Annotated in this window: 52 protein-coding genes and 1 riboswitch (2 of these 53 only partly in view); of the genes, 31 read left to right on the top strand and 21 right to left on the bottom strand. The window is 66.6% G+C overall.

All coding sequences use genetic code 11. The features are described from left to right. Positions 1 to 388: the 5' portion of a sulfotransferase family protein gene (locus PKE80_RS08455; protein ID WP_271182081.1), read on the bottom strand. Its footprint begins 764 nt before the window's first position; the window shows 388 of its 1,152 coding nt (coding positions 1-388); the start codon lies at positions 386 to 388; the stop codon falls past the left edge of the window. A 128-nt stretch (positions 389 to 516) separates the two neighbouring features. On the opposite strand from PKE80_RS08455, the gene PKE80_RS08450 reads away from it, so the two are divergent. The 5 genes from PKE80_RS08450 to PKE80_RS08430 all read left to right on the top strand — a co-directional run bounded on the left by PKE80_RS08450 (position 517) and on the right by PKE80_RS08430 (position 4,356). After that, entirely contained in the window at positions 517 to 1,317 is an 801-nt protein-coding gene (locus tag PKE80_RS08450) for an SDR family oxidoreductase (RefSeq protein WP_271182080.1), read from the top strand. Beyond that, positions 1,314 to 1,739 (top strand): nuclear transport factor 2 family protein, encoded by a 426-nt coding sequence (locus PKE80_RS08445; RefSeq protein ID WP_271182079.1) that lies wholly within the window; start codon positions 1,314 to 1,316, stop codon positions 1,737 to 1,739. The genes PKE80_RS08450 and PKE80_RS08445 overlap by 4 nt, the downstream gene beginning before the upstream one ends. A 69-nt stretch (positions 1,740 to 1,808) precedes the next feature. After that, a complete protein-coding gene (locus PKE80_RS08440; RefSeq protein ID WP_271182078.1) occupies positions 1,809 to 2,954 on the top strand; it encodes a pyridoxal phosphate-dependent aminotransferase in 1,146 nt (381 codons plus the stop codon). Between the two features lie 48 nt (positions 2,955 to 3,002). Beyond that, on the top strand, positions 3,003 to 3,719 hold the full coding sequence (locus tag PKE80_RS08435) for an alpha/beta fold hydrolase (protein WP_271182077.1): 717 nt from the start codon (positions 3,003 to 3,005) through the stop codon (positions 3,717 to 3,719). 190 nt (positions 3,720 to 3,909) lie between these two features. Further along, positions 3,910 to 4,356, top strand: a complete 447-nt coding sequence (locus PKE80_RS08430) for a hypothetical protein (protein ID WP_271182076.1) — start codon at positions 3,910 to 3,912, stop codon at positions 4,354 to 4,356. A gap of 335 nt (positions 4,357 to 4,691) precedes the next feature. On the opposite strand, the gene PKE80_RS08425 is transcribed toward PKE80_RS08430, so the two are convergent. Together PKE80_RS08425 and PKE80_RS08420 are read right to left on the bottom strand one after the other, a co-directional pair. Beyond that, positions 4,692 to 5,744 carry a HoxN/HupN/NixA family nickel/cobalt transporter gene (locus PKE80_RS08425; protein ID WP_370424569.1) on the bottom strand — a complete coding sequence of 351 codons (1,053 nt, stop codon included), beginning with the start codon at positions 5,742 to 5,744 and terminating at the stop codon, positions 4,692 to 4,694. A gap of 187 nt (positions 5,745 to 5,931) precedes the next feature. Next, positions 5,932 to 6,174, bottom strand: a riboswitch (cobalamin riboswitch). Between the two features lie 68 nt (positions 6,175 to 6,242). After that, entirely contained in the window at positions 6,243 to 6,641 is a 399-nt protein-coding gene (locus PKE80_RS08420) for a nuclear transport factor 2 family protein (protein ID WP_271182074.1), read from the bottom strand. Between the two features lie 255 nt (positions 6,642 to 6,896). Between PKE80_RS08420 and PKE80_RS08415 the strand changes: the two genes are divergently transcribed. The 6 genes from PKE80_RS08415 to PKE80_RS08390 all read left to right on the top strand — a co-directional run bounded on the left by PKE80_RS08415 (position 6,897) and on the right by PKE80_RS08390 (position 10,585). Continuing rightward, the gene (locus tag PKE80_RS08415; RefSeq protein ID WP_271182073.1) at positions 6,897 to 7,157 is read left to right on the top strand and encodes a hypothetical protein; all 261 of its coding nucleotides are present in this window, start codon (positions 6,897 to 6,899) and stop codon (positions 7,155 to 7,157) included. Between the two features lie 291 nt (positions 7,158 to 7,448). Then, positions 7,449 to 7,871 carry a sigma-70 family RNA polymerase sigma factor gene (locus tag PKE80_RS08410; protein WP_271182072.1) on the top strand — a complete coding sequence of 141 codons (423 nt, stop codon included), beginning with the start codon at positions 7,449 to 7,451 and terminating at the stop codon, positions 7,869 to 7,871. 212 nt (positions 7,872 to 8,083) lie between these two features. After that, the gene (locus PKE80_RS08405; RefSeq protein ID WP_271182071.1) at positions 8,084 to 9,133 is read left to right on the top strand and encodes a ribonucleotide-diphosphate reductase subunit beta; all 1,050 of its coding nucleotides are present in this window, start codon (positions 8,084 to 8,086) and stop codon (positions 9,131 to 9,133) included. Between the two features lie 165 nt (positions 9,134 to 9,298). Continuing rightward, on the top strand, positions 9,299 to 9,823 hold the full coding sequence (locus tag PKE80_RS08400) for a hypothetical protein (protein WP_271182070.1): 525 nt from the start codon (positions 9,299 to 9,301) through the stop codon (positions 9,821 to 9,823). Positions 9,824 to 9,875: 52 nt separating this feature from the next. Further along, positions 9,876 to 10,301 carry an MAPEG family protein gene (locus PKE80_RS08395; protein WP_271182069.1) on the top strand — a complete coding sequence of 142 codons (426 nt, stop codon included), beginning with the start codon at positions 9,876 to 9,878 and terminating at the stop codon, positions 10,299 to 10,301. Positions 10,302 to 10,312: 11 nt separating this feature from the next. Next, positions 10,313 to 10,585 carry a DUF1294 domain-containing protein gene (locus PKE80_RS08390; RefSeq protein WP_271182068.1) on the top strand — a complete coding sequence of 91 codons (273 nt, stop codon included), beginning with the start codon at positions 10,313 to 10,315 and terminating at the stop codon, positions 10,583 to 10,585. Between the two features lie 122 nt (positions 10,586 to 10,707). Here PKE80_RS08390 and PKE80_RS08385 read toward each other — a convergent pair whose 3' ends face one another. Next, a complete protein-coding gene (locus PKE80_RS08385; protein WP_271182067.1) occupies positions 10,708 to 11,082 on the bottom strand; it encodes a DUF4870 family protein in 375 nt (124 codons plus the stop codon). A 61-nt stretch (positions 11,083 to 11,143) separates the two neighbouring features. Then, positions 11,144 to 11,482, bottom strand: a complete 339-nt coding sequence (locus tag PKE80_RS08380) for a hypothetical protein (protein ID WP_271182066.1) — start codon at positions 11,480 to 11,482, stop codon at positions 11,144 to 11,146. A 131-nt stretch (positions 11,483 to 11,613) separates the two neighbouring features. Between PKE80_RS08380 and PKE80_RS08375 the strand changes: the two genes are divergently transcribed. Genes PKE80_RS08375 through dut form a run of 5 tightly spaced genes read left to right on the top strand, consistent with a single transcriptional unit; the run spans position 11,614 to position 16,949 of the window. Further along, positions 11,614 to 12,396, top strand: a complete 783-nt coding sequence (locus PKE80_RS08375; protein WP_271182065.1) for a class I SAM-dependent methyltransferase — start codon at positions 11,614 to 11,616, stop codon at positions 12,394 to 12,396. 7 nt (positions 12,397 to 12,403) lie between these two features. Continuing rightward, positions 12,404 to 13,969 (top strand): 2-polyprenylphenol 6-hydroxylase, encoded by a 1,566-nt coding sequence (ubiB, locus tag PKE80_RS08370; RefSeq protein WP_271182064.1) that lies wholly within the window; start codon positions 12,404 to 12,406, stop codon positions 13,967 to 13,969. Beyond that, positions 13,936 to 15,099, top strand: a complete 1,164-nt coding sequence (locus PKE80_RS08365) for a hypothetical protein (protein ID WP_271182063.1) — start codon at positions 13,936 to 13,938, stop codon at positions 15,097 to 15,099. Before ubiB ends, PKE80_RS08365 begins: the two co-directional genes overlap by 34 nt. 37 nt (positions 15,100 to 15,136) lie before the next feature. Then, a complete protein-coding gene (locus PKE80_RS08360) occupies positions 15,137 to 16,495 on the top strand; it encodes a bifunctional phosphopantothenoylcysteine decarboxylase/phosphopantothenate synthase (RefSeq protein ID WP_008833124.1) in 1,359 nt (452 codons plus the stop codon). Beyond that, positions 16,479 to 16,949 (top strand): dUTP diphosphatase, encoded by a 471-nt coding sequence (gene dut / locus PKE80_RS08355; protein ID WP_008833123.1) that lies wholly within the window; start codon positions 16,479 to 16,481, stop codon positions 16,947 to 16,949. Before PKE80_RS08360 ends, dut begins: the two co-directional genes overlap by 17 nt. Before the next feature lies 1 nt (position 16,950). Here the strand turns inward: dut and PKE80_RS08350 are convergent, their stop codons facing one another. The 3 genes from PKE80_RS08350 to PKE80_RS08340 form a co-directional block, all read right to left on the bottom strand. Further along, complete coding sequence (locus PKE80_RS08350) at positions 16,951 to 17,115, bottom strand: hypothetical protein (protein ID WP_271182062.1); 165 nt, start codon at positions 17,113 to 17,115, stop codon at positions 16,951 to 16,953. Between the two features lie 5 nt (positions 17,116 to 17,120). After that, the gene (locus PKE80_RS08345) at positions 17,121 to 17,303 is read right to left on the bottom strand and encodes a hypothetical protein (protein ID WP_008833122.1); all 183 of its coding nucleotides are present in this window, start codon (positions 17,301 to 17,303) and stop codon (positions 17,121 to 17,123) included. A gap of 130 nt (positions 17,304 to 17,433) precedes the next feature. Next, positions 17,434 to 18,120, bottom strand: coding sequence for a DUF4136 domain-containing protein (locus PKE80_RS08340; RefSeq protein ID WP_036526466.1), 687 nt, complete (start codon positions 18,118 to 18,120; stop codon positions 17,434 to 17,436). A gap of 216 nt (positions 18,121 to 18,336) precedes the next feature. On the opposite strand from PKE80_RS08340, the gene PKE80_RS08335 reads away from it, so the two are divergent. Next, positions 18,337 to 18,993, top strand: coding sequence for an MOSC domain-containing protein (locus PKE80_RS08335; protein WP_271182061.1), 657 nt, complete (start codon positions 18,337 to 18,339; stop codon positions 18,991 to 18,993). A gap of 152 nt (positions 18,994 to 19,145) precedes the next feature. Here PKE80_RS08335 and trpS read toward each other — a convergent pair whose 3' ends face one another. The 3 genes from trpS to secB form a co-directional block, all read right to left on the bottom strand. Next, complete coding sequence (trpS, locus tag PKE80_RS08330; RefSeq protein WP_008833119.1) at positions 19,146 to 20,165, bottom strand: tryptophan--tRNA ligase; 1,020 nt, start codon at positions 20,163 to 20,165, stop codon at positions 19,146 to 19,148. A gap of 195 nt (positions 20,166 to 20,360) precedes the next feature. Then, positions 20,361 to 21,932, bottom strand: a complete 1,572-nt coding sequence (gene murJ, locus PKE80_RS08325) for a murein biosynthesis integral membrane protein MurJ (protein WP_271182060.1) — start codon at positions 21,930 to 21,932, stop codon at positions 20,361 to 20,363. Positions 21,933 to 22,111: 179 nt separating this feature from the next. Continuing rightward, the gene (secB, locus tag PKE80_RS08320; protein WP_008832774.1) at positions 22,112 to 22,627 is read right to left on the bottom strand and encodes a protein-export chaperone SecB; all 516 of its coding nucleotides are present in this window, start codon (positions 22,625 to 22,627) and stop codon (positions 22,112 to 22,114) included. A gap of 349 nt (positions 22,628 to 22,976) precedes the next feature. Here secB and PKE80_RS08315 point away from each other — a divergent pair, with 349 nt between their 5' ends. The 3 genes from PKE80_RS08315 (at position 22,977) to PKE80_RS08305 (ending at position 25,591) form a co-directional block, all read left to right on the top strand. Continuing rightward, the gene (locus tag PKE80_RS08315) at positions 22,977 to 23,666 is read left to right on the top strand and encodes a Tim44/TimA family putative adaptor protein (RefSeq protein WP_271182059.1); all 690 of its coding nucleotides are present in this window, start codon (positions 22,977 to 22,979) and stop codon (positions 23,664 to 23,666) included. A 102-nt stretch (positions 23,667 to 23,768) separates the two neighbouring features. Beyond that, complete coding sequence (gene mltA / locus PKE80_RS08310; RefSeq protein ID WP_271182058.1) at positions 23,769 to 25,025, top strand: murein transglycosylase A; 1,257 nt, start codon at positions 23,769 to 23,771, stop codon at positions 25,023 to 25,025. Then, positions 25,022 to 25,591, top strand: a complete 570-nt coding sequence (locus PKE80_RS08305; protein ID WP_271182057.1) for a Smr/MutS family protein — start codon at positions 25,022 to 25,024, stop codon at positions 25,589 to 25,591. The genes mltA and PKE80_RS08305 overlap by 4 nt, the downstream gene beginning before the upstream one ends. 88 nt (positions 25,592 to 25,679) lie before the next feature. Here the strand turns inward: PKE80_RS08305 and PKE80_RS08300 are convergent, their stop codons facing one another. Together PKE80_RS08300 and PKE80_RS08295 are read right to left on the bottom strand one after the other, a co-directional pair. Continuing rightward, positions 25,680 to 27,431, bottom strand: a complete 1,752-nt coding sequence (locus tag PKE80_RS08300) for an alkaline phosphatase D family protein (RefSeq protein ID WP_271182056.1) — start codon at positions 27,429 to 27,431, stop codon at positions 25,680 to 25,682. 91 nt (positions 27,432 to 27,522) lie between these two features. Beyond that, entirely contained in the window at positions 27,523 to 29,862 is a 2,340-nt protein-coding gene (locus PKE80_RS08295) for a TonB-dependent receptor (RefSeq protein WP_271182055.1), read from the bottom strand. Positions 29,863 to 30,074: 212 nt separating this feature from the next. On the opposite strand from PKE80_RS08295, the gene PKE80_RS08290 reads away from it, so the two are divergent. The 4 genes from PKE80_RS08290 to PKE80_RS08275 are packed head-to-tail and all read left to right on the top strand — an operon-like array spanning position 30,075 to position 33,893. Next, entirely contained in the window at positions 30,075 to 31,265 is a 1,191-nt protein-coding gene (locus tag PKE80_RS08290; protein WP_271182054.1) for a glycosyltransferase, read from the top strand. Positions 31,266 to 31,303: 38 nt separating this feature from the next. Continuing rightward, a complete protein-coding gene (locus PKE80_RS08285; protein WP_271182053.1) occupies positions 31,304 to 32,224 on the top strand; it encodes a hypothetical protein in 921 nt (306 codons plus the stop codon). A 14-nt stretch (positions 32,225 to 32,238) separates the two neighbouring features. Beyond that, complete coding sequence (locus tag PKE80_RS08280; protein ID WP_271182151.1) at positions 32,239 to 32,730, top strand: DUF2141 domain-containing protein; 492 nt, start codon at positions 32,239 to 32,241, stop codon at positions 32,728 to 32,730. Between the two features lie 11 nt (positions 32,731 to 32,741). Further along, positions 32,742 to 33,893 (top strand): glycosyltransferase, encoded by a 1,152-nt coding sequence (locus PKE80_RS08275; RefSeq protein WP_271182052.1) that lies wholly within the window; start codon positions 32,742 to 32,744, stop codon positions 33,891 to 33,893. A 111-nt stretch (positions 33,894 to 34,004) separates the two neighbouring features. Here the strand turns inward: PKE80_RS08275 and PKE80_RS08270 are convergent, their stop codons facing one another. Next, complete coding sequence (locus PKE80_RS08270; RefSeq protein ID WP_271182051.1) at positions 34,005 to 36,497, bottom strand: glycoside hydrolase family 3 protein; 2,493 nt, start codon at positions 36,495 to 36,497, stop codon at positions 34,005 to 34,007. A gap of 297 nt (positions 36,498 to 36,794) precedes the next feature. Beyond that, positions 36,795 to 39,263, bottom strand: a complete 2,469-nt coding sequence (locus PKE80_RS08265; protein ID WP_271182050.1) for a TonB-dependent receptor — start codon at positions 39,261 to 39,263, stop codon at positions 36,795 to 36,797. Positions 39,264 to 39,422: 159 nt separating this feature from the next. On the opposite strand from PKE80_RS08265, the gene PKE80_RS08260 reads away from it, so the two are divergent. Together PKE80_RS08260 and PKE80_RS08255 are read left to right on the top strand one after the other, a co-directional pair. Next, complete coding sequence (locus PKE80_RS08260) at positions 39,423 to 40,661, top strand: MFS transporter (protein ID WP_271182049.1); 1,239 nt, start codon at positions 39,423 to 39,425, stop codon at positions 40,659 to 40,661. Further along, positions 40,658 to 41,674, top strand: a complete 1,017-nt coding sequence (locus PKE80_RS08255; protein ID WP_271182048.1) for a LacI family DNA-binding transcriptional regulator — start codon at positions 40,658 to 40,660, stop codon at positions 41,672 to 41,674. The genes PKE80_RS08260 and PKE80_RS08255 overlap by 4 nt, the downstream gene beginning before the upstream one ends. A 38-nt stretch (positions 41,675 to 41,712) precedes the next feature. Here PKE80_RS08255 and PKE80_RS08250 read toward each other — a convergent pair whose 3' ends face one another. After that, positions 41,713 to 42,054, bottom strand: a complete 342-nt coding sequence (locus PKE80_RS08250; protein ID WP_271182047.1) for a hypothetical protein — start codon at positions 42,052 to 42,054, stop codon at positions 41,713 to 41,715. A gap of 64 nt (positions 42,055 to 42,118) precedes the next feature. Beyond that, complete coding sequence (locus PKE80_RS08245) at positions 42,119 to 42,733, bottom strand: TetR/AcrR family transcriptional regulator (protein WP_271182046.1); 615 nt, start codon at positions 42,731 to 42,733, stop codon at positions 42,119 to 42,121. A 101-nt stretch (positions 42,734 to 42,834) separates the two neighbouring features. On the opposite strand from PKE80_RS08245, the gene PKE80_RS08240 reads away from it, so the two are divergent. From PKE80_RS08240 to PKE80_RS08225, 4 genes are all read left to right on the top strand, one after another. Continuing rightward, the gene (locus PKE80_RS08240; protein ID WP_271182045.1) at positions 42,835 to 44,004 is read left to right on the top strand and encodes an efflux RND transporter periplasmic adaptor subunit; all 1,170 of its coding nucleotides are present in this window, start codon (positions 42,835 to 42,837) and stop codon (positions 44,002 to 44,004) included. A gap of 6 nt (positions 44,005 to 44,010) precedes the next feature. Continuing rightward, positions 44,011 to 47,199 (top strand): efflux RND transporter permease subunit, encoded by a 3,189-nt coding sequence (locus PKE80_RS08235; RefSeq protein WP_271182044.1) that lies wholly within the window; start codon positions 44,011 to 44,013, stop codon positions 47,197 to 47,199. Positions 47,200 to 47,201: 2 nt separating this feature from the next. After that, positions 47,202 to 48,653 carry an efflux transporter outer membrane subunit gene (locus PKE80_RS08230; protein ID WP_271182043.1) on the top strand — a complete coding sequence of 484 codons (1,452 nt, stop codon included), beginning with the start codon at positions 47,202 to 47,204 and terminating at the stop codon, positions 48,651 to 48,653. 235 nt (positions 48,654 to 48,888) lie between these two features. Next, on the top strand, positions 48,889 to 51,153 hold the full coding sequence (locus tag PKE80_RS08225; RefSeq protein WP_271182042.1) for an NADP-dependent malic enzyme: 2,265 nt from the start codon (positions 48,889 to 48,891) through the stop codon (positions 51,151 to 51,153). A 316-nt stretch (positions 51,154 to 51,469) separates the two neighbouring features. Here PKE80_RS08225 and PKE80_RS08220 read toward each other — a convergent pair whose 3' ends face one another. From PKE80_RS08220 to PKE80_RS08205, 4 genes are all read right to left on the bottom strand, one after another. Next, a complete protein-coding gene (locus PKE80_RS08220; protein WP_271182041.1) occupies positions 51,470 to 52,543 on the bottom strand; it encodes an LLM class flavin-dependent oxidoreductase in 1,074 nt (357 codons plus the stop codon). Beyond that, the gene (locus tag PKE80_RS08215) at positions 52,540 to 53,445 is read right to left on the bottom strand and encodes an aldo/keto reductase (RefSeq protein ID WP_271182040.1); all 906 of its coding nucleotides are present in this window, start codon (positions 53,443 to 53,445) and stop codon (positions 52,540 to 52,542) included. Before PKE80_RS08215 ends, PKE80_RS08220 begins: the two co-directional genes overlap by 4 nt. An 11-nt stretch (positions 53,446 to 53,456) precedes the next feature. Further along, on the bottom strand, positions 53,457 to 54,473 hold the full coding sequence (locus PKE80_RS08210; RefSeq protein ID WP_271182039.1) for a LacI family DNA-binding transcriptional regulator: 1,017 nt from the start codon (positions 54,471 to 54,473) through the stop codon (positions 53,457 to 53,459). A gap of 124 nt (positions 54,474 to 54,597) precedes the next feature. Then, on the bottom strand, positions 54,598 to 56,589 hold the full coding sequence (locus PKE80_RS08205; protein ID WP_507763580.1) for an alpha-glucosidase: 1,992 nt from the start codon (positions 56,587 to 56,589) through the stop codon (positions 54,598 to 54,600). 174 nt (positions 56,590 to 56,763) lie between these two features. Between PKE80_RS08205 and PKE80_RS08200 the strand changes: the two genes are divergently transcribed. Continuing rightward, positions 56,764 to 56,773 carry the 5' end (the start) of a TonB-dependent receptor gene (locus PKE80_RS08200; RefSeq protein WP_271182038.1) on the top strand. The gene runs 2,306 nt beyond the window's last position, so 10 of the gene's 2,316 nt are visible here — the first part of the coding sequence; its start codon is at positions 56,764 to 56,766; the stop codon falls past the right edge of the window.

Genomic DNA, 56,773 nt, shown 5'->3' with positions numbered 1-56,773 from the left:
GAGGACCGGCAGCCAGTTCGTGGAAATGCGGCGGCGGCACCGGATCATGCGATTCCCAGCGCAGGAACGAGCGGCGCTTGGGGTCGGCGGCGAGCAGGTTGATGACCAGAGTGGTCCCGGTGCGCGGCAGGCCGAAGACGAACATCGGCTTTTCGACGGGGCGCTCGAGGAGTTCGGGATGACGGGCCAGCCAGTCTTCGATCCGCATGCGGCCCGCCATGTACTTCACCAGATCGCGCTGCGCGAGCTGCGTGCCGCGCTCGGTGAAGCGTGCCTCTTCGGCATAGGCATCGATCAGCCTCTGTAGTCCTTCCAGTGCGGCCGGGTCGCCGATTTCGGTCAGTCCGGTCTGGCTGCGTGCAGCCGCGATCACATCGTCCACAGTCATGGCGGCGCATCTCCCTGTTCTTATCGTCCCGGCGGTGATGAACAGCGGTGTTGCCGATTGCAAGGCGGTGCCCGCTTCTTCAAAATTCCCTCAAAGCGGCGAGGTCGCGATCAGGAGAGGTGAAAACCATGGATTTGAGCGAGGCACGGCACGCCTTCGTCACCGGCGGGGCGAGCGGCATCGGCCTAGGTATCGTCGATGCGATGGTCCGCAGGGGCATCCGGGTGACCATCGCCGACATCGATGCAGAACGCCTCGACGCGGTGCTGGGCGATCGGGGCGAGGCGGTGCACGGCGTCATGCTCGATACCCGCGACCGGGACGGTTGGGCACGGGCCAAGGCCGAGGCGCAGGGCGCTTTCGGGCCGGTCGACGTACTGGTCAACAATGCCGGCATCGCTCCCAACGGTCGCGAGTTCGCGGATATGGACCCTGCCAGCTTCGATCGCATCGTGGCGATCAATCTCACCGGCATCGCCAATGGCGTCTTCGCTTTCGCCTCCGACATGCGGGCGAGAGGCAGGGGGCATATCGTGAATACGTCCTCCCAGGCCGGTCTCACCGCGAGCGTGCCCGGCGTGGGGGCCTATGCCGTCGCCAAGTTCGGCGTGACCGCGCTTACCGAGGCTCTGCGGCAGGAGATGGCGCCGCATGGCGTCGGCGTGTCGCTCCTTTGCCCCGGCTATGTCGCCACGAACCTCGCCGAGAACACCCGCAAGGTTGGGGGCGAGATCCGTCAGTATGCGGGGGCGATGCCGCTCTCCAGCGTGACGCCCGACCATGTCGGCGCGATGGTACTGGCGGGCATCGAAGCCGACGAACCCTGCATCGTCACTCACACCCGCGTCTGGCGCAGCGTCGAGCCTCGCTTCGCGGCGATCCGCGCCGCCTGCGAGCGGCGGGATGCGAGTGAAGGGGCAGCCGCATGACCGAAGACCGCCTGGCCCGGATTGAGGCACAAAGCGCCATCGCCGATCTCGTTCACGGCTATGCCCGCGCCGTGCGGCGAGAGGCCTATGAGGACATTTCAAAGCTTTTCGCTTCAACGGGCACTTTCGAGGTCCGCTCCGGTGCGCCGGACCGTGCCGAACACGTCGTGCGCCAGCGGTTTGACACTCCGCAGGCACTGGTTGCGTTTCTGCTCGAAGGAAAGGGAAGGCCGCATCCGGTGCCGCTGATCCATAACCTGATGATCGAGGTCACGGGCGATACTGCGCGGGCCAATGCGATGATGGTGGCGCGGATCACTGGCACTGACAAGGAGGTCACCGGCGAATATCACGACCGATTCGTGCGGCTGGACGGCCGGTGGCTGTTCGACGCGCGGATCTACACCGTCTTCGCATCCTGAGCGCGCATCGCACCGATCCCGCAAGGCGCCCGCATTGCATCGCGCCCTTGCTGCGCGTAGCAGGCGGGCATGATCGCGCACGTCGAACCCTTCCACGCCACCACCATCGGCCGTCTCGCCTACGAACTCGCCGCCGAGGGGCGCGACGTGATCCACATGGAATACGGCCAGCCCTCGACGGGGGCTCCAGCTGCCGCCATCGCCGCCGCCCACGCGGTGCTGGATGCAGAGGCGGGCGGATACTGGGAAAGCCCGGCACTGCGCGAGCGGATCGCGCGTCACTATGCCGAAGCTTATGGCGTCATGGTTTCGCCCGAGCAGGTGTTCCTGACCTGCGGCGCATCGCCGGCCTTCGTGCTGGCGCTGTCGTGCCTGTTCCGTCCCGGCGCGCGGGTGGCGCTCGCTCGCCCGGGCTACGTCGCGTACCGCAATGCCATGCGCACGCTCTACATCGAGCCGGTCGAACTGCCCTGCGGGCCGGCCGAGCGCTATCAGGTCACTGCCGCCGCGCTCGACGCGCTCGACCCGGCGCCGGAAGGACTGATCCTCGCCAGCCCGGCGAACCCCACCGGGACCGTCATCGCGCCCGAGGAGCTTGCGGCCATCGCCGAGGTTTGTGCGCGCAAAGGCATCACCGTCATCTCCGACGAGATCTATCACGGACTGACCTACGGCATGACGGCGGACTCCGTGCTGCAGCACGTGCCGGAGGCCTTGGTGGTGAACAGCTTTTCCAAGTGGTTCTCGATGGCCGGCTGGCGACTGGGCTGGCTGGTCGTCCCGCCCCACCTGATTGACGCGGCGCGGGCGCGGATCGCCAACCTGTTCCTGACCCCGCCGGTGCTGGCGCAGCATGCCGGGCTGGTAGCCTTCGACTGCGTCGAGGAACTGGAAGGACACCACGCGAGCTACGCCCGTAACCGCGAGCTTTTGCTGGCGGCGCTGCCTCGCCTGGGCCTGCAACGGATCGCGCCGCCGGACGGTGCCTTTTATATCTGGGCCGACATCCGCCACCTGACCAACGATAGCTTCGCCTTCTGCCGCCAACTGCTTGCCGACACCGGCGTCGCCACGGCGCCCGGCATCGACTTCGATCCGGTCGACGGCCATCGTTTCATCCGCCTGAGCTTCGCGGTCTCCACACCCGAGATCGAGGACGCGATCGACCGCATGATCGCATGGTTTGCGGCACGCCAGGAGATTGTCGGCGCCTGACACAAGCGCACTGATGTGATCCTTTGTGGATCATAATCAGGGGGCGGCGTGTCGACTTTCGTTCGGGTCCATGGCGGCGGGCACGGCGGCTGGGGCTACAAGCCGGTAGCGCAGCGGTTGCGGGCGCTCGGGCACGATGTGCACGCACCGTCGCTGAGCGGCCTTGCCGACCGCGCGCACCTGTTAAGCGCCACGATCGATCTCGACACTCACATTGCCGACATCGCCGGGCTTCTGGATTTCGAGGATCTCACTGACGCGATCCTCGTCGGCCACAGTTATGGCGACATGGTCATCACCGGCGCGGCGGACCGCAAACCCGAACGTGTCGGCCACCGCGTCTATCTCGACGCGGCCTATCCGCGCGACGGCGAATCACTTTGCGAGCACGCTTACGAAGCCATCCATGGCGCCAGGCAAGGGTTGAATGAGATCGACGGCGTGCGAGTCGTTATGGCGGCGATGCCCGGCATGGCCGCATTTTTCGGAGTGACCGATTCGGTGCTGGGACCATGGATCGATGCCCGGTTGACCGTCCAGCCATGGCGATGCTTCGAGCAGAACCTCGTGCTCACCCGGGAAGCCGCGATGCGCGCCATTCCGGAGAGCCATATCGTCTGCACCTCGACAATATCGGGGCGTGACATGAAGTTACTGACCGAGAGATCTCACGGTAGGGTCTGGGATATAGAGACTGGACATGACCTGATGCTTACCGAGCCGGACTGGGTGGCTGATAGACTTGACGCGATAGCGCGGCTCTAGAGGCGGTTTCCCTAAGGGGATTTCCGCAAGGAGTCTGCGCAGCCCTGAATACACGGGTGTTTCACCTAGCCTCTATAAGATGTAACAAGGTGGGACAGCGAATCCGGGCTATATGGAACTGCGTATTGACGCCGGGCCACGTCTGGGGACTGTGGCGCACCCTTCGGACGCGAAAGAAAACGATAAGGCAATGGCAAGTACTTCGAACAATGTCGGCGGCGATCGCGCTCATGCGAGGCGTCTGCGTGACTTCCTCCACGATTGCGCGGGCAGTGCCGCGTGCGAGGAGATCGACCGTATTCGCGAAGCGCTGGCCTTGTTGGACGGCGTCGGCATCGACGGTGCCATACCGCTCGACCGTGTGCGTATCGATGCGATGCTCGAATGCGGCGCGGCGATGAGCGCCGTGCTTGAGATCATCGGCCCGGACATGCCCTTCATGCTGTCGCGCGGCAGTCACGACACCTGCCTTGCGACCGTGGTGCCGCCGGGCGGCTCCGAGGAGGCCATTGCTGAGGGCTCGACGCTTGCGCTGGCGATGCTGGCCGGGCACGTCGCTGCGGTGCTGGCGAAGGGCGAGCGCGCGCCGCATGCCGCTGATGTCCAGTTGGCCTCGACTTCCATCCGCCTTCACTGACAGCCTGAACCGGCAGCCGGGCTGACAGGTTTCCCCGAACTGTCCCGTCAGAAGCCCGGCCGGGAGGGGATGACGACGGGTGCGCCGTCCACTTTGGTGGTGACATAGGCATTGACGACCGAAGGGCCACACCGCGATGCTCGCACGGGCCAACCAGAGCCAGTAGAGCGTCCTCTCGCTGCTGCACTAATAACGCAATGTTATGTAGAGCCTTCCTGTCCCGGAAGATTCGAAAAGGCCGTGGTTCCTCATGGTCCGGGCTTTCTTGCGTTGAAAAAGATCCACTCTCGGTCCCTCCCGCTTGCGGGAGGGACCGAGGGTTGGTCGTTTGCGACCTAGTCGCAGCGGGGTGGGTTGGCCGTTGCCCGCATCTCTACCGAGTCCAGCCCGCCCCAGCGGAACACGGCCCAGCTCAGTAACCAGCACACCACGAACAGGCCGATGATCAGGAATCCCAGCGTGTTGAACTGCTCCGAAAGCGAGGCCGCCCCGGACCATACGCCGCCCTCCAGCCCGAATTTCTCTGACAGCAGCGCGGCGGTCTGGATCGAGCCGATCACCAGCGCCACCATGGCGGAGATGGCCGTGATGACGATGTTGTAGTAGAGCTTGCGGATCGGCTTGACGAAGGCCCACTCGTAGGCCCCCAGCATGATGACGCCGTCGGCGGTATCGACCAGCGCCATGCCAACTGCGAACAGCGCCGGGAATACAAGTACCGAGCCCAACGAAATCCCGTCTGCCGCATGGGCGCCGGACAGACCGAGGATGGCGACTTCGGTGGCGGTGTCGAAACCGAGGCCGAACAGGAAACCGAGCGGCGCCATGTGCCAGGCATGGCGCACCAGCCGGAACACGGGGCGCAGGATTCGCGCGATCAGCCCGCGCCCGGCGAGCAGCATGTCAAGGTCTTCCTCGGCATAGGTCCCGCCGCGCCGTACTTCGACGAAGCGCTGCCAGACCCCGCGCAGGATCGCGAGGTTCATGATCGCGATCAGGAACAGGAAGGTCGCCGAAATGATCGTGGCGATCACCCCGCCCGAGCGGCCGAACGCCTCGAAATCATCGAGAGTGCCTGCTGCCAGCGCGATGGTAGTCGCGGCGATCAGGACAATGGCGGAATGGCCGAGCGCGAACCACAGGCCCACGGTGATCGGGCGCTGGCCCTCCTGCATCAGCTTGCGAGTGACGTTGTCGATGGCGGCGATGTGGTCGGCGTCGACGGCGTGGCGCAGGCCGAGGCTCCAGGCGAGGAGGGCGGTGCCCAGCATCACCGGGCTGGCGTGGAACAGGCTGAAGGCCCAGCCCCAAACGAGGAGGTTGGCGGCGACAAGTACGGAAAAGAGCACAGTTATCCGGCTCTTTAGAGGGGTTTTCGCAGGCGACATCGGCGTCATGATCCGTCTTCGCGTCGGCGACCTGACGGGGGACTGCCGCGCCGTCGGCGCGGTCGGCACGGGAGGCCCCGGACGGACGCGGCAGCGCCCGGCGTCCCTCGCGCCGATGCGGCCCCCGCCGCACGTTGCGTCGCTCAGACGGACAGTTCCGTGCCGCGGCCATCCCCTGGACCAAGGCAAGAGCGACCGGACGCAGGCAGGTCTCCTGGCTCGCGGGTCATCGCTTGATGCATGGCCTTCCCGTGGCCTCGCATGTCGCAGCGTCCGGCCCAGTGGCTGCCGGTGTCCACCTTCGGGGCACCGGCCTATGCATCGCGCTCGCCACTTACAGTTGCAGGGACAGCCCCGGATTTGGATGAGAACATCCTCACCGCGTTCCCTTTTAAGCCCCTTGCGGGGCACCGGCGCGATCTTTGTCGAAAGGCTCGGGATGAGCGCTTCGACGCGGCTTTCCTAATCGCGCGGCCGTCCCGCCGCAAGAGGCGCGCGCTATTCGGCGATGTTCATGGCGTAAATGCGCCGGGCGAAGCGCCAGCGCGCGCCATGGCGGACGAGTTCGTCGTCGTAGCGGGCGGCGAATTTCATCACCTTGCCTTCGATCCGGGCGATTTCGCGCACGTGGCAGCGGCCCTTGGCAGTGTCGCCCGAAACCTGGATCGCGCCGGGCATGGCGAAAAAGACCATCGCCTCCATCGTGGCGAACAGATCGTCCCAGGTGCGGGAGAGGGCCTCGTGGCCCCGGACTTCGGCGTGGCTGGTGATCCACTCGGCATCGGGCGCCCAGCAATCGAGCCACTGCGCCTTGTCGATCCGCGATGCGGCGTCGGCGTACGTCTCCATCAGTTCGCGGATGGCGGCGCGGTCCTCGGCGGGGCCGGTGAATTGCATGAGGCTCTCCCTTTTGCGGGGAGGGTGTGGTGATGCGGGAGGCGAAGCAAGGGGAGGGGCATCGCGGTGGCAATGGATGCGTTTGGGCTCGGGGCTTCGACAAGCTCAGCCTGAGCGGGTTTGGAGGTTTGCGCTACTGCCGCTCACCCTGAGCTTGTCGAAGCCCCAGCAGTCAGTCGCACCTCCTCAATCCATCACCGACACCGAAATCCACCGGTTCCTCGGGTCATGCGGGTCGGTGGGGATTAGCGCTTCGTGGTCGGCCGCGCCCTCGATGCGGTGGAAGCGGTCTTCGGCGATGCCGTCGTGCATTCCCTGCCGCTGGCACTAGTGGTGGAGCCCAGCACTTCGCGCGCTCGCCGCGCTGCTGTGCCTGGTCCCCTCGATCTCCGAATGCCTGCGGCGCAGCCGATCGAAGTGATCGACGAGATCGGCTGCGCCGGCCGGCCCCATGATGCGATGGGCCTTTCCGCCCCCGTTGAAGAAAGCGCCTCCGAAGAAAGTTGGGTCGCATGAATATCGACCAGATGTCCTTTTCCGCCCGCAGCGCTAACGAGGGCAACGTGGCCGACCGGGTTCGCCGCCTCCTGCCGATGGTTAAGCGGTAAGCCTGGTACGTCCACGGCATCGGGCCGCCCGGAGAGGATCTAGCGCAGTTGGGCCTGGCGGCCCTCACCGAATGCGTGCAGATGCGCGACCTTCAGACTGAGGACGGCTTCGCCGCCTACGCCAAGATGCGGGTGAGGGGGGCGATGTTGGACCTCGTGCGCCGCGCCGGGCACGCGCGGGACGTCCGAGCGACGCCGCATGCTGGCCGACAAAGAGACGCAGCTCCGGGGCTGGCTCGGCCGCGATCCGAGGCCCGACGAACTGGCACAGGCGATGGGCATTGGCGAGTGCGAATTGGTTTCGCTGCAGGACGCCGCCCGCCCGATGCGCTTCGAGCCGATTGACAAGGTCTATTCCGATCAGTCGATGACCTGCGCCACGGAAACGCCTGACAGCTTCGCGATGCTGGTCGATGTCGAGATGTGCGGCGCGGTCATCGCGGCGATCACCGACCTGCCGGATCGGCTCAAGCTGATCGTGCAGCTCTACTTCGTCGAGGAACTGAACCTCGCTGAGATCGCCGAGGTCTTGCAAGTTTCGATCCCGCGTGTGCACCAGCTGAAAGCGCAGGCGATCGACAAGCTGGGAGAGAGCCTGAAAGGCGTCGCCGAAGTCCTCTGACCGGCACAATCCGGGGATTCATGCGAGGGCGGCGAAATTAATCACACCCACAACCCCTTGGGGCTGCACTTTTTCCTTGCCCCCACATATTCCTGTGGGAAGATGATTCACGCACTCGATTTGCGCGCGATCTTGCCTATCTCTGGCCTTTCCGCCCAAGCGTGAAAGCGTTGTGGGTGAACGCAATTTCAGACGATCCACCGGAGCCGCCCATGTCCCTTCTCGAAGCCCGCAAGACCTACAAGCCCTTCGAATATCCCTGGGCTTACGACTACTGGAAGATCCAGCAGCAGGTCCACTGGCTGCCCGAGGAAGTGCCTCTGGGCGAGGACTGCCGCGACTGGGTGCAGAACATCTCGGAGCATGAGCGCAACCTGCTCACCCAGATCTTCCGCTTCTTCACGCAGGCCGACGTGGAAGTGCAGGACTGCTACCACGAGAAGTACGCGCGCGTCTTCAAGCCGACCGAGATCAAGATGATGCTCACCGCCTTCTCCAACATGGAGACGGTGCACATCGCCGCCTATTCGCACCTGCTCGACACCATCGGCATGCCCGAGAGCGAGTACGGCGCGTTCCTTGAGTATTCGGAACTCAAGGACAAGCACGACTACCTGCAGAAGTTCGGCGTCGACAACGACGAGGACATCGCCCGCACCCTGGCGATGTTCGGCGGCTTCACCGAGGGCGTGCAGCTGTTCGCCAGCTTCGCGATGCTGATGAACTTCCCGCGTTTCAACAAGATGAAGGGCATGGGCCAGATCGTCTCGTGGTCGGTGCGCGACGAATCGCTGCACTGCGAAGGCATCATCAAGCTGTTTCACGCCTTCTGCGAAGAGCGTGGCTGCCTCACCAAGGCGGTGAAGGACGATATCGCCGACCAGTGCCAGACCACGATCCGTCTCGAGGACAACTTCATCGACCTCGCCTTCGAGCTGGGTCCGGTGCCGGGCATGACGCCCAAGGATATCAAGAAGTACATCCGCTATATCGCCGATTGGCGCCTCGGCCAGCTGGGCATGAAGCCGATCTACCTGATCGAGGACCACCCGCTGCCCTGGCTGCAGCCGCTGCTCAACGGCGTCGAGCATGCCAACTTCTTCGAGACGCGCTCCACGGAATATTCGAAGGGCGCGACGCGCGGCGACTGGAACACCGTGTGGGCCAACTTCGACTCGCGCAAGAAGGTGCGCGCGAACGACGAGCCGCTGGTGGACGACGGTTCCGAGCCCGGCCTGTTCGGCGAAGTGGCGGCGGAGTAAGTCGTATCGGATCGGGAATGGGGGCAATTTTTCCTCCATTCCCGCCGTCCGGCCGTTCAATTTCCTACTCTGCCGGATGTTTCCGGCCGCCCGCAGCGGGTAGCTCTTGGCAACCGGCGTGCTTCATGCGCATTTCTCCTGAGAATTCTGTCCGGAGAAACGGTCTTGCCCCGTACCATGCTGCTGCTGAGCGCGCTTGCGCTCGCTCCTGCAATCACCGCCTCGCCGGCGCTCGCCCAGACGCCGGCCCCCGTCTCCGCTGACAGCAAGGCGGGCAAGCGCGCCCTGCTTGACGAGAACGCGGTCACCGTGCGCAATGTGTCCCGCGAGGAACTCGTCCATGGCCTTCCGCTCGTCGATGACGACGGCTTCGCCATCGGCACCGTCGAACGCCTCGCCGGTAACGAAGTGATCGTCTCGGACGGGACGGCCGAGTACCGTGTGCCGTTCACCCAGGTCTATGCCTTCAGCAAGGACGGCGGCGACCATTACGCCATCCGCACCCCGAAATCCCGGCTCAAGCCCGAACCGATCGTCGCCGCCGCTCCGCCTCCGCCGCCGACCGACGCCGACGAGGCCTGGGAGAAGCTGGGGCCCGAGGGTGGTCCGCTCCCGGACGAACAGGACGAACCGGAGGCCGCTGCGCCTGCGGACGTGGCGCCGGATACGGCTGCAACGCCCGGCAACTGACCGGGCGATACCCGCTCGCTTACGCGGAACCATCAATGAAGGAGGCCGCCGCATGTCCCATAACCCGACCCTGATCTTCCTGCCGATGCTGGTGGTGGTCGCGCTGACGTTCGTGGCTTTCGTGCGCATGGCGGTCGCCCGCACCGGTATCATCAAGTCGATGGATCCCGACTACTACCGTGCGCACATCGGCCCGCCCGAGCCCGAAAGCGCCCGCGCGGCGGTGCGGCACTATGATAACCTGTTCGAACTGCCGACGCTGTTCTATGCCGCCTGCCTCACCGCTTTCGTGGTGGCGGTCGTGGGACGCTGGACACTGATCTTCGCCTGGGGCTACGTCGCCGCGCGGGTGGTGCAGAGCCTGATCCACATGACCTACAATAACCCGGCGCACCGGGGCGGGGCCTTCGTTCTGGGCATTCTGTTCACGCTCGCCTTGTGGATCAACCTTGCGGTGTCGATCTTCGCCCGCCTGTGACCGGCCTGAATTTGACGGACGTTCTGTGGGTGCTGGCGGCGGGGCTCAACCTCGTCGCCTTCGCTGCTTTCGGTATCGACAAGGCCCGCGCGCGGGGGGGAGAACGGCGTATCCCGGAAGCACGCCTGCTGTTTCTGGCGCTCGCGGGCGGGACGCCCGGCGCTTATGCCGGGCGCCGGGCCTTCCGGCACAAGACGCGCAAGCAACCCTTCGTCGCCCAGCTCCACACCATCGCCGCGGTGCAGGCGGCGGGTCTGGCGTACCTCGCGTATCGTGCCTTTTGAGAAGGCGCCGCCCGCAACCGCCTCATAAAATCGTCATTGCGAGCGTAGCGAAGCAATCCAGGGCGGAGTTCAACAGCCTTGGATTGCTTCGCTACGCTCGCAACGACGGATGGGTCTGAATTCTAGACCAGCCAGCTGCCCGGATTGGGCATCGGCACCTGCTTCTGCGCGTTGAGGATGCTCATCACGCAGCGCACGATCACCAGAACCGACACCGCGATCAGGATCGGGATGCCGATCAGCACGAGCGTCAGGATCGTGCCTACCGCCATGCCGAGGAAGAACAGCCAGAACGTGCGGATCGCATATTCGTAGTGCGACACCTCCCATGCGGCCTTCGCGTCCCCGCGCCAGGCATAGGCGAGCACGACGCCGACGATGCCCGTCACTCCGGTCACGTAGGATGCGAGATAGAGCAGGTTTATGATCGTCGGCTGGTTGAAGTCGAAACCCGACTTAGGCGCCGAACTCGCGGGTCTTGGGTCGAAGTCGGTCATTGGTTCTTCCTCCTGTTTTCCCCTGAAGGGAGGGTGCTTTCATTGGGCCGGGCTGGCAAGTTCACTGCGCCTTCTTCCGTTCGCGAGCCTTGATGCGGCGGATCTTGGCGAGGTCGCCTTCGAGGATCGTCAATGCGTCGCGCTCCGCCTCGGAGAGCCGGGCCGTGTCGAAATGGGCGATCAGCACTTCCAGGGCATCGCCGATCCGGCCCAGCTGACGGCCGTAACTGCCGACTTCATCGAGGATCGCGCGCTCGGTCTCGGGGTACTTGGTCTCGCCGATGTTGACGTTGACCAGCCCGACCTGCGAGCCCTCGAACGTCCAGGTCCAGGGATTGATCGCCTGCCACAGCTTCTCGGGCGCGAGGCTGAAGGTGGGCTGGAGGGACATTTCGGCCATCGCGTTTCTCCGGGAATGGGGACGCGGACAAGAATGCCGCAGGCGGCGGCGCCTGTGCATGACGAATCCCGTCACATCCTTGCGGTAAAAGCGGTGGCGCAGGCGCGCCCGGCCGTTTAGAGGACTGCGCCATGAGCAGCGAAATCAGTGGCCAGGCCGGCCCCGAAACCGGCAGCGAAACCGGCAGCGAAACCGTTTCCTTCGGCTATGAAGACGTCGCGGCCGAGGACAAGGAAAGCCGCGTCGGCGCCGTCTTCTCCTCCGTCGCGCGCAAGTACGACGTGATGAACGATGCCATGTCGGTGGGCATGCACCGCTTGTGGAAGGACAAGTTCGTGCGCCGCGTGCGTCCGCGGCCCGATGAGCAGATCCTCGACATGGCGGGCGGTACGGGCGACATCGCCTTTCGCATGGAAGCCGAGGGCGCGGTGGTCACCGTCTCGGATATAAACCAGGACATGCTCGACGTCGGTATCGAGCGCGCGATGGAGCGCGGCATCGACACGCTGGTGTGGTCGCGCCAGAACGCCGAGGAACTGAGCTTCCCGGCCCATTTCTTCGACGCCTACACGATCGCCTTCGGCATCCGGAACGTCACCCACATCGACAAGGCGCTGGCCGAGGCGCACCGCGTGCTCAAGTTCGGCGGCCGCTTCTTCTGCCTCGAATTCTCGACCACCGAATGGCCGGGCTTCAAGGAAGTCTACGACGCCTATTCGCACAAGCTGGTCCCGAAGATCGGCTCGATGATCGCCGGGGACGCGGATTCGTACCGCTACCTGATCGAATCGATCCGCCGTTTCCCGCCGATGCCGGAATTCGAAGGGATGATCCGCAAGGCCGGGTTCAAGCATACCAAGGTCGAGCCGATTCTCGGCGGCCTCGTCGCGATCCATTCGGGCTGGAAGGTCTGACGATCCGGTGACTTCCACCCCCGTCCACATCGCGCGTCTCCTCAAGTGGGGCCGCGTCCTCGCGCGCCATGGGGCGCTGCGCGGGATCGAGAACGACCGCAATGCCCCGGCGCCGGTCAAGCGCCTGTGCCGGATCGCGCGCTTCGGCACGCGCCAGCCGGCCGAGCCCGACTATGCCGGCGCCTTCCAGGAGATCGGCCCCGCCGCGATCAAGCTGGGGCAGGCGCTCGCCACCCGGCCCGACCTCGTCGGCGAAGGTCCTGCGCACAACCTGCTGACCTTGCAGGACAGCTTGCCGCCCGTGCCCTTCGCGGCGATCCGCGCGCAGATCGAGAGCACCTTCGGCCGCCCGCTCGAGCGCATCTTCGCCTCGATCGAGGAAACTCCGGTAGGCGCCGCCTCGATCGCGCAGGTCCACCGCGCGGTTACGCCGGACGGGCGCGACGTCGCCGTCAAGGTGCTGCGTCCCGGCATCCGCGAGCAGTTCGCGCACGACGTCGAGACGTACGAATGGGCCGCAGCGCATCTCGAGGCGCTTGGCAACGAAGCGGCGCGGTTGCGTCCGCGTGCCGTGATCGCCAACCTCAAGCGCTGGACCCAGCGCGAATTCGATCTTCGCCGCGAAGCCGCCTCGGCCTCCGAACTCGCCGATGCGATGAAGGGGATCGAGGATTACCGCGTTCCCGATATCGACTGGGACCGCACCAACGGCTCGGTGCTGACGGTCGAATGGATCGACGGCATCAAGATGAGCAACCTCGCGGCGCTGCGCGAGGCCGGGCACGACATGCCCAAGCTCGCGCGCAGGCTGGTGCTGACTTTTCTTACGCAGGCGATTGCCTGCGGGTTTTTCCATGCCGACATGCACCAGGGCAACCTGTTCGTGCAGGGGGCGCCGGAACATACCACGATCGTCGCGATCGACTTCGGCATCATGGGCCGGATCAACCGTCAGGCGCGGCTGTGGCTGGCGGAAATCCTCTACGGCCTGACCACCGGCAATTACCGCCGCGTCGCCGAAATCCACTTCGAGGCGCAGTACGTCCCCAGCTATCACACGGTCGAGGAATTCGCGACCGCGCTGCGTGCCGTGGGCGAACCGATGCGCGGCAAGCCGGTGTCGGAGCTGTCGGTCGGACAGATGCTCGATGGGCTCTTCGCGATCACCCGCGATTTCGACATGGCGGTGCAGCCGCACCTGCTGCTGCTGCAGAAGACCATGGTGATGGTCGAGGGGCTGGCCACCGCCCTCGATCCCGAGATCAACATGTGGGACGTCGCGGCGCCTTTCGTGAAGGACTGGATCCGCGACGAACTCGGCCCCGAGGCGATGATCGTCGACCGGGTGCGCGAGGATATCGAGACGCTGATGCGCCTGCCCGCGCTGGTTCGCCGGATCGAGGACCGCTTCCCGCCCAAGGGCGGCGCGCCGGAACAGGCTCCGCTGCCCGAGGTGGAGCTGATCTGGGAGCGCCGTAAACGCGAAAGTAACCACTGGGGTGGCTATGCTCTAGCCGCAATCCTTGGGGGCGCGGCAGCGTGGGCACTGACGTACTGGACTCTTCTGAACTGACGGACAGGGGCCGCTTCGCGCGGCTCTCGCCCGGACTTGCCCGGCTGGCGCTTGCGCTGCTGGCGCTGGTGCTGATCGCCTCGATGATCGCGCCGACCAACAAGCCGGGCAATCGCTCGCCGTGGGAGGGTGCGGTCGAAGGGCCGGTGGACGCGGGGGGCCAGGCCGTCATCACCCCGGACAAGCCCTATGACGAGGACCTCGCGCTGTACGAGGTCGCCATCGCCCGCATCCAGAAGGGCGAGAACTACTACGACTTCATCGTGCCCGAGCAGAGGGCGCGCAACTATCCGGTGAACCCCGGCATCGCGGTGCGCCTGCCGACGCTGGCCTATATCAACGCGATGCTCGGCGAGCGCGGCCAGATGGCCGCGGCGATGGCGCTCATGCTGGGAATCGTCGCGGTATGGTGGCGCCGTCTGGGCGTGGACACGGACGATGGCGGCCGTGTGCAGCGTCTGGGTGCCGCTATGGTATTCGTGGGTGCCTCTCTGCAGCTCAACCGGCACTATTTTCCGTTGCATGAACTCTGGGCCGGTGGCCTGATCGCGCTGTCCTTCGGCCTGCACCGGATCGGCCGGGACGGACAGGGTGGGCGCTGGATCGCGGCCTTCCTCTGCGCCGCGCTGGCGCTGGCGATTCGTGAACTGACGCTGCCTTACGTGCTGCTCATGGCCGCTTTCGCGCTGTGGAACCGCAACTGGCGCGAGAGCGCGGCGTGGGCCCTGCTGATCGCGGTGTTTTTCGCGGGCCTCGCCTGGCACCTCTCGATCATCGCGAGGGACGTGCTGCCGAGCGACCCGCACGGCCCGGCATGGCTGGTCATGCGTGGCATGGCGGGCTGGCTGGTCAATGTGGTGCAGTCGAGCAACTTGCGCTGGCTTCCGCACTTTCTCGCAGGTCCTGCGGTGGTGCTGATGACTTTCGGCTGGCTCGGCTGGCGCAGTCGCTCGGGGCTGGCGGGGTTCCTGCTTTGCGCGGGATACGGGCTTGCGTTCATGCTCGTCGGGCGGTGGGACAATTTCTACTGGGGGGCGATGATCGCGCCGGTCATGTTCGCCGGGCTGGTCTTTGCTCCGCGCGCGGTGATGCAACTGGTAGCGGCGGCCCAAGGGCCTGTGCCAAACTGATTGCGCCCATGCTCACGCTGTTGCAGAAGCCCCAGTCATGAACGGACCGCGCATTCTGCTGATCGTGGGCGGCGGCATCGCTGCCTACAAGGCCTGCGAACTCGTGCGCATCATCCGCCGCGAAGGCGGCTCGGTGACTTGCGTGCTGACCGAGGGGGGCGCGAAGTTTGTCACCCCGATGACGCTTGCGGCGCTATCGGAAAACCCCGTCCACACGACGCTCTGGGACCTCAAGAACGAGGCCGAGATGGGCCATATCCAGCTCAGCCGCCAGGCCGACCTCGTGGTCGTCTGCCCGGCGACGGCGGACCTGCTCGCGCAGATGGCGGCGGGCCTGGCGGGGGATCTGGCCACCACACTGCTGCTGGCGACCGACAAGCCGGTGCTCGCGGTTCCCGCGATGAACGTGCGCATGTGGCTCCACGCCGCGACACAGCGCAACGTCCAGACCTTGCGCGATTCCGGCGTCGAGGTGATGGAGCCCGACGAGGGCGCGATGGCCTGCGGCGAATACGGCCCAGGCCGCCTGCCCGAACCGGCGGAAATCTGGGAGCACATCGCCCGCTGCCTCGGCCATGGCCCCGAAGGTATCGTCGGTGACGAGCCGGGCGGCCTTTCCGCCACGATGATCCCGCGCGGGCCGCGTGCCATACCCGCCAGCACTTCGCCGCTGGCGGTCAAGGGCAGTGCCCGGGCGGCGCCCGCCACTGATCCCGGCGCGCTCGAACTGATCCCGCTCTCCGACGAGCCGCTGCGGCTTTTCGGCAAGCACGTCCTCGTCACCGCCGGGCCTACGCACGAGCCGATCGACCCGGTGCGCTACATCGCCAACCGTTCCTCGGGCAAACAGGGCTTCGCCATCGCCGCCGCCGCCGCCGAGGCGGGCGCGCGGGTGACGCTGGTGGCAGGGCCGGTCCACCTGCCGACCCCGCCGGGTGTCGACCGCGTCGATGTCGAGAGCGCGCTGGAGATGGCCGAGGCCGTCGACGCCGCGCTTCCGGCTGACGTTGCGGTGATGGTCGCCGCCGTTGCCGACTGGCGGGTGGTGCGCTCGGCCGACCAGAAGCTCAAGAAGGACGGCGGCGCCATCGCGCCGCTCGAACTGACCGAAAACCCCGATATTCTCGCCGGCCTTGCCCATGGCCTGCGCCGCCCGCCGCTGGTCGTCGGCTTCGCGGCGGAGACGCAGGACGTCATCCGCTATGCCCAGGCCAAGCGTGTGCGCAAGGGGGCCGACTGGATCGTCGCCAACGACGTCTCCGGCGACGTCATGGGCGGCGATGCCAATACCGTCCACATCGTCATGGCCGACGAGGTGGTTTCCCTTCCCGAAATGCCCAAGGGGGACGTCGCGCGCGCCCTCGTCGAAAGGATTGCCGATGCACTCGCCGAATGAAGTCCCCGTCATGGTCAAGGTCCTGCCGCACGGGCAGGGGCTGGACCTGCCCGTCTACGCCACCGAAGGCGCGGCGGGCATGGACGTGGTCTCGGCCGAGGACGTGACGATCCCGTCCGGTGGGCGTCATGCGGTGGCCACCGGCCTCTCGGTGGCGATCCCGGTGGGTTACGAAATTCAGGTACGCCCGCGTTCGGGCCTTGCGCTCAAGCACGGCATTTCGGTGCCCAATTCGCCGGGGACGGTGGATTCGGACTACCGGGGCGAGGTCAAGGTCATCCTCATCAACCACGGCGCCGAAGGCTTCGACATTCGCCGCGGCGACCGCGTCGCGCAACTGGTTCTGGCGCCCGTGACGCGCGCCTCGTGGGTGGCCGTCGAGGAACTTGACGAGACGGCGCGGGGTGAGGGCGGTTTCGGCTCGACCGGCGGCGTGGTCGCGCTGGGGAGCTGATTCAGGCGGCGGAGCTGAACACTCCGCCCCACCACAGCAAGGCCCCGATCACCGCGACGAGCGACAGGATCAGCGAGGCGCATCCACCCCAGCCATAACGGTGGTGGATCGCTTCGGCGGTTGCTTCGATAAGACCTTCGAAGATCCATTCAACGAGCCAGGACAAAAGCGTCAGTCCTTGCCCTTGCCGTCCCGCTCACGCCGGGCCTTGCGCCACTTCAGGCCATACCAGCCCGCACCGCCGAGGCCGCCCAGCATCATCGCGCCCTTGGCCAGCGTCTCGAACGCAGCACTCAAGGCGCCGATGGTGACGCCCCAGAACAGCTGCGAGAGGATGGCCATGAAATTATGCATCAATAAATCCTATGGGGCGCCAGATAGCGCCTGACGCCCCATAGCAAAAGGACGGGCCCGCAATATTTCAGCGGACCCGTCCCTCGGTGTCTCCCACTCTTCGCAGGGGGGAGCCTGTCTGATTTCGTGCTTATTTCTTCTCGGGCGCGACTGTAATGCGCACGGTCTCTCCGGAGTTCCCGGGGAAATTCGTGAACATTGCTTCCACCAGATTGGGCACGACATACTGCAGGCGATTGGAGGTCGAGACGGCTTCCGCCTTGCCTTCGAAGAGGCGCTGGCCGTCTGCGGCGCGGTCGATCTTCAGGTCGATGCCGCTGGTGTAGATGGTGTAGGACTGAATGCCGTTGTCGAAGAACGGGTCGTACCAGCCATAGCGCCACGGGCCGCCCCAGCCGAAGCCGCGACCGTAGAACCCGCGGCCGTAGAAGCCGCCGCCATAGGGACCCCAGCCGCCCCACGGGCCGAACGCGCCTGCGCCCACGCCAGTGCTGCGCACGCGCTCACGGCCATTGTCGACGCCGTAGTCGAAGCGCACGATCAGCGTGGCCTTGGCCGGGTCTTCCACCGGGGTGTAGCCCAGCTTGGCCATGCGATCGCCGACCATCGAGGCATACTGGCTGAATTCAAGCCCGCCGGCGAGCTTGGGATTGTCCGCGACGATCGCGAAGCTCTGGCCCTGCGGGGCGGGGAGCTGGGTCGCGAAACGCGAAACGTCGGCCTTGAACGGCGTCGCGCACGCGGCGAGCGCCATGAGCAGCACGGCGGCAGCGGCCATTTTCAGCCTGCCGAGCTGCGATCCGGAATGGTGTGTCATCATCTTTGCTCCACGAACCCGAAGAGATCCAGACGCCCCACTCCGGCGCGGCCTTCGATTCTTTTACGATACTGTCGTGAAATCAACGCCCTGAATAGAGGTTGAATGGACTTGGACGAGCGACGGACCGTTCCGCCGGTTCATCCCGCATCCACCGCCCTCGGGCCGGCTTCACGACTTGATCGCGTATCGTTCATGTAGGAATAAAGCCCGGTCATGACGAGTCCGTTCCCCATTCTTTCCGTACTTTGCGGCAAGGTCGCTCCGTTCCGCGCGGCCGACGAGCCGAGCGCCATCGCCAAGACGGCGGTGCAAGGTCGGGTGAAGGTCCACCGACTGGGCCTCGAAGGGGACAGCCAGGCCGATCTTTCGGTCCATGGCGGGCCGGACAAGGCCATCCACCACTACCCCCACGACCACTATGACTGGTGGCGCGAAGCGATCGGCGACCATCCGCTGCTGGCCGATTACGGCGCCTTCGGGGAGAATATCGCGACCGATGGGCTGACCGAGGAAGACATCTTCATCGGCGATCGCTGGCGGATGGGCAGCGCGCTCGTCGAGGTGAGCCAGGGGCGCCAGCCGTGCTGGAAGCTCGATCATCGTTTCGACGGGGCGAAGGTCAACGCCGGATGCGTGAAATCGCGCCGGGCGGGCTGGTACTACCGGGTGATCGAGGATGGCGAGGTCGGTGCGGGCGATGCGCTTGAACTGATCGACCGGCCGTTCCCCGACTGGAGCGTACGCCGCGTCTTCGGCTTGCTCATCGCCGGAGAGCACAAGGGCGACCCGGAAGGCTTGGAAGCGTTGGGCGTAGTCTCCGCGCTCGCCGAACCGTGGGTCCGGCGACGCGCGAAGCTGCTGGGGCTTTAACGCCTGTCTGCAAATCCGCCGCAGGCGGATTTGGCGGCACCGGCCCACTCCCCCACCCGACCACCCAACGATAGTACCCTATGGGTGGTCGGGTGGGGGAGTGGGCCCGGTGCCGCTACGAAAATGCCCACCGGGCATTTTCCAGACGAATTTTAACCCCGCACGAGGCCGAGGGCGTTGTAGGTCTTTTCCAGCGTCGGGATCGCCAGTTCGCGGGCCTTGGACGCACCCTTGCACAGGATCGCGTCGAGGCGCTCGCGGTCCTCGCGCAGTTCGAGGAAGCGGGCGTTGATCGGCGCCAGCTTCTCGACCAGCAGTTCGCCGAGCGCGGGCTTGAACTTGCCGAAGCCTTCGCCGCCGAACTCGGCCAGCACCGCCTCGACCGTGGTGCCCGCCATGACCGCGTAGATCGCAACGAGGTTCTTCGCCTCGGCGCGGCCTTCGAGGCCGCCCTTTTCCGAGGGCAGCGGCTCCGGGTCGGTCTTGGCCTTCTTCACCTTTTGCATGATGGCATCGGCGGTGTCGGTCATGTTGATGCGGCTCATGTCCGAGGGGTCGGACTTGCTCATCTTGGCGGTGCCGTCGCGCAGGGACATGATGCGCGCAGCCTCGGGCGGGATGAACGGTGCGGGCAGGGTGAACAGCGGCGCGTCTTCGGCGCAGAAGTCGTTGTTGAACTTCTGCGCGATGTCGCGGGCGAGTTCGAGGTGTTGCTTCTGGTCCTCGCCCACCGGCACGTGCGTGGCCTGGTAGAGCAGCACGTCGGCGGCCTGCAGCACCGGGTAGGTGAACAGCGCGACGCTGGCGCCTTCGCGGTTCTTGCCCGCCTTGTCCTTCCACTGCGTCATGCGGTTCAGCCAGCCCATGCGCGCGGTGCCGTTGAGCAGCCACTGCATCTCGGAGTGCTGGGGCACCTGCGCCTGGTTGAACAGGATCGAGCGGTCGGGATCGAGCCCGCAGGCCACCAGCGCCGCGACCATCTCGCGCGTGTTGGCGGCGAGGTCGGCGGGGGTGTGCGGCATCGAGATCGCGTGGAGGTCGGCCAGGAAGTAGAGGCACTGGCCACCCTCGGCGGTGACCTCGTCCTGCATCTTCACCCAGTTGCGGATCGCACCGAGGTAATTGCCGAGGTGCAGGTTGCCGGTGGGCTGGATACCGGAGACGATACGCATGGTCGCGTCCTTAAGTCAGTTGTCGATGGATGTGAGGGTTGCGCCCGTACAGGGCACGAATGCAGGTACGGTCAGCGGGTGACCGAACGCCATCGCCATGAACGCGGCGCAAAGGGGCGCAGCGTGGGTGGGAAAAAGATCGCACGATCCTGCATGGCCGGGGCTCATAGCACGTTCGCGCATCGATGGAACCCTTCAGGCGGCGCGCTTGCGGCGGCGCAGGAGAGCGAGGTCGGCGCGGGTGAAGGCGCCGGTCGCCAAAGCGGCAATGCCGTAGACCGCGCAGCCCGCCGAAACGAGCACGGCCAGCGCCAGCCCGCGTACCAGCCAGGTGCCGTGCACATAAGGCATCATCAGGTCCTGCCCGAACCACAGCGCCGCGCCCATCGCCACGGCGGCGAGCGCCAGCCTCGGCCCGCGCCGCTTCAGCCGTGCATCGACGGTGAAATGTCCGCGCTTCACCAGCGTGCGGTACAGCATCGCCACGTTGAGGGTGGAAGCCAGCGCCGTCGCCAGCGGCGGCCCCATGTGCTGCAACGGCACGATCAGCACCAGATTGCCGACGAGGTTCGCGACCATCGAGATCGTCGCGTAGCGCACCGGCGTCCTCGTATCCTGCCGCGCATAGTAGCCGGGCGTCAGAACTTTCACGAGGATGTAGCTCGGCAGGCCGATCGAGAAGGCCGCGAGCGCCTCGGCCGTGCGGGCGACGTCGCCCGCGTCGAACTTGCCGTAGCCGAACAGGGCAGCGGCGATCGGCTCTCCGCAGACGATCAGCGCGACGGCGGCGGGCAGGGTGAGCAGCAGCGCCAGTTCGAGGCCGCGGTTCTGCGTCTCCATCGCCTCGGCTTCCTGCCCCGCGCCGAGCTGGCGCGAGATCGTCGGCAGCAGGACGGTGCCGAGCCCGATGCCGATGAGGCCGAGCGGCAGCTGGTTCAGCCGGTCCGCCATATAGATGTAGGTCACCGAGCCGTGCGCCAGCAGATAGGCGGCGAGCGCGGTGGAGATGACGAGGTTGATCTGCACCGCTCCGGCCCCGGCAGCCGCAGGCAGGATCAGGTTGAGCAACTGCTTCACGTCGACGTTCCACACCGGCATGCGCAGCCGCATCGACACCCCGTTGGCGCGGCAGGCGAGCACCAGCCAGAGCAGCTGGAGCGCGCCGGAAACGGAAACACCGATCGCCTGGTTGCGCGCGGTGATCAGCGGGTCGTCCGAATGGAAGCCGAGGAGCGCCACGATCAGCGTCAGGTTCAGCAGGATCGGCGCGGCGGCGTTGACCCAGAACTTGTTCAGCGAATTGAGGATGCCGCCCAGCAGCGAGACGAGGCTGATCAGCGCGAGATAGGGAATCGTCAGGCGGCTGAGCATGACCGCGAAGGCGAACTGGTCGTGGGTGACGTCGTTGAAGCCGCCCGAAAGCAGCAGCGTCACCGGCCAGGCCAGCACTTCGAGCAGCACGGTCATGACGATCAGGACGGGCAGCAGCACCGACAACGCCTCTTCGGCGAAAGTGATGCCAGCCGGGAGGCCGGGGCCGTCCTTGTCCGTGACCTTCTGGTTGAACATCGGGATGAAGGCCGAGGCGAAGGCCCCTTCCGCGAAGAGAGCCCGGAACATGTTGGGCAGGCGAAAGGCGATCAGGAAGGCGTCGGAAGCGAAGCCTGCGCCGACGAAGCGGGCGAACAGGCTGTCGCGGGCAAGCCCGAGCACCCGGCTGGCGAGCGTCAGTCCGCCGACGCTGGCGAGGGCTTTTGCGAGGTTCATGCAGTGAAGCTCATGGCGCAAGCCCCTGCTCGTCGTCCCGGACTTGATACGGGACCGGTGGCTGTCTTCAGGCGAGGCGCTTCCGATGAAGCGTCTTGCCGAGAGGTGGGCGGGGCCCGGCCAGCGATCCCGGATCAAGTCCGGGACGACGACTGACCCTAACCCCGCCCGCTATCGGTTCAGGCGTTGCCGACCGGCTCGCCCATGCCGGTCTCGGCCTGCTGCTGCTGCGCCTGCAACTGCTGCACGTAGAGGCCGTTGAAGTCGATCGGCTCGAGCATGAGCGGCGCGAAACCGGCGTCGCGCACGGCGTCCGACACGATGCGGCGAGCGTAAGGGAACAGGATGCGCGGCGCCTCGGCGAAGAGGAACGCGTGCGACTGGGCCTCTTCGAGGTTGCGCATGCCGATGAGCGCGCAGTAGCTCAGCTCGACCGCGAAGGCGACGCCCAGGCTGGTGCGCGACGAGCAGGTGATCTTCAGCTCGACTTCGTGGACTTCGCCTTCGATCGCGCGCGCGCCGATGTTGAACTGCACGTCGATCTGCGGCTGTTCCTGCCACGAGAACGCTTCGGGGGCGTTCGGATTCTCGACCGAGAGATCCTTGATGTACTGCGAAATGATGCCTGCGGCGGGGGCGGTGTCTTCGCCGTTGCCGAGGTCGAGGTCGGAAATGATGTTGCCTTCGTCGGCCATCTGATCTGTGTCCCGCAATGGAATCTGAAACGTTCAGCGGGGGCGGGTAAAACATTTTGCGGGCGCGGGGAACACCCGAGCGTCGGGAAAATTGTAGAGGTTGTGTCCCGAAGTTGCGCGCACATCGCTTCGAGGGGCTCGATCCGCCGGGAAAATGCCCCGAACGAGCCACTCACGCGTTGTTCATTTGTAATGCGTACCTATCTGGGGCTATGTTCGAGTGCTAAGCCGAAGGCACGTTCGAGTCTTCGGAACTGCGCCGGAGTGCGATGGGGCTTCAGGCCGGTCTTTGATCGGTTGCGGCCACGGTGCCACAGACGGGGCGCCTCAGAAGGATGGAATTAGGGACGTGACACCGGAAATAGTGATCCTGGCCATGATCGCAGCCTTCCTTGGCTTGCGGCTTTACTCCGTGCTCGGCCGCCGCGCCGAGCATGAAGAGGAGCCCATCCAGGGACGCTTCGAAGGTCGCCAGGGCCAGAAGCCGGGCGCTCCGCGCGTTTCCGCGCCGCCGCGTCCCGATCAGCGCAGCGATGACCGCGCCCGCGCCGAACAGCCCCGCCAGCGTGCGATCCCGCTCGCGCCGCCTTCGGTCGAGCGTGGCCTGGCGGAGATTTCGCAGGCTGATCGCCGTTTCGACGCCGCCGCCTTCCTCGACGGCGCGCGCAGTGCTTATCGCATGATCCTCGAAGCCTTCTGGAAGGGCGACAAGGCCGAACTTCGCCAGCTTTGCGACGATGACGTCTATGCCGGTTTCGCCGCCGCCATCGACGCCCGTATCGAGGCCGGCGAGACGCTCGACAACCGCTTGATCCGCATCGAGGAAACCGGCTTCACCGCTGCCGGCGTGGAAAACGGCTATGCTCGTATCACCCTGCGCTTCCGCGCCGACATTGCCGCCGTCACTCGCAACGCCGCGGGTCAGGTGGTCGCCGGTTCGCTCGACGACGCGATCGAGACAATCGACGTCTGGACGTTCGGTCGCGCCGTGAACTCGCCTGATCCCGACTGGGTCCTCGAAGAGACCGACGAAGGTTGATCCGGGGTTGATCCCCCCTTCTTTGGACTGCTAGCCGACAAAGCCTGATCCGCCCCGTGCCACCCCCGGCGCGGGGCGTCTGCTTTGCGGGGAGGGTTTGTTTTGGCGCTGGAGACTATGGCACCTGCGGTGGTGTCCGGGCGGTCGATCCGGGACGCCTGGCGCGCTCTTCTGATCAGTGGTCTGCTGGCCACGCTCGCGGCTTGCGGCGGTGTAATCCCGAAGACCGGCGGCCCGCGCCCCACGCTTCCGCCGACCGGGCCGACGACCCAGCCTTCATCTCTCCAGAACGCGCTGGCTGCCGGTGTGCGCCGTGGTCCTGCGCTGTCGGCGCTGCGGATGGGCGCGGCCGATGCGGCGGGCGCTCTCGCCTCGTTCCGTGAAAGCTGCCCGAAGCTCATCGTCCGCAAGGACGGCAGTGGCCTGACCCGGCCCGAGGACTGGCGGCAGGCTTGCACCGCCGCCGTGAACTGGGGCGCGGGATCGCCCGCGCTGTTCTTCTCCAGCTTTTTCGAGACCGCCCGCATCGGCGAAGGCTCCTCTTACGCCACCGGCTACTACGAACCGGAGATCGCCGGCGGGCGCACGCCGCAGCCCGGTTATACGGTGCCGGTCTACGCCTTCCCGCCCGATCTCGTGCGCGCGAAGCCGGGGGATGCGCCGCCGCTCAGCAGCGGGCGCATGCCGCTTGGCCGCTATGCGCCGGACGGCACCTTCACCAGCTATTTCGACCGCGCACAGATCGATGCGGGGGCACTGGCGGGCAAAGGGCTGGAGATCGCCTGGGCCGCCGATCCCGTCGAGTTCTTCTTCCTGCAGGTGCAGGGCTCCGGCCGCCTCGTCGCGCCGGACGGCACGGTGACGCGCATCGGCTATGCGGGCCAGAACGGCTTGCCCTATACCGGCATCGGCGGGGTCATGCGCGATCAGGGGCTGGTCGGCTCCGGACCGGGTCAGTATTCCGGCTCCATGCAGGGCATCATGCAATATGTCCGCGAGCATCCGGTCGAGGGGCGCGCGCTGATGGAGCGCAATCGCTCGTGGGTGTTCTTCAAGGTGCTGAATGGTGATGGACCGCTCGGTGCGCTCAATGTGCCCGTGCGAGCGGGCAATTCTGTGGCCGTAGATCCCCGTTATGTGCCGTTGGGTGCCCCTGTGTACCTCGATATGGACCGCCGCGAGGCCAACGGGCTGTGGATCGCACAGGATACCGGCGGCGCGATCAAGGGCGCGAACCGCTTCGACACCTTCTGGGGGGCAGGGGCAAAGGCCCGCGTGACCGCAGGCGGCATGAGTGGTCGCGGCAGTGCCCTGATCCTCCTGCCCAAGGGCGTCCTGACCCGCCTCGGCGCCCGATGAAGCGGCCGGGGCGCAGGCTTACGGAAGAGGAGAAGGCGGTCTGGGCGCAAGTCGCCCGCACCGTCAAGCCGCTCGTCGCGCCCCGAAAACGGGTTGAGCCTGAGGCGCCCGCGATGCCGGTCCCGATAGCCCCACCGCTGCCCGTGAAGAAGGTCAAGGGCCGCATTCCGCCGCCGCTCCCACCGAAAGTCGCCGCGCCCAAGCCGCGTGTCGAAGTGCCGGTCAATCTCGATGGCTCGTGGGAAAAGCGGATATCCAAGGGCACGCTGCTGCCGGACTTCAGCCTCGACCTGCACGGTTCGAACCTCGACCAGGCCTACATGCGTCTGATGCACGGGCTGGTGCAGGCCAAGGCAATGGGGGCGCGCGTGGTGCTGATCGTTACCGGCAAGGCGCGGCCGGTGGACGCTGCGGATCGAGGCAGCGCGCGGGGTGCGATCCGCGCCAAGATCGCCGACTGGCTCGCGGCCAGCGACCATGCGTCGGACATCGTCGCTATTCGCGGCGCGCACCGCCGTCATGGTGGGCAGGGTGCGATCTACGTAGTGCTGAAGAAGCGGCGATAGCTACAGCCTGTTCCGGCGGATGGGCAGGCAATGGCATGGACGAGGGACAGTCCCCGCCCATGCCGGTCCTTGACGTTCGCTGTTCAGCTCAGGCGAAGCGGACGCGCTTGCCATCGCGGCGGAAGTCGTCCTTGCGGATCACGTTCGTCGTATAGTCTCGCGAGAGGACGGTACTGACCGCCACGAAGCTCGCCGTGCCGGTCTCGCGGCCGAACTGCATGCGGACGTAGCCCTGGTGCATGTTGTCGGTCCACACGACCTCGGGCATGTGATCGGCATAGGCCTTGTCCAGCTTGCGCGACATGTCCTCGCCGAAGCCGCTGTCCATGAAGTCGCCGGGCGAGGAAATACCCGCGGTGCCGAACTCGATGCCGGCCGGGCGGCCTTGCGCATCGGCGAGGTCGTTGGTCCAGAAACTGTGGCTGTCGCCGGAGAGGAAGACGAGATCGCCCGCCCCTGCGCGGCGCGACAAGGCGTAGAACTGCTCTCGCGCCCAGGGGTAGCCGCCCCAGGCGTCGGTATAGTCGGGCAGGTTCCAGCGGCCGCGCCATGCCAGCGAAACATGCGGATCGGCGGCGAGTTTCGCCAGTTCGTCCTTCGACTTCGCGGCGGCGAGTTTGGGGAACGGGTCGGGCAGCACGCCGAGCTTGGCGAGATCGGGCACGTCGAGGCGGCCGATCACCATCGGGCAGCCGATCACGCGCCAGGGCTGGCCGTCCTTCACCGACCGCGCCAGTGCGGCTTCGAGGTCGGCCTCCAGTTCGGGTGCGATCAGCGGGCGGTTCGCGGCGCCAAGGACGTCGCGCCTGAACTTTTCGGCCGAGGCGTCATCGACGATGCCTTGGGCATAGTCGATATATTCGATCTGCTTCGCGCGGGCGGTGTGGCGCGTTTCCAGGGTGTGCAGCAGGGCGAGGTCGCCGAAGCGGTAGGCGCGCCAGAACTGCATGCGGGTGCGACCCTTGACGTCCGGCCACTCGGGCAGCCATTCCGGTTCGCGCACCGGCATCCACTCGTAGTAGGCGCGGATCGAGGCGGCGCGGCGCGTGGCCCAGTCGCCCTCGGTTTCGGGCTGGTGGTTCTGCGCGCCGCCGGTCCAGGGGTTGTTGGCGCTCTCGTGGTCGTCCCAGCAGGCGAGCAGGGTGTGCTGTGCGTGCATCGCCAGCGACCCGGCATCGGTCTTGTACTGCGCGTGGCGGGTGCGGTAGTCGGAAAGGGTGACGATCTCATGCGCGGGGGCGTGCTCGCGGCCGATGGTGCGGGCGATGTTTTCGCCCCAGCCGTCCTTGCCGCCGTATTCGTAGATGTAGTCGCCGGTGTGGAGTACGAAGTCCACGGCCGGGTCCTTCGCGATCGCGTCGTAGGCGTTGAAGAAGCCGAAGGCGTAGTTGGAGCACGAGGCGAGCGCGATGCCGAGCGTATTCACCCGGCCTTCGGACAGGGTGCGGGCGCGGCCGATCGGTGAAATCGCCTTGCCCATACGGAAACGGTAGAAGAACGTGCCGCCCGCCGGAAGGCCGGTGGCGAGCACCTTGACGGTGAAGTCGCGGTCCGCATCCGTACGCACGGAGCCCGACTTCAGGATCCTCGCGAAGGCGGGGCTGTCCGACAGTTCCCACTGGACGTCGGTGGCGGCGGGCGCGGTCACGCGGGTCCAGAGCACCACGCTCGAAGCGTCGGGATCACCCGCGGCGACGCCGTGGCGGAACACCGGGTTCGCGGCTGCGGCGGCGAGGGCGGAGATCGGGGCGGAGATGGAGAGGGCCATGATCGCGGCTCCCCCGGCCATGCCGGCGAGGAGGGCGCGGCGGGATACCTGTTGGGTGCGAAGCGTGGTCATGGCGGGTAATCCTGTGCCTGGTGTTCTTGGAAAAAAAGAAAAGGACGGGCCGGCGTCCCCCCGAACGCCGACCCGTCCTCTCGCGCCGCCGTCAGAAGTCGGCAGTGGCGCTGAAGACCATCGTGCGCGGCGCGCCGAGGAAGGCGTAGTTGCCCGAGATGCCGCCGATGTACTTCTCGTTGGTCAGGTTGGTGATGTTGAGCGCGAACTGCAGCGCCTTGAGGCTGTCGGTCAGCGCATCGCCCTTCACGGCCACTGACAGGTCGGTCATGAAGTAGTTCTTCGCGACCCATGCGTTGTCCGCATCGACGAAGCGGTTGCCGGTGTACTTGCCGGTGAGGCCCAGCGTGACGGGCCCGTAGTTGTACGTGCCCGAGAGCACCCACATGTCCTTCGGAATGCCCGCGACGCGGTTGCCCGCCGTCACGCCCTGCTCCTCGTCCAGTTCGGCATTGCCGGTGCCGCGATACTTGGCATCGATGTGGGTATACGAACCGTAGAGGCTGAGGCCGGTGACGGGGCGGACGCTGGCGAGCAGTTCGAAGCCCTCGGAATCGATGCCGCCCGCGTTGAAGAAGCTTCCGTCGCCTTCGCTCAGGTAGTCCGGCCCGGCCGAGGAATTGCTCGGCACGAAGATCACCTGGTTGGAGAACTTGCTCTTGAACCAGGTGGCCGAGGCGCGAAGGATGCCGCTCTCGTAGCGCGCACCGGCCTCCCAGTTCTCGGCCGTCTCGGGCTTGATGCTGGAGAATGCGTCCTCGCTGTATTCGAGCAGGGTGTCGGAGAGCGCCTTGAAGTTCTCCGAGTAGCCGCCGAACAGGTCGAGGCCGGTCATCGGTTCGACCTGGATGCCGCCCGAGAGCAGCACCTTCGACTTCGACTTGACGCTGACGTCGGCGCTTTCGCCGAACAGGTCGGTGCGGTCGAGGTGGTTGATGAACTGCTTGACGCCGAAGTTCGCGGTGACCGGGCCGAACTGGACCTGATCCTCGGCATACCACTTGAAGGTGGTCTGCGGGTACTTGCGGTCGTACTGGGTCCAGTAGGGCGTCGCGTCATAGGCCGGGCCGACGCTGGTGTCGGTCACGTGGTGCCAGTCGCGCCATTCGCGGCGATGGGTGTCCTCGTACCAGACGCCGCCGCGCAGGGTGTTCTCGATCTCGCCGAACTGCATGGTCCAGGCGCCGTCGAGAGTGCCGCCGAGACGGTCCTTGCGGTAGTGCGTGTGGCGGTACGACTGCTGCTGGATCGCGCCTGCTGCGGTCGGGGCGACGATCTGGCCGGCGGCGTTGATCGCGAAATAGGTCGGCGTGCCCGAGCCTGCGGGCAGCGTAGCCCACCATGCAGGCGTGCCCCGGACGGTGGTGGTGCCGTCGATCTCGGTCTGGACGCCTGAGGTGTCCTGGCCGACGTTGACGATGTAGGGGGGCGCCCAATCGCCGCGTCCGGCCATGTCGTGGTAGTAAACCGAGGCCTTGAGATCGATGGCGTTGGCGATCTTCGTCTCGGCCTTCAGGTAGGCGAAGAAGTTCTTGCGCTTGGTGTTCCAGACCTGGCGGTACTGCTGGTCGGCCACCGGCACGCCGGTCCACACGCCGACGAGGCCGTCGGTGTAGGCGCCGCTGTCGTACTGCGCCTGCGAATAGACCTGGTCGTAGTTGCTTTCGAAGGCGTCGTCGTAGCTTGCATAGCCGGTGAACTTGACCGGGGTATCGACGATGAACTTCATCGCGAAGTTGTCGCGGTGGTTCTTGGCTGAACCTTCCATCCAGTCGGTCGCCTGCTGGTGGCCGTAGGAGAACCAGGCCTTGGCGACGCCGCCGATCAGGCCGGTGTCGAAGCGGCCGTAGTAGCGGCTGGCGTCATAGTCGCCGACCGAGCCGGACAGGCGCACGCGCATGTCGTCGATCGGGTCTGCGGTGACGAAATTGATGGTCCCGCCCAGCGCCTCGTTCGAGCGCGAGGCGATGTCGGCGGTGCCCTGGAACACCTCGACGGTGCCGATATTGGCGGTGTCGATGAAGCGGTTGGCCTTGGAGCCGCCACCGTAGCCCGAGCCGCCGTTGGGCAACCCGTCGATGGTCAGGCCGACCTGCTGGGTGTCGAGGTTGGTCTGGTAGCCGCGGATCGAGTAGGTCGTCGACCAGTCGTCGAAGCCGAAGGCGTCGCCTTCGTTGACCTGCACACCGGGCAGGGTGCCGATCAGGTCGATGGCCGAGGCGATCGGCGACTTGTCGTCGATCAGCGTCTCGTCGAGCGCGGCGTTGTTGTAGGTGGTGCGCTGGCCGGTGACGACGATGGCGTCAGCGGCGTCCGCGCTTTCGTAGGCGGCGGCATCGGCTACGTCTTCGGCAAAGGCCGGAGCGCTCGCGGCGATCGCCACGAGGCTGGTGCCGAGGACGCAGATACGGCGGATCGAAATGGCGCGCATGGCTTGGTGAAACCCCTGTTGAGCTGCCCGTGATCGCGGGCTTGTGCGGCGCAGCATCTGCGCGCCTATTCTGACGCCCTGCAGTCAATTCGGAGACGTTTCGAAGTCGCTGGCGTGTCCGCCGCATGACGGGCGGACTGACCGTCACAAACCCGAAATGACCTGCTCATAGAGGCCCTGCGGAACCAGACGGCTGGCGGCGTCGGAAGGACATGCAGGAACCATTGCGCATAGCGATCCCCATTCACAGCTTTGAGCCGGGCGGCGTCGAACGTGTCGCCCTCGGTCTGGCCGCGCAATGGCGAGAAGCGGGGCACGAGGTGACCGTGGTGCTCGGCCGACCCGGCGGGGCGGGCCTGTGCAGCGCCCCCGCGCTCGATTACTGGAGCCTGCCCACGCGCCTTCCTACGGCATCGTGGCGCACGCCGTGGATGGTCCACACGCTCTACAGTTTCCTGATCGAGCGTCGCGCCGACGTGCTGTTCTGTCCGGGCAATACCTACGCGGTGATCGGCGCGGGGATGAAGCTGCTCATGGGCCATCACGCGCCGCCGATGCTGCTCAAGATCAGCAATGCGCTGCAGCGTCCCGACATGTCCGCACCGATGCGTCGGGGCTATGGCGTCTGGCTGCGGGCGCAGGGCGGGCTGTTCGATTCGCTGGTCGCGCTGTCCGAGCCTATGCGCCGCGAAGTGCGCGAATGCATGCTGGCCGAGCCGCGCCGGGTCGAGGTGATCGCCAACCCGATCCTGAACCGCCGCCGCCTGATCCAGCTCGGCCGCATCGAGCGGCGCACGCCCTCGGCATGGGGCACGCGCTACCTGGCAGCGGGACGCCTTGCCCCGCAGAAGAACTTCGCGCTGATGCTGCGCGCCTTCGCCGCCGGAGCCCGCGCCGAGGATCGCCTGACCATTGCCGGGGAAGGCCCCGAACGCGGTCCTCTCGAAGCGCTCGCCGGATCGCTCGGCATCGCCGGGCAGGTCACGTTTCTCGGCCATGTGGCGACGATCGACCCGCTGTTGGCCGAACACGACGCGCTGCTGCTCAGCTCCGACTACGAGGGCCTGCCCGGCGTCGTGGTCGAGGCGCTGGCGGCGGGCATGCCGATCCTCGCCACCGACTGCTGCGTCAGCATGGGGAGCCTGCTCGACCACGGTCGCACCGGCCTGATGGTCCCGGTGCGCTGCCAGCATGGCTTCGCGCAAGGGATTGCGGCCTTGCGCGACTTGCGCGGCGATCCGACGCGCGCCCGCGCCGTCGCCGCGCACTACGAACTCGAAGGCGCCGCGCGCCGCTACCTCGACCTGATGCGCGCGGTCGTCTCGCGCCGCGAGGCCGAGCGCCGCCGCGACCTTGCCCTCAGCACGCTGGCGCCCTGCCGGTCGCTGCGGCGCTCCCAGTGACTGTCACCCCGGAGATCACCTTGTCTCAATCTGCAACCGTGGCTGCCACCGTAGACGGCGTCGATCTGGCGGCCATCGCACTGACCCCTCAGGATCGGACCGCGAAGCGCGGCCGCAATGCGGTGTTCTCCATCCTGCTGTCGCTGGCGGTGATCGCCGCCGTGCTGCACGAGACGAACAGCGTCGAGCTGCGCCGCCTGTCGCAGATGATCCCGACATCGCCGGGGTTCTGGCTGATCTTCGCCGGCTACTACCTCATCACCCCCGCCAGCGAGTGGCTGATCTACTGGAAGCTGTGGCGCATTCCGGGCAGCGGCGTGCTCGCGCTGCTGCGCAAGAAAATCTACAATGAACTGCTGCTCGGCTATCTCGGCGAGGCGTACTTCTATACGTGGGCGCGCAGCCGCGTCACGCTGACCGCCGCGCCGTTCGGCACGGTCAAGGACGTGTCGATCCTCTCGGCCGTCACCGGCAACGTGGTGACGATGGCGCTGCTGGTCTTCGCGGTGCCTTCGCTCGGCTTCGACAAGCTGGGCATCGACGGGCGCCTGCTGACCGGGTCGCTGGGCGTCATTCTTGCGATTTCGCTGGGCGCCATGGCCTTTCGCCGCAAGGTCTTCAGCCTCTCGCGCGATGACCTCTGGATGATCACCCGCGTCCATCTGGCGCGCATCGTCGTCTCGACCGTGTTCCTCGCGCTGCTGTGGCACATCGTCCTGCCCGATGTCGCGCTGAGCTGGTGGCTCTACCTTTCGACCCTGCGCCTGCTCGTCTCGCGCCTGCCGCTGGTGCCGAACAAGGACCTGCTGTTCGCAGGGATAACCGTCGTGGTGCTGGGCGAGGAGCGGGATATCGGCACGCTCATGGCGCTGATGGCCGGGCTGATCACCGCCGCGCACCTCGTGCTGGGCGCGCTCATCGCCTTCAACGACCTCGCCAATCCGGAGAAACGCCCGTGATCCTGTCCCTGCTGATGCTGGCGAATGCTGCGATCATTCCCTCCACGCCCGATCTCGGCAAGGCCGAGGGCCGCTGTCGGCCGGACGAGGCAGGCTCCTCCTTCGAAGTGCAGGTGAAGGGCCTGAAGGACCGTATCGGCACCCTCAAGCTGGAGGTCTACCCGGCCAACAACACGGACTTCCTCGCCGACGACAACGTGCTGGTGAGCGCGGGCAAGACCTTCCGCCGCGTCGAGGTGCCGGTCCCCGCCAGCGGCCCGGTGCGCCTGTGCGTGCGCGTGCCCGGCCCCGGCGACTACGCGGTGAGCCTGCTCCACGACCGGGACGGCAACCGCAAGTTCGGCTGGCGTATCGACGGCATCGGTTTTGCGGGCAATCCCCGGCTCGGCTTCAGCAAGCCGAGCGCCGAGAAGGCCAGCGCGTCGGTCGGCAGCGGGCCGAAGACGATCTCCATCGTGATGAACTACCGTCGCGGGCTGGGCGTGGCCCCGCTGGCGTCAAAGTAAGGGACCAAAGCATGAGGATCGTGGACGTCTGCGCCTTCTACACGCCCAAGGGCGGCGGCGTGCGCACTTATGTGGAGCAGAAGCTGCGCGTCGGCGCGGCGCTGGGCCACGAGATCATCATCCTCGCACCGGGGGACGAGGACGCGGTGATCGAGCGCGGCCCCAATGCCCGCATCATCACCCTGAAGAACCCGCGCTTCCCGCTCGATCGCAAGTACTGGTACTTCGCCTCGGCGCCGCAGCTTCACGCCGCGCTCGACGAACTGCAGCCGGACTTCGTCGAGGCCGCCTCGCCCTGGCGCAGCGCGCGTCTCGTCGCCGACTGGGCGGGCGATGCGCCGCGCAGCATGATCATGCATGCCGATCCGCTTTCCGCCTATGCCTACCGCTGGTTCGGGCAGGTCTTCGCGCGGCGAACGATCGACTGGCAGTTCTCGGTCTATTGGGACCACCTGCGCCGCCACAGCCGCAGCTTCGACCATGTCGTCTGCGCCAATTCCAGCCTGACGCGGCGGCTGGCGGACGGGGGCGTCGCCAATACGGTGACGGTGCCGATGGGCGTGCAGCCCGGCCGTTTCTCCCCGCAGAACCGCGATGCGGCCCTGCGCGCGCAGTTGCTGGCCGCCTGCGACCTGCCTGAAGACGCACGCCTGCTGCTGGGCGTCGGCCGACTGGCGGCGGAAAAGCGCTGGCCGCTGGTGCTGGACGCGGTGGCCTCGGTCTCGCGCGACCGGCCGGTCGGCTTCGTGCTGTTCGGCGAGGGGCGCGAGCAGCGCACCGTGCTCAAGCACATAGCCGGCAATCCGCACGTCCGCCTGTTCGAGCCCGAGCGCAACCCGGACACTTTCGCGCGGGTCATCGCCAGCGCCGACGCGCTCGTCCACGGCAGCGAGGCGGAGACTTTCTGCATGGTCGCCGCCGAAGCCCGCGCCAGTGGCGTGCCGATCGTGGTCCCGGACGAGGGCGGTGCGGTCGACCATGCCGCGAACGGCGGCGGCCTCACTTACACCGCCTGCGACCCGGCGGCAGCGGCGCGCGCGATCATAGAGGTGCTGTTCGAGCGCGAGCATCACCCGCAAGTCGCCCGCACCAGCGACGATCACTTCGCCGACCTCTTCGCCCTCTACGAGACGAGCGTGCGGCGCGAGCGCCGCGCGGCGTAAACCAAAGCCTCGTCATTGCGAGCGAAGCGAAGCAATCCAGAGCAGTATTGAGCCGCCCTGTATTGCTTCGCTACGCTCGTAATGACGAAGTGGGAGGGAGAATGGGGAGGGTTACTTCTCGTCCCCGCACTGGGTCATCGGCACCGAGACGTAGTCCAGCTTGACGTCCGACACGCTGAGGTCCGCCGCGGCGGTGGATTTCAGCACCAGCGGCGCGGTGACGCTCGCCATGTCCGCGCCGCGCGCGGCGAAGCACTTGAGCGGGATGGCGAGGCGGCCCCACTGGCCCGGCGCGGTGGCCGAGAGGGCGCCGGTGACCGGCACGCTCGCCAGCTTGCCGCCGCTGAGGAACCCGGCCGTCAGCGCGCCCGAGGGCTTGCCCTCCAGCCGGTACTCGAAGACGAGGCTGATCTCGCCGTTGCTTTCGCGCGAGAGGTCGAAGGGGCGCGGGGCGGTGAAGGCTACGCTGCCGGGGCCATTGAAGGTCAGGCGCCTGGCGTCCTCCTGCGCGCGGTGGTCGACGCCCGACTGGCGCACTCCCTCGGCGGCGATCTCCCAGCCCGGCGGGGTCTGGCCGCGTTCGAAGAAGACGGTGGGGGCGGCCTGCTCCAGCCCGGCGGGGCGCGTTTCGTCGAGCTGGCCGACCTTTCCGGGCGCGGCATACGTCAGGCCGTAGCCGAAGGGGAACAGCGGATCGTAGTTCGGATCGCGGCGGTTGAGGACGTACTGGTCCGGGCGCTTGGGCCAGGAGAAGCTGAGCTTGCCATGGAAATCGTATTTCGGCTTGCCGTCCTTGCCCGCGAACAGCACGTCGGCGACGCCGCCGCCCTCGCTGCCGGGCAGGAACGCCGCGACGAAGGCGTCGGAGGCGTTCAATTCGGCATTCACCCAGAGCGGACGGCCCGAGAGGAACACCGCCACCACCGGAATGCCCGCCGCCTTGAACCCCCGCAGCATTTCGAGGTCGTGCTTGTCGCCGGGGCTGTATTCGAGGTTGGGGATGTCGCCCTTGAACTCGGCATAGGGCTTCTCGCCGAAGACCATGATGGCGACGTCGGGCTTCTTCGCGAACTGGCCGTCCGGCGCATATGTCGCGGTGCCGCCGGCTGCCTTCACGGTTTCCTCGATGCCCTTCCAGATCGACTGGGCATTGGGGAAGGCGGAGTTGGGCACGTCGATGCCCTGCCAGGTGATCGACCAGCCGCCCGCCTGCTGGCTGATGCTGTCCGCCGCCGCGCCCGCGACGAGGACATTGGCGGTGGGCTTGAGCGGCAGCACGCCCTCGTTCTTGAGCAGCACCATGGACTCGCGCACCGCCTTACGTGCGACGGCACGGTTCTCGGGGGAGGCGATGTTGGCGAACTTCGCGGCATAGGCGCGGCTGGAGGGGCGGCCCCGGTCGAACGTGCCCGCGCGCAGCTTCACGCGCAGGATGCGGCGCACCGCATCGTCGAGGCGGGCGGCCGGGATGGTGCCGTCCTTCGCCTCGCGCAGGGTGTTGGCGTAGAGCGTCTTCCACGCCGGGCCGGAATACATGAACATGTCGAGGCCCGCATTGATCGCCTGCGGACAGTCCTCGTTCGAACAGCCCCGGACCTGCCCGTGGCTGTTCCAGTCGCCCACCACGAAGCCGTCGAAGCCCATACGGTCCTTCAGCACGTCGGTCAGCAGGGACTTGTTGCCGCTCATCTTCTCGCCGTTCCAGCTGGAGAAGCTGGCCATGACCGACTGCGTGCCCGCCTCGATCGCGGCCGGATAGCCGCCGAGGTGCACGTCGCGCAGCACCTGTTCGGAGACGCGCGTGTCGCCTTGGTCGCGGCCGCCGGTGCCGCCGTCGCCGAGGAAGTGCTTGGTCGTGGCGATCAGGCGGTCGGGGGCGAGGAAGCCCCTGGTGCCGACTTTGCCCTGCACGCCCTCGATCATCGCGCCGGCGAAGTCGGCGGCGACTTCGGGCTCCTCGGAATAGCTTTCGTAGGTACGGCCCCAGCGGTCGTCCTGCACCACCGCGAGGGTGGGGGCGAACGTCCAGTCGAGGCCCGCCGCCGCCGTCTCCAGCGCGGTGACCTTGCCGATCTCGCGGATCAGGTCGCGGTCGCGCGCGGCACCGAGGCCGATGTTGTGGGGGAAGAGGGTGGCGCCGACGATGTTGTTGTTGCCGTGGACGGAATCGGTGCCCCAGATGATCGGGATCTTGGGTCCGGGTGCCGCCATCGAGGCGTCGTAGTATTCGTCGGCCAGCTTCAGCCACTTGGCGGGCGGGGCATATTCGTCGTCGTAAGGGCCGGAGTTGCCGCCGTTCAGCACCGAGCCGATCCGCGTCTCGCGCACTTGCGCGGGCGTGATCGAGCCGATGTCCACCTGGATCAGCTGGCCGACCTTGTCCTCGACCGACATGGTCCCCAGCAGCGCCTCGACGCGCTTCTCCACCGCCTGATCGCGCTGCGGCTCGGCCTTGACCTGCGGCCAGAGGTCCGGATGCGCGATCGAGGCAGGGGGCTGCTGGTTCTGCTGCTGGCTTTGGGCCGCCAGCGGCGCGGCGAGCAGGCCCACGGCAAGGGCGGCGAGGGAGATGCTTGCCAGAGAGACATGGGATACGGCGGTCATAGGGCGTCCTTACCTGATGATTGGGTCGCGATCATGGCCGAACGTGGCCGGGGAGGGGCGGCGACGGGCATATTTGCCGCGCCGCCGCGCGGGGTGACCGCGCGCACTCGCGGAGGAGGTGCGGTGCGCGGGGGTCACCGGGGGGCCTTCCTTCCGACCTCTCCCCATTACCACCGCTCATCCTGAGCCTGTCGAAGGATGGGAGCACAGCGCCCAGCCTCGGGGGCTTCGACAAGCTCAGCCTGAGCGGGTGGAGAGGAGGAAGAAGGGGGGGGGGGGGGGAGAGGGTAACAAGGATCAGAAGCTGGCCTTCGCCCGCACGCCCCACGTCCGCGGTGCCTGCAGGTTGGACAGGAACACCGGGTCGTAACGCGGCGTGCCGAAGGCGCTGGCGTTGGTGCGGATCTTCTTGTCCTCGATGTTCATGACGAACACCTCGACCGAGTACTTCTGGTCCGCAGACGTGAACCGCAGCGAAGCGTCCGAGCGGAAGTAGGCCTTCTGGCGATCCCAGTCGGTGCCGTTGGTGCCCCGGTTCGGCATGTTGTCGGCCGGATCGTTGGCGTTGACGAAGGGGTTGGCGTCGCCGTTGAAGTAGCTCAGCCAGCTGGCGGTTTCGTAATGCGTGGTCAGGCGCGGGGTGATCGTCGCGCCGCTGGCCATCACGAAGTCGTGCTCGTAGCTGGCAGTCGCCGAGAAGCGCGGCGCGTGGGCCAGTTCGTTGCCCTTGAGCTGTACGATCGAGGAGGCCTTGCCGCCATCATAGAGCCGCCCGTCGACGCTTTCCAGATCGTCCATCTTGGTCTTCTGCAGGGTGCCGGAGAACTGCAGGCGATCATTGGGCGTGAAGTTGGCGGTCAGTTCCGCTTCCAGACCATATGCCTTCGCGCCCTTGGCGTTCTGGGTGATCATCTGGCTGCTGGTGACGTTGCCCTCGTCGTCGCGGAAGGTGACGGCCTGGTTGACCTGATAGCCCTTGAAGTCACTGTAGTAGGCGGCAAGGTTCAGGGTGATCATGCGATCGAGGAAGCGGCTCTTGAGGCCGACTTCGTAGTTGGTCAGCGTCTCGGGATCGGTCAGCCCCGCGTTGTCTTGGATGTTGCCCGACTTGAAGCCGGTGCTCACGCTGGCATAGCCCAGCACGTCCTCGGCCAGATCGGCGTCGACGCGGGCGAGGTAGGTCAGCTTGTCCCACTTGCCCTTCACGTCGTTGCTGGAGATCGAGAAGCCCGGCAGCAGGTTCACCAGTTCCTCGGCGGTGGCGCCCGGATAGGCGCCGAAGATGCCCGCCTGGCAGGCGCCGCCGGGTGCGAGGTCCGCCGGGGCGCAGCCATCGCCCGAATAGGTCACGTTGCGGCCGCCGATGTCCTCCTTCTTGTCGGAGGTGTAGCGCAGGCCGCCGGTGACGCGGATCGCGTCGGTGGCGTGCCAGACGACTTGTCCGAAGGCCGCGCGCGAATCGATCTGGCGGTTGGCCTGGATGAAGCTGCCCGCCCAGCTGAACGTACCGTCGCGGTAGCCGTTGCGCTGGTCGATGTCGAAGCGGATGCGGTTCTTCTCGTGGCTGTAGTAGGCGCCGAGGATCCAGTCGAAGGTCTGCTCGCCCGAGGATTTCAGCTGCACTTCGTGGCTCTGGAAATCATAGCGCGAGGACAGCGTGCGGTTCTCGCCGAAGGCGCCGAGCGGCAGGTCGTTGCCGCTGGCGTCGACTTCGCCGGTCGGGGGCAGGGCGCCCGCGTCGGCGTCTGTCTGGGTCGAGCCACCGATGCGCGACCAGCCGGCGATGTAGCTCAGCTGGATGCCGTCGGTGATATCGTAGTTCATCGTGCTGCGCACCGCGGCCGAATAGCGGTCGGTGTCGGGCGCGGTGTCGGACAGGGTGGACCAGCGCTTGGTGCGCGCGCGCGGGGTCTGCAACAGGCCGATGACCGGGGCGCCGGTGTCCCAGAAGCCCTCGGCCGACAGGTTCCAGCTGAACCTGTCGCTCGGCTGCCACAGCAGCGAGCCGCGCAGGGACTTCTGGTCGGCGGCGTAGTACTTCTTGCCGCTGGTGACGAAGGCCGACTTGTTGATGCCCGCGATATCGGGCGCGGGCTGGTAGTCGGCGTAACCGTCGTGGCGGTCGGAGACGAAGGCGACGCGAGCGGCCAGCGTGTCGGTGATGGGGATGTTGATGGCGCCGCGAATGCCGAGGCGGTCGTAGTTGCCGCCGGTCACTTCCACGTTGCCTTCGAACACGCCCAGCTTCGGCTTGGCCGAGATCAGGCTGAGCGCGCCGACGGTGGCATTGCGGCCGAACAGCGTGCCCTGCGGCCCGCGCAGCACTTCGACGCGCTCCATGTCGTACATCAGCACCGATGCGCCCTGCGAGCGCGGCGAATAGATGCCGTCGACGTAGATCGCCACTTCGGGGTCGGCGACTTCGGTATAGGCGCTGTCGTTGCCGATGCCGCGCAGGGTAAGGAGCACCGCCGACTGGTCGCCCTGCTGGTTGAACTGCAGCGAGGGGACGAAGCGGGCGAGGTCGGTCACGTCCTTGACCTGCTGCTTGTCGAGCTGCGCCTGGCCGAAGGCGGAAACTGCGATCGGGGTGGACTGCAGCGTCGTCTCGCGGCGGGTGGCGGTGACGATGATGTCACCGTCGGACGCCTGCGGAGCGGCTGACTGCGGGGCGCCCTGGGGCGCGGCGTCCTGGGCTTCGGCGGTGGTGGTCATGCAGAGTGCAGCCGCGAGCGCAGTGCTCGCGATAAGCGCGTTGCGTGTCATCTCTCTCTCCCTGAAGCAGACCTTCGCTGCTTTCCGGCGCCTCGTAGACCAAAGCTTGACAACGTTGTCAACATTGTTTCTGACATCGATGTCAAATCGTGATATGGACGGCTGCAGCTTTCCCGGCAGAGGCAAGCGCGTTAAGGATGCCCCGCATATATGACAGCCCTGATGGCGAAGGCCCCGACTTCCTTGGAAAAAACCGATGCGCCTACGCTGCTGTTCCGGCTGTCGGTGGGGGTGTTCTTCATCGGCGGGTTCCTGACCTCGTCGGTGAGCCTGCTGGTACCGCAACTGAAGCTGATGCTGGCGCTCGACTACACGCAGGCGTTCCTCGTCCAGCTGGCTTTCCATGCGAGCTACCTGCTGTTCGCGCTGCCGATCACCGCCTTCATCGTCGCGGCTGGCTACATCCGCGCGATCGCGGCGGGGCTGGCGGTGATGGCGGCGGGCTGCGCCGCGCTGGCGGTGGCGCAGGGGAGCCTGTCCTTCGCGCTGGTGCTCGGCGCGCTGCTGCTGCTCTCGGGCGGGCAGACCTTCCTGCAGATCGCATCGAACACCGTGGTCACCGTCATCGGTCCTTCGCGCGGCGCGGCGCGGCGGCTGACCTTGCTGCAAGGGTTCAACTCGCTGGGTACTGTCGCCGGACCGCTGGTGAGCGCCCCGTTGCTGCTGGCGCAAGTCGAGCGCGGCCACGAATGGCGACCGGCGGCGACGCTGCCGTTCGTCCTGACCGCACTGGTCACCGCCGTGCTGGCGCTCGCCTATGCCCGCCACCGCAAGGCGCTGGAGACGAAGCACACCGGCGAGGGCTTCGTGCCGACGCACCGGCTGTTCAGCGTGCTCTCCGAATCGCGGCGGCTGCGCTGGGGAACGGCGGCGATCTTCGTCTACGTCGGCGCCGAAGTGACCATCGGCGGGCTGCTTCCCAGTATCCTGATGCGGCCTGACCGCCTCGGCGTGAGTGCGGTGACGGCGGGGCAACTCGTGGCGCTCTACTGGGGCGGGGCGATGGTCGGCCGGTTTGCCGGTGCATGGGGCATGCGGCGCGTTTCGGAGGCGCGGATGCTGCTCTGTGTGTCGCTTGGTGCCGTTGTGTGCACGTTGGGTGCCGTTGGGTGCCCGGGCATCGCGGGGGCGGCGATGCTGGTTTCGGTGGGGCTGTGCAACGCGATCATGTACCCGACGATCTACGCCATGGCGCTGCCGGAGGACGCCCGCGCGGCTCCCGTCGCCTCGATGTGGCTGTGCATGGCGGTGGTCGGCGGGGCGCTGGTGCCGGTGCTGACGGGGATCGTCGCCGACAGGGCGGGACTGCTCGCATCGCTGGTCGTTCCCGCCGCCTGCTACCTTCTGATCGCCGGATTCGCGGCAGTTTTCCGGGCGAAACGGGCATGAAGACGGTCACCATCAAGGACGTCGCCGCCCGCGCCGGAGTCTCTCCCAAGACCGTTTCGCGCGTCATCAACGGCGAGGACCACGTCCGCCCCGAAATCCGCGAGGCGGTGCAGCGCGTCGTCGCCGAACTGAACTACCGCCCTAACGCCTTCGCCCGCAGCCTGTCGAGTTCGCGATCCTACCTGCTCGGCCTGTTCATCGACGACCCGGTCTCCGGCTACGCGGCCGAAGTCCAGCACGGCGCGCTGCTGCAATGCCGGGAACGCAGCTACCACCTCGTCGTCGAGCCGGTCGATCTCGGCCGCTCAGGCTGGCAGGAGCAGGTGCGGGGCAGCCTGTCGAGCCTGCGACTCGATGGTGCCATCGTCGTTCCGCCGATCTGCGACGATGGCGAACTTCTTAGTATATTTGACGAAGCGGGTGTGCCTCACGTGCTGATCGCCCCCTCCCACCCGCCGGAGGGCTCGGGAGCGGTCTGGATGGACGATCGGGCGGCGGCGCGGGAGATGGCCGAATACCTGCTGTCGCTGGGGCATCGACGCATCGCCTTCATCCAGGGGCCGGAGAGCCACAGCGCCTCGGCCAGACGCGAGGAGGGATTCCGGGCGGCGCTGCATCATGCTGGTCTGGAGGTCGACGACCGGGCGGTTCTGAGAGGTGATTTCAGCTTCCGCTCGGGCCTGGAACTCGGCGAGGTGCTGCTCGATCTGCCCGAAGCGCCCAGCGCGATCTTCGCCTGCAATGACGACATGGCGCTCGGCGCGATGATCACGGCGATGAAGCGGGGAATTGCGGTCCCGGACGCCTTGTCGATCTGCGGTTTCGACGATGTGGCCTCATCACGGGCGGCCTGGCCCCAGATCACGACGATTCGCCAGCCCAACGCGGAAATGGCGGCGGCGGCGGTCGATATTCTCGTCGATCCGGTTTTCCGCAAGGACAGCGCGCACCCGGCGTTCCGGTTGATGCTGGCGCATGCGATGATCGTTCGCGGCAGCACGGGGCCGGCCTGATTGGCGGTCTTCCCATGCTGCCGTGCGATGAGCGGCGCTCAGTTCACCCGGCGACGGTGCTTTCCGCCATAGGTCTTGCCGCAATAATTATCGAGTTCGCGCATCTCGGTCGCCGCCGCTGCGGCAAGGGCAGCGGTGCACGGCAGGTTCTTTTCGGTTTCGGCGATTCGGGCCTCTACGCGGTCGCGCAGTTCCTCGATGTCAGCACGCGACAGTACGTTCTTTTCACGCAGATAGCAGATCAGGCTCTGAAGCAGGATCATCGCCTTTTCGCCGGAATCAACTTCACTGTTCTCGATCATCATGTAGTCCTCTCGAGCAGCCATTTCGGCCAGCGTTGAGAGCAGGATGATACAACTGCGAAACAATGTCCAGCGCATCAAAATAGCAGTATTCTACCGTCACAATCGATTGTGCGGCGCAACATTCGTAAAGTGTGGGAGGTCACTCCTCCAGCGCATTGACTTCCTGTCGCAGCAACTGCGCGAGGCGGGCATGCAGCGTCTCGTGATCGCTCCCGGGAGAAAGTTCGCGCAGCGCCACCATACCCCACGACATGGCGATTATGAAGTCGGCCACGGTCGATTGACGCTCGGCTGGCGCTGATGGCGCTAACGATCCCAGCGCCGCGCCGAGGCTGTCGCGAAGGCGGCTGTCGACCTTGGTGTGCATCTGGTTGATCGCCGGATTGCGACCCGCTTCCGCAAGCAGTTCGCACATCAGTCGGCGGTCCTCGCAATCCGGTTCCTCAAACCCGACGCGCTCGATCCAGGCGAGAATGGCATTACGGTCGTCGGCGGCAACCGCCGCGCTCAGAGTTTCCTCGTCCAGCCAGGCGGTGATCTCGGATTCGCAGATGGCGGCGATGATCGCCTCCTTGTTCGCGAAGTCACGATAGATCTGCCCCACGGCGATCCCGGAAGCCGCAGCAATCTGCGCCATTCCGGTCTGATGGAACCCTCGCTCGACAAAAAGGTTACGCGCGGTGTCGAGAAGGTGTTTTCGACGTGCGGCCGATTTGGCGGCTCGGGGGCGATCCAGTGCAATCTCGTTGGTCATTTCCCTGTCCGACTTGCTTTTTATGTTGCGACGCAATACCTGTCGCGCGAATCATGAGTGAACGATCACTCACGCTTTAACCCTCTTGGCGGATTAACTCCATGAAAAAGATCGCTCCGGCCCTAGTGCTGATTCTCTCCGCCTGTGGAGGAGGACAGGAGCAGCCTCCGGCAGGACCGCCCGAGGTCGGCGTGGTCACCGTGCGCGAGCAGTCCGTCACGCTCAGCAACGAGCTGCCGGCGCGCACCAGCGCTTACGAGAGTTCGGATGTGCGCCCGCAGGTCAACGGCCTGATCGTCGCGCGGCTGTTCACCGAGGGCGATCAGGTGAGGGCCGGGCAGCCGCTCTACCGCATCGACGGTGCGCCTTACGAAGCGGCGGCGGCGAATGCCCGTGCGGCGCTGGCCCGTTCGCGCGCCGCGATCGCATCGAGCGATGCGCTGGCCCGCCGCTACGGTGAACTGGTGAAGATCAATGCGATCTCGCGGCAGGACTACGAAAACGCGGTGACCACCGCGCAGCAGGCGCGCGCGGACGTTGCGGCGCAGCAGGCGCTGCTACGTTCGGCCGAGATCGACCTTGCGCGCACGACCATCCGTGCGCCGATTTCCGGACGCATCGGTCGCTCGACTTACACCACTGGTGCGCTCGTATCGGCCTCACAGACCGACGCGCTGACCACGATCCAGCGGCTCGACCCGATCTTCGTCGATATCCAGCAGTCCAGCGCCGATGTCCTGCGGCTGCGCCAGCAGCTTCTTGCCGGAGACCTGACGAGTGCCAGCGGCAATGTCGCGGTGAAGCTGAAGCTGGAAGACGGCAGCACCTACCCGCAGGAAGGCGTGCTCAAGTTCACCGACGTGACCGTCGATCCGACGACCGGCAGCCAGATCATCCGCGCGCAGTTCCCCAACCCCAAGGGCCTGCTGCTCCCCGGCATGTACGTGCGGGCCGAGTTCGCGCAGGCGACCAAGGCGAATGGCCTGCTGGTCCCGCAGGTCGCCGTGTCGCGTGACGAGAAGGGCAATCCCACCGTCCTCGTCATCGGTGCGCAGAACAAGCTGGAGATGCGTCCGATCACCGCCCCGCGTACGGTCGGGGACAGCTGGCTGGTTACTTCCGGCCTCAAGGCGGGTGACAAGGTCGTCGTCGACGGTGCGCAGATGCTGCGTCCGGGCGTGCCGGTGAAGCCGGTGGCGCCGCAGGGTCAGGCACAGGGGCAGAAGCCAGCTGCAGGCCAGCCCGCCGCTCCTGCCGACAAGGGGCAGTAAGCCGCCATGTCACGCTATTTCATCGACAGGCCCATCTTCGCATGGGTCATCGCCATCGTCCTGATGATGGCGGGCATCATCGCCATCCGCAGCCTTCCGATCGCCCAGTTCCCCGAGATCGCGCCGCCCACGGTGTCGATCGCGGCGACGTATCCGGGCGCCGATGCGGAGACGCTTGAGCGCACGACGACGCAGATCATCGAGCAGCAGCTCAAGGGCATCGACAACCTGCGCTACTTCTCGGCCTCGTCCTCCTCGGCGGGCACGGTGACCATCACCCTGACCTTCGAGCAGGGCACCGACCCCGACATCGCGCAGGTGCAGGTCCAGAACAAGCTGCAGGCCGCCACCCCGCTGCTGCCGCAGGAAGTGCAGCGCCAGGGCGTTCAGGTGCAGAAGTCGGCGGCGAGCTTCCTGCTCGTCACCGCGATCTATTCCGAGGACGGCAGCCATTCGGCCAACGACCTTTCTGACTATATCGTCAGCCAGTTGCAGGACCCGGTCAGCCGCATCAACGGCGTGGGCGAACTGCAGATCTTCGGCACCCAGTACGCCATGCGCATCTGGGTCGATCCGCTGAAGCTGCGCAGCTACGACATGACCATCGCCGACGTCACGACGGCGATTACCGCGCAGAACGCACAGGTTTCGGCGGGCCAGATCGGCGCGCTGCCGGCTCCCAAGGAGCAGATGCTCAACGCCACCGTCTCGGTCCAGTCGCGCCTGCAGACGCCCGAGGAGTTCGGCAACATCCGCCTGCGCTCCACTTCGGGCGGCGCCATCGTGCGCCTTCGCGACGTGGCGCGGGTCGAGCTTGGCGCGGAACTGTACGGTTTCGACACCCAGTTCAACGGCAAGCCCGCATCCGGCTTCGGCGTGCGTCTCGCCTCTGGCGCCAACGCGCTCGACACCGTCGACGCGGTGAAGGCCGAAGTTCAGAAGATCTCCAAGAACTTCCCGTCCGACGTCAAGGTCTCGTTCCCTTACGACTCCACGCCCTTCGTGCGCCTCTCGATCGAGCAGGTGGTCCACACGCTGGTCGAGGCGGTCGTGCTCGTCTTCCTCGTCATGTTCCTGTTCCTGCAGAACTGGCGCGCGACGCTGATCCCGACGATCGCGGTGCCGGTCGTGCTGCTCGGCACCTTCGGCGTGATGTCGGTGCTCGGGTACTCGATCAACACGCTGACCTTGTTCGGCATGGTGCTGGCGATCGGCCTGCTGGTCGATGACGCCATCGTGGTCGTCGAGAACGTTGAACGTCTGATCCAGGACGAGCACCTCTCGCCCAAGCAGGCGGCGCGAAAGTCGATGGACGAGATCAGCGGCGCGCTGGTCGGCATCGGTCTCGTGCTCTCGGCGGTGTTCCTGCCGATGGCGTTCTTCGGCGGTTCCACCGGCGTGATCTATCGCCAGTTCTCGATCACCATCGTCTCCTCGATGGCGCTCTCGGTGATGGTCGCATTGATCCTGACGCCCGCGCTCTGCGCCACGATCCTGAAACCCCACAAGGAAGGCGGCCCCGAAGGCAACGGCCTGCTCGCCCGCTTCTTCCGCTGGTTCAACGACAAGTTCGATCGTGGCACCGAGAAGTACCGGGGCGGCGTGCGCCGCACGGCCAACGGCTGGAAGCGTTCGGGCCTCGTCTACCTGCTGATCGTGGGCTGCATGGTCTTCCTGTTCACGCGCCTGCCCGGCGGCTTCCTGCCGGACGAGGATCAGGGCGTCGTCTTCGCGCTGGTGCAGGGGCCTTCGGGCGCCACCCTGCCGCGCACCCAGAAGGGCCTTGATGTGGTGCGCAAGCACTTCCTCGAGGACGAGAAGGCCAACGTCGATTCGATCTTCACCATCAATGGCTTCTCCTTCTCCGGTCAGGGCCAGAACGCAGGCATGGCGTTCATCAGGCTCAAGGACTGGGAGGAGCGCGGCGGCGCCGATAACCGGGCTCCGGCCATCATCGGTCGCGCTATGGGGGCGTTCTCCAAGTACCGCGACGCGATGATCTTCGCGCTGACCCCGCCTGCAGTGCAGGAACTGGGCAACGCCACCGGCTTCGACATGTGGCTGGTGGATGATACCAACCTGGGTCACGACAAGCTGCTGGCGGCCCGCAACCAGCTTATGGGAATGGCGGCGCAGGACCAGCGCGTGGCGCAGGTCCGTCCGGTCAGTCTTGACGATTCGGCGCAGCTCGACGTGAAGATCGATCAGGACAAGGCCGCCGCGCTCGGTCTCGACCTTGCCGCGATCAACTCCGAGATCGGCACGGCCTGGGGTGGTTCCTACGTCAACGACTTCCTCGACCGTGGCCGTACCAAGCGCGTCTATATACAGGCGGACCAGCAGTACCGCTCCTCGCCCGAGGCCCTTTCGGACCTCTACGTGCGCGGCACCGGTGGTCAGATGGCGCCCTTCAGCGCTTTCTCCGAACTGTCGTGGAAGAAGGCGCCGGTCATCCTCAACCGCTACAACGGTCGCCCGGCGATGGAGCTTCAGGGCGCCCCCGGCGCGGGCATGAGCACCGGGCAGGCGATGGCGGCGATGGAGGAGATGCACAGCAAGCTCGCCCCCGGAACCTCGATCGAATGGACCGGCCTGTCGTACGAGGAACGCCTCTCCGGAGGTCAGGCGCCCGCGCTCTATGCGCTGTCGCTGGCGATCGTGTTCCTGTGCCTCGCGGCTCTGTACGAGAGCTGGTCGGTGCCGATCGCGGTCATGCTGGTGGTGCCGCTGGGCGTCGTCGGCGCGCTGTTCGCCGCCTGGCTCACCGGCCTCGGCAACGACATCTACCTGCAGGTCGGCCTGATCACCACGATCGGCGTCTCGGCCAAGAACGCGATCCTCATCGTCGAATTCGCGGAGGAGCGCGTACAGTCCGGGATGAACGCCTTCGACGCGGCGATGGAAGCGGCAAGGCTGCGCCTTCGTCCGATCCTGATGACCTCGCTGGCCTTCGTCTTCGGCGTGCTGCCGCTGGCAGTCTCGACCGGCGCGGGCGCGGGCGGCCAGAACGCCATCGGCCGTGCGGTGGTGGGCGGCATGCTCTCCGCCACGATCTTCGCGATCTTCTTCGTGCCGATGTTCTTCGTGGTCGTCGCTCGCCTGTTCAAGCACGGGCAGACCGACCGCAAGCCGACGAACACCGACGATGAGCCTCACGCTGACGGCGCCCACGGCGCGGCACCGCAGGAAAGCTGAACATGAAAAAGTCGATCCTCATCCTGCTCGCCGGCACCACGCTGCTCGCCGGGTGTAACCTTGCCCCCAAGTATGAGCGACCGGCGGGCGCCGTCCCGGTGGCGCTGCCGCAGGGCGGCGTCTACCCGGCCGCCCCGACCGATGCGCAGGACGTCTCGCGCATCGGCTGGCGGGACTTCTTCCTCGACGACAGGCTGCGGCAGGTCATCGAGGCGGGCCTTGCCAACAACCGAGATCTGCGGATCGCGGCGGGCAACGTCCAGCAGGCGCGGGCGCAGTACCGCGTCCAGCGCGCCGACCGGTTGCCCACGGTCAATGCCACCGGCACCGCGACTTACACCAACAACCTGATGGGCGCGGGCGCGGCCGGTGGTACGGGTGGGAGTTCGGACATCGAGATCTATCAGGCGACCGTGGGCCTTTCGGCCTTCGAACTCGACCTGTTCGGCCGTGTCCGCAACCTGTCGCGCGCCGCGCAGGAACAATACTTCGCCAGCGAGGAGGCCCAGCGTTCGGCGCGGATCAGCCTCATCGCCGAGATCGCTAATGCCTGGCTGACGATGGCCTCGGACAGCGAACAGCTGCGCCTCTCGCGCGAGACGGCGAAGGCGTTTGAGAAGACGCTGGACCTCACCCGCGCGCAGTTCCGCATCGGCACCGGCTCGGAACTGGAAGTGCGGCAGGCGGAAACCAGCTATCAGGGCGCGCTCAACGACATCGCCGCGCTGGAAACCAGCGTGGCGCGGGATCAGAACGCGCTCAACCTGCTGGTCGGCACCACCGTCGCGGCGGAGCAACTGCCCACCGGCTTCGGCACCGAGCCGATGACCCGTGACGCGCTGCCGGGTGACGTGTCCTCCGAAGTCCTGCTGCGCCGCCCCGACGTGCTGCAGGCCGAACACCAGTTGATCGCCGAGAACGCCAACATCGGCGCGGCGCGCGCGGCGTTCTTCCCGACGATCTCGCTGACCGGCACGCTCGGCACGCTGAGCACCGCGCTGGGCGGCCTGTTCAAGGACGGCAGCTATACCTACACCGGCTCGCCCAGCGCCTCGCTGCCGCTGTTCGACTTCGGGCGCCGCTCGGGCAATCTCGAATACGCCAAGGCGTCGCAGAAGGTGGCCGTCGCGACTTACGAGAAGGCGGTCCAGACCGCGTTCAAGGAAGTCTCCGACGCACTTGCCCAGCGCGGCCGCATCGGCGACCAGATCCGTGCGCAGACCACGCGCGCCGAGGCTGCGGGCGTGGCGGCGAAGCTGTCCGACGCGCGGTTCCGTTCGGGCGTGGATTCGTTCCTGACCACGCTCGACGCCCAGCGCACCGCCTACGGGGCCGAGCAGGCGCTGGTTACCACGCGGCTGACGCAGGCCAGCAATCTGGTGGAGCTATATCGCTCGCTGGGCGGCGGCCTGGAGGAAACCACTCCGGTCGGAGGCGAACAGCCCGCCCGTTAACCCCTTGGTCCCGGTGAGAGCCGGGATCGCGGACGGTCCTTGCGCACCACCCCACCGAGCCGGTGTGCGATGGCCGTCCGTGCCCGCTGGGCATGACGAAGTGTGTCGATCGTCCCGATTTTGCGCCTAAGGCACTCGACAGGCGCGCCCGAACCGTGTTGTGGGAGCAGCGAATCCTATCGCCTCGACGATGGGATCGCACGCTGACTTTGGCCACTGACCACGGGACGAACACATGGACGAGACGCTGCGCCGCGCCGCACTTGATTACCACCGCCTGCCTCGGCCCGGCAAGCTGACCATCGAACCGACCAAGCGCATGGTGAACCAGCGCGACCTCGCGCTGGCCTATTCGCCCGGCGTCGCGGTGCCCTGCATGGAAATCGCTGAAGATCCCGCCAAGGCGCTGGACTATACCGCGCGCGGCAACCTCGTCGCGGTGATCTCGAACGGCACCGCCGTGCTCGGCCTCGGCGCGATCGGCGCGCTGGCCTCGAAGCCGGTGATGGAAGGCAAGGCCGTCCTGTTCAAGAAGTTCGCCGACATCGACGTGTTCGACATCGAGGTCGACACCACCGACGCCGACAAATTCATCGAAGCGGTCGCGCTGCTGGAGCCGACCTTCGGCGGCATCAACCTTGAGGACATCAAGGCGCCCGAGTGCTTCTACATCGAAGCCGAGCTGAAGAAGCGCATGAACATCCCGGTGTTCCATGACGACCAGCACGGCACCGCGATCGTCGTCGCCGCCGCCGTGCGCAATGCGCTGGTGCTGCAGGGCCGCACGCTGGCCGACGCCAAGCTGGTCACTTCGGGCGCGGGCGCTGCGGCGCTTGCCTGCGTCGACCTGCTCGTCTCGATGGGCCTGCCGATCGAGAACGTGACGCTGACCGACAAGGACGGCGTGATCCATTCCGGCCGCGAGGGCATGTTGCCCAACATGGCGCGCTATGCCCGCGATACCAACGCGCGTTCGCTGCCTGACGTGCTGCCGGGCGCCACCGTGTTCCTCGGCCTTTCGGCGCCGGGCGTGCTCAAGCCGGAGTGGCTGCCGCTGCTGGGCGACAAGCCGCTGATCTTCGCGCTCGCCAACCCCGAGCCGGAAATCCGCCCCGAGGCCGCCCGCGAAGTGCGCCCCGATGCGATCATCGCCACGGGCCGTTCGGACTATCCGAATCAGGTCAACAACGTCCTGTGCTTCCCCTACATCTTCCGCGGCGCGCTCGATGCGGGCGCGACGCAGATCAACGAGGCGATGAAGGCCGCCGCCGCCGAGGCCATCGCCGGTCTGGCGCGCATGCCCGCGCATGACAGCGTCGCGCAGGCATACGGCGGCCGCAAGCTGGTGTTCGGCCCCGAGTACATCATCCCCACCCCGTTCGACCCGCGCCTGATCGTCGAGATCGCCGGCGCCGTCGCCAGGGCGGCGATGGATTCGGGCGTCGCGACCAAGACGCTCGACATCGCCGAGTACAAGCGGTCGCTGGCGAACATGAACACCCGCTCGGGCCAGCTCATGCTGCCGGTCTACCAGGCCGCGCGCGGGGCGATGAAGCGCGTCGCTTACGGCGAGGGCGAGGACGAACGCGTGCTGCGCGCGGTGCAGGATGCGCTCGACGAAGGCATGGTGCGCCCGACGCTGGTGGGCCGCCGCCGGATTCTGGAGCAGAAGCTGCCCGAACTCGGCCTGTCGTTCCGCCTTGGCGAGCACGTCGATCTCGTCGATCCCGAGACCGACCACGAACTGATGGGCGAACTCGTCGCGGCCTACGGTGCCATCGCCAGCCGCAAGGGCGTGCCGACTGCCGAAGTGCTGCGCCACACCTACCGCCGCCCGACCGTCACCGCCGCGATGCTGCTGCGCACCGGCAAGGTCGATGCGGCGCTGGTCGGCGGCAACTCGGAGTACTGGGGCCAGATCGAGCACGTGTTGCGCATCATCGACCGCGCGCCCGACGTGAAGCGCGTCTATGCGCTGTCGGGCCTGATCCTCGATGCCGGCGTGCTGTTCCTGACCGACACCCACATGGTGCCCGATCCGACGCCTGAACAGATCGCCGAGATGACGGTGCTGGCGGCGGATGCGGTGCGCCGTTTCGGCCTCGATCCGAAGGTGGCACTGCTGTCGCACTCGAACTTCGGTTCGTCGAACAGCCCCAGCGCGCGCAAGATGCGCTCGGCGGCGCAGCTGGTGCGCAAGGTCGCGCCGGAACTGCGCGTGGACGGCGAAATGCACGCCGACGCCGCGCTCAGCCAGGCGCTGCGCGAGAAGCTGGTGCCGGATTCGGGCTTCGAGGGCGCGGCGAACCTGTTGGTCATGCCGAACCTCGATGCGGCGAACATCACGCTGACGGCGCTGTCGGCCTCGTCCAGTTCGCCGACCGTCGGCCCGATGCTGCTGGGCCTGTCGCAGCCGATCCACGTGCTGACCCCGGGTGTCACCGCGCGCGGCATCCTGAACCTGACCAGCATCGCGGTCTGCGCTGCCGACGGGCATTGAGCCGAGGGGGGAGGGTGCCTTGGCGCCCTCCCTCGTGGCTGGCGAAATCAGGAAGGCGGCGCCTTCCACTCCCCCGTCGTCACCCCCGCGAAGGCGGGGGCCCATCTGATGTTCGTGCAATAGGCACCGTCAGGAGTTGGGTTCCCGCCTCCTCGGGAATGACGAATTGAAGAGAGCAGGGTCTACCCCATCGTCCCGGACTTGATCCGGGACCGCTGACCGTGAGCGGGGCCCACCCATCGGCGGGGCGCCCAGCGGCCAGCACTCACCTAAAGACAGCCACCGGTCCCGGATCAGGTCCGGGACGACGATGGTATCAAAGCGCCAGCGGCGCGTGGTTGATCTGCGGCAGGACATGCCGCGAGAACAGATCCGCCTCCGCCGCATGCGGATAGCCCGACAGGATGAAGGCATCGATGCCCTCGGCCTGATAGGCGCGGATCTTCGCCAGCACCTGATCCGGATCGCCGACGATGGCAGCCCCGCAGCCCGAACGTGCGCGGCCGATGCCGGTCCACAGGTTCTCTTCCACGAAGCCGTCGCCGCCCGCAGCACCGCGCAGTTCCGCCTGACGGGTCACACCAACGCTCGCGGTGTCCAGCGACTTCTGGCGGATCGCCTCACCGGCTGCATCGTCCAGCTTGGACAGCAGGCGGTCGGCATAGACGCGCGCCTCGTCCTCGGTCTCGCGCACGATGACGTGGGCGCGGTAGCCGAACTTGAGCGTGCGGCCGTATTTCGCCGCGCGCGCGGTCATGTCTGCGATCGTCTCGCGCACCTTATCCATCGTGTCGGGCCACATCAGGTAGACGTCGCAGCCCTTGGCCGCCGCCTCGCGCGCGTCTTCGGACAGGCCGCCGAAATAGAGTGGCGGGCACTTGCCCGATACCGTGGTGATGCGCGCCGGGGGCAGGTCGAGGTTGTAGAACTCGCCCTCGTACTTCAGGTGCTCGCCGTTCAGCATGATCTTGAGGATCTGCATCACCTCGAGCGTGCGCTGGTAGCGGGCGCGGCTGTCCAGCTTCTCGCCCGGCAGGTCGGACGAGATGATGTTCACCGTCAGCCGCCCGCCCAGGATGCGGTCGAGCGTGGCGATGCGGCGCGCCAGCTGCGGCGGCCAGTCCTCGCCCATGCGCACGGCCCAGAGCAGGCGGATCTTCTCCACCAGCGGGGCGATGGCGCCCGCGAACATGGTGGTGTCGATGCCCAGCGCATAGCCGGAGGGGAGCAGGATGTTGTCGAACCCGCCCTTTTCGGCCTGCAGCACGATGTTGCGGCAATGCTCCCAGCTGGAGGCCAGCGCGGGATCGGGCTGGCCGAGGAACTCGTAGTCATCGTCGCACAGCGCCGAAAACCAGCTTACCTCACAGGTCTTGTCTGTTGCACTCACGGCAGGGGCTCTCCTTTCGATGCGACCAGTACCGCGTACCAGCTGGCGCGGGTCCAGCGGACCTTGAGTGCGTCAGCGCTTTCCGCGATCCGGTCTGCCTTTTGTGATCCGACGATGGGGATGACGCGCGCGGGGTGCGCCATGATCCAGCTGTAGGCGGCCGCGGTGCGCGACACGCCGAACTCTTCCGCCGCCTGATCCAGCAACGCGGCGACTTCCTTGGTGCGCGCGTCCTCGGGGTTGGCGATGCGGCCACCGCCCAGCGGCGACCAGGCCAGCACGGCCATGTCCATGGCGATCGCCTGATCCAGCTCGCCGTTCTCGATCGTCTCGAGGCGCAGGGCCGAGATTTCCGGCTGGGTGGAGACGATCGGCAGGCTCACGAACTGCTGCAGCGTGGCGATCTGGCTGGTGGTGAAGTTGGAAACGCCGAAGCTGCGGATCTTGCCCGCCTTATGTGCCGCTTCGACGGCCTTTGCGATTTCCGAAGGGTGCGTGAGGATGTCGGGGCGATGGATCTGCCACAGCTCGACGCTGTCGGTGCCGAGGCGGGTGAGCGAGGCGTCGATGGCGCTGGTGAGGTATTCGGCGCTCGAATCGTAAGGCAGGGGGGGCATGATGCCGCCCTTGGTGGCGATCACCAGCTTGTCGCGCAGGCCCGGTTCGCTGGCGAGCGCCTTGCCCAGCAGCGCTTCCGCATCGCCGAAGCCGCCCTTGCCGTCGAAGCCGTAGATGTCGGCGGTGTCGATGAAGTCGATCCCGGCATCGAGCGCGGCATGCAGCAGGCGCACGGCATCGGCGGCCTCGCCTTCCATGCGCCAGTTGCCCCAGGCGAGGGCAGAGACTTCGATACCGCTCTTGCCAAGCGGGCGGCGGGCGGCCGGGGAGGGGAGGTAGGTCATGGGTGTTCCTGTCAGGAGAGAAGATCGGGATTGATGCGGGAGACCGAGGCACGCTCGATCAGGTCGTGGGGAAGGCGCCGGTGCGTGGCCTGCGCGCCCTCGAGAAGAAGCTGCGTGGCGGCATGCGCCAGTTCGCGAGTGGGCTGGCGGATCGTGGTCAGCTGCGGCCAGACCATCCGCGCGACCATGGTGTCATCGAAGCCGACCACCGAGAGGTCGTCGGGCACGTTCAGCCCCATGTCGTGCGCGACGGAGAGCACGCCCGCCGCCATGTCGTCGTTGCTGGCGAAGATCGCGGTGGGGCGGCGCTTGCCCTTGAGGAACCGCTGCGCCGCGGCGACGCCGCTGTCGAAATCGAACTCGCCCGGAGCGATCAGCGCGGGCTCGAACGGCAGCCCCGCGCGGTCTAGCGCGCGGCGGTAGCCGAACAGGCGCTCCTCCGAGGCCATGTGGTTGGAGTGCCCCTTCACGAAGCCGATGTGGCGATGGCCGTGCGCGATGAGGTAGCTGGTCATGTCGTCCGCCGCCTGGGCATCGTCCATGAAGACCGAGGAGGTCATCGCATGGTTGGTGCCCGGCGATATGCGCACGAAGGGGATGTCCATGCCCTCCAGCGCCTTGAGCACCGGCACGCAGTCGGTGACGGGGGAGGAGAGGACGATCCCATCGACATGCGTTTCGGTGACGAGACCGCGCACCTGTTCGCCCACCAGCGGGCCCGCCACGTCCACCGGCTGCGCGAGGAGGCGCGAGCCGTTCTGCTGGCAGGCTTCCCAGCAGCCCATCTGGATCTGGTTCATGTAGTAGGGGCTGTGGTTGTCGTAGATCAGCGCGATCTGGCCCGACTTGGTCCCGGCCAGAATGCGCGCGGCGACGCTCGGCCGGAAGCCGAGTTCCTGCATCGCCTTCTCGACGCGCTCCTTGGTGTCGGTGCTGACGTAGCGGTGCCCGTTCAGCACGCGGCTGACCGTCTTGATCGATACGCCCGCCAGCGCCGAGACGTCCTTGATGTTGGACCGTTCGCTCATGTGCTCTCCCCCAGGCCCCACCGTTCGTCATTGCGAGGCCGCATGCCGAAGCAATCCAGGGCGTTTTTCGCGGCCCTGGATTGCTGCGCTGCGCTCGCAATGACGAGAAGGGGGAGCATTTTCGTCATGCCTTCAACGACGCGAAGAGAGGCGCGAACTTGCTGTTGGGCAAGTAGAAAACGGGCGGCTGGCCATAAGGCGCGGCCACGGTATGCGTGCCGGGGGCGAAGTCCTCGCCGGTCCAGAGGTGACGCCACGGTGTGTCGCCGGGCAGGATGACTTCGCGCTGCGTCGCCTCGGCCTCGATGATCGGCGCCACCAGCATGTCGGCACCGTAGAGGTACTGGTCCTGCACGCTGAACAGCGTGTCCTCGAAGTAGTGCAGGAACAGCGGGCGCTGCACCGGCAGGCCGGTCGCCACCGCTTCGTCGCTGAGGTGGCGCACGTAAGGCGCCAGTGCCTTGTGGACGTGCGACATCGCGGCGAACTGGCCGAGCAGTTCGGGGCTCGAATCGATCTGCAGGTTGTCGTCCGGGCGGTTGCCCTCGTGGCTGCGCATCACCGGCGAGAATGCGCCCAGCTCGCACCAGCGCATCATCAGGTCGGCGGTGCGGACATTGCCGTGCAGGCTGGTGTAGCCGCCCACGTCGCTGTGCGAATAGGCATTGCCGACCAGCCCCGCCGAGAGCGCGGCCGTCAGCACGGTGTTGATGCCGTCGTGCCTTGTGAAGTCCACCGACTGGTCGCCCGCCCACAGCAGCGGGCAATGCGCCTGCACGCCCGAGAAGCCGGCGCGCATGAAGAACACTGCCTCGCCGGTCTTGCCGCGCGACGCCACGGCGCGCGCATTCGCTTCGGCCCAGAGCACGGGCCAGCGGTTGTGCATGAGCATCGGGTCGCTGCCATCGTGGAGGCGCAGATCGACCGGCAGGTACTCGCCGAAGTCCGCCATCCAGCCCGAAAGGCCGAAGTCCAGCATCTCGCGCCCGATCACGCGGTCGGCGAACCAGTCGAGCGCGGCGGGGTTGGTGAAGTCCACCACGCCGCAGTCGAACTCGCCGAAATCGACGAGATAGACCGCGTCCGAGTCCTGCCGCAGCGCGAGGTAGCCCAGCGCCTCGGCCTCGGCGTACTGCTTGCCGTCATTGGCAAGGTAGGGGTTCACGTAGCCGAGGAAGCGCACGCCTTTCTCCGCCAACGTGGCGATGCGGGCGGGCAGTTCGGGATAGCGCGCCTCGTTCCACGACCAGTCCCAGAACAGGCGGCGGCCGAAGCTGGTCTGGCGGATGCCGATCCAGTCCTCGCACCACAGGCCGGAAACTTCGGCGCCCGCGTCCATGATCTTCTCGAGACGCGCGAAGCTGACGTCGCCTTCCTTGAGGCCGACGATGGCGCCGCCGATCGCCCAGTCGGGCAGGGCGGGCTGGCGGCCGAAGCGGCTGGAGAGTGCGCCGACCAGCGCAGGAAGATCGCCGGCGGCGAAGAATTCGAGCGTAAAGGCGCCTTCCCACACTTCGATCCGGTGGCGCGCGCCGTCGGTGAAATCGAGCACCGAATAGGCGCTGCTGCCCAAATGGCAGGCCCAAAGGCTGGAAGTCAGGAACGTGGGCTGCGGATAGTTGGTCCACCAGTAATCGCCGCCGGCCATGCCGTTCTGGTCCATCAGGCGGGTCAGTTCGGTGGACTTGTCGCGTCCGACGCCGGGTTCGCTGGTCCAGATCGGGAAGCGGCGGCCAGACAGGTCGAGGTAGCTCATCTGCTCCCCGCCGCCCCAGACATGCTCGCCCGGCAGCGCGGCCAGATCGACCCAGACGCGGTCGTACGCGGGATCGAGCACCGCGATGTCCAGCGAATCGCCCTTCACCGAAACGCGCAGCATCGGCGCGGCCCCGGCACTGGCCGAAAGGACCAGATCGCCACCGTCGATCGCAGCGAAGCCCAGCTCCACGCGGCCCGTCGGCGCATCGCTGATGGCGAAGTTGCCGCGCACCATTTCCACTTCGGCCGCGCCGCGCGCCACCGCGAATGCTGGGCTGCGCGGCGATCCGCGCAGAACCGCGCAGCCAGCCAGCAGGCAGGTGAATCCGTCTTCCCGAACGTCGAAAGTCAGCGACACGTTTCCAGTCCCATGAGCCATGTTGTTGTTATTCTGCAGCACGCTCGTCGCCGTCGCGCTGTCCCGATATGACAACGCTTGACAGAAATGTTCGACCCAATCAAGAGGGGTGCAATCGACAGGACGACCTGAGGCGCAAACGCTCAGGCTCCGCATAAGCAGGAGGGGAACCATATGATTTCGC

This window comes from Novosphingobium resinovorum, from assembly GCF_027922145.1.
Taxonomy (GTDB): Bacteria; Pseudomonadota; Alphaproteobacteria; order Sphingomonadales; family Sphingomonadaceae; genus Novosphingobium; species Novosphingobium resinovorum.
This window is presented reverse-complemented; position numbering and strand designations above follow the sequence as displayed.

Coding starts and splice junctions, on each gene's coding strand:
- PKE80_RS08450 (WP_271182080.1), top strand. CDS start 517: ATGGATTTGAGCGAGGCACGGCACGCCTTCGTCACCGGCGGGGCGAGC.
- PKE80_RS08445 (WP_271182079.1), top strand. CDS start 1,314: ATGACCGAAGACCGCCTGGCCCGGATTGAGGCACAAAGCGCCATCGCC.
- PKE80_RS08440 (WP_271182078.1), top strand. CDS start 1,809: ATGATCGCGCACGTCGAACCCTTCCACGCCACCACCATCGGCCGTCTC.
- PKE80_RS08430 (WP_271182076.1), top strand. CDS start 3,910: ATGGCAAGTACTTCGAACAATGTCGGCGGCGATCGCGCTCATGCGAGG.
- PKE80_RS08425 (WP_370424569.1), bottom strand. CDS start 5,744: ATGTCGCCTGCGAAAACCCCTCTAAAGAGCCGGATAACTGTGCTCTTT.
- PKE80_RS08420 (WP_271182074.1), bottom strand. CDS start 6,641: ATGCAATTCACCGGCCCCGCCGAGGACCGCGCCGCCATCCGCGAACTG.
- PKE80_RS08410 (WP_271182072.1), top strand. CDS start 7,449: ATGCTGGCCGACAAAGAGACGCAGCTCCGGGGCTGGCTCGGCCGCGAT.
- PKE80_RS08405 (WP_271182071.1), top strand. CDS start 8,084: ATGTCCCTTCTCGAAGCCCGCAAGACCTACAAGCCCTTCGAATATCCC.
- PKE80_RS08395 (WP_271182069.1), top strand. CDS start 9,876: ATGTCCCATAACCCGACCCTGATCTTCCTGCCGATGCTGGTGGTGGTC.
- PKE80_RS08385 (WP_271182067.1), bottom strand. CDS start 11,082: ATGACCGACTTCGACCCAAGACCCGCGAGTTCGGCGCCTAAGTCGGGT.
- PKE80_RS08380 (WP_271182066.1), bottom strand. CDS start 11,482: ATGGCCGAAATGTCCCTCCAGCCCACCTTCAGCCTCGCGCCCGAGAAG.
- PKE80_RS08375 (WP_271182065.1), top strand. CDS start 11,614: ATGAGCAGCGAAATCAGTGGCCAGGCCGGCCCCGAAACCGGCAGCGAA.
- PKE80_RS08360 (WP_008833124.1), top strand. CDS start 15,137: ATGAACGGACCGCGCATTCTGCTGATCGTGGGCGGCGGCATCGCTGCC.
- dut (WP_008833123.1), top strand. CDS start 16,479: ATGCACTCGCCGAATGAAGTCCCCGTCATGGTCAAGGTCCTGCCGCAC.
- PKE80_RS08345 (WP_008833122.1), bottom strand. CDS start 17,303: ATGCATAATTTCATGGCCATCCTCTCGCAGCTGTTCTGGGGCGTCACC.
- PKE80_RS08340 (WP_036526466.1), bottom strand. CDS start 18,120: ATGACACACCATTCCGGATCGCAGCTCGGCAGGCTGAAAATGGCCGCT.
- PKE80_RS08335 (WP_271182061.1), top strand. CDS start 18,337: ATGACGAGTCCGTTCCCCATTCTTTCCGTACTTTGCGGCAAGGTCGCT.
- trpS (WP_008833119.1), bottom strand. CDS start 20,165: ATGCGTATCGTCTCCGGTATCCAGCCCACCGGCAACCTGCACCTCGGC.
- murJ (WP_271182060.1), bottom strand. CDS start 21,932: ATGAACCTCGCAAAAGCCCTCGCCAGCGTCGGCGGACTGACGCTCGCC.
- secB (WP_008832774.1), bottom strand. CDS start 22,627: ATGGCCGACGAAGGCAACATCATTTCCGACCTCGACCTCGGCAACGGC.
- PKE80_RS08305 (WP_271182057.1), top strand. CDS start 25,022: ATGAAGCGGCCGGGGCGCAGGCTTACGGAAGAGGAGAAGGCGGTCTGG.
- PKE80_RS08300 (WP_271182056.1), bottom strand. CDS start 27,431: ATGACCACGCTTCGCACCCAACAGGTATCCCGCCGCGCCCTCCTCGCC.
- PKE80_RS08295 (WP_271182055.1), bottom strand. CDS start 29,862: ATGCGCGCCATTTCGATCCGCCGTATCTGCGTCCTCGGCACCAGCCTC.
- PKE80_RS08290 (WP_271182054.1), top strand. CDS start 30,075: ATGCAGGAACCATTGCGCATAGCGATCCCCATTCACAGCTTTGAGCCG.
- PKE80_RS08280 (WP_271182151.1), top strand. CDS start 32,239: ATGCTGGCGAATGCTGCGATCATTCCCTCCACGCCCGATCTCGGCAAG.
- PKE80_RS08275 (WP_271182052.1), top strand. CDS start 32,742: ATGAGGATCGTGGACGTCTGCGCCTTCTACACGCCCAAGGGCGGCGGC.
- PKE80_RS08270 (WP_271182051.1), bottom strand. CDS start 36,497: ATGACCGCCGTATCCCATGTCTCTCTGGCAAGCATCTCCCTCGCCGCC.
- PKE80_RS08265 (WP_271182050.1), bottom strand. CDS start 39,263: ATGACACGCAACGCGCTTATCGCGAGCACTGCGCTCGCGGCTGCACTC.
- PKE80_RS08260 (WP_271182049.1), top strand. CDS start 39,423: ATGACAGCCCTGATGGCGAAGGCCCCGACTTCCTTGGAAAAAACCGAT.
- PKE80_RS08255 (WP_271182048.1), top strand. CDS start 40,658: ATGAAGACGGTCACCATCAAGGACGTCGCCGCCCGCGCCGGAGTCTCT.
- PKE80_RS08250 (WP_271182047.1), bottom strand. CDS start 42,054: ATGCGCTGGACATTGTTTCGCAGTTGTATCATCCTGCTCTCAACGCTG.
- PKE80_RS08245 (WP_271182046.1), bottom strand. CDS start 42,733: ATGACCAACGAGATTGCACTGGATCGCCCCCGAGCCGCCAAATCGGCC.
- PKE80_RS08240 (WP_271182045.1), top strand. CDS start 42,835: ATGAAAAAGATCGCTCCGGCCCTAGTGCTGATTCTCTCCGCCTGTGGA.
- PKE80_RS08235 (WP_271182044.1), top strand. CDS start 44,011: ATGTCACGCTATTTCATCGACAGGCCCATCTTCGCATGGGTCATCGCC.
- PKE80_RS08230 (WP_271182043.1), top strand. CDS start 47,202: ATGAAAAAGTCGATCCTCATCCTGCTCGCCGGCACCACGCTGCTCGCC.
- PKE80_RS08225 (WP_271182042.1), top strand. CDS start 48,889: ATGGACGAGACGCTGCGCCGCGCCGCACTTGATTACCACCGCCTGCCT.
- PKE80_RS08215 (WP_271182040.1), bottom strand. CDS start 53,445: ATGACCTACCTCCCCTCCCCGGCCGCCCGCCGCCCGCTTGGCAAGAGC.
- PKE80_RS08210 (WP_271182039.1), bottom strand. CDS start 54,473: ATGAGCGAACGGTCCAACATCAAGGACGTCTCGGCGCTGGCGGGCGTA.